The organism is Microbacterium sp. NPDC090281 (assembly GCF_044769635.1).
Taxonomy (GTDB): Bacteria; Actinomycetota; Actinomycetes; order Actinomycetales; family Microbacteriaceae; genus Microbacterium.
In genome coordinates this window covers 2720254-2775507 of record NZ_JBIVYH010000001.1, presented here as the reverse complement: position 1 = coordinate 2775507, position 55254 = coordinate 2720254, and the positions used below count along the sequence as shown (strand labels likewise).

Genomic DNA, 55254 nt, shown 5'->3' with positions numbered 1-55254 from the left:
TGGCAGGCTGCAGCTGCTCGGCATCGCGCCGACCGTGATCGTCGATGCCGCGCACAACCCGCACGGTGCCAAGGCGCTCGCCCAGGCGCTGGACGACAGCTTCGACTTCGACGAGTGGGGTCTGGTGCTCGGCGTCCTCGCCGACAAGGACGCCGCTGGTATCGTCGCCGAGCTCGCTCCGGCGGTCGCACACGTGTTCGCCACTGCTCCCGACTCCGATCGCGCGAGCGAAGCCGATGCGATCGCCGACCTGGTCGAACAGGCCGGCCAGCGTGCGACCGTGCACCACTCGCTCGCCGATGCCGCTGACGCCGCACGCGAATGGGCGGCATCCTCCGATCGTCGCGCCGTGATCATCGCGGGTTCCGTCGTCCTCGCCGGCGAAGCCATCGCGTTGGCTCAGGCGGAGGACTGGAAGTCGGGGTGGCGCGCATGAGCGCCGATGCGACACCTGTCCGTCGGCCGCGTCCGCCGCGCACCCTCGTGCAGAAGCTCGCACCGATCGTGCTCGGCTTCGAGGCGATCGTGGTGTTCCTGGTCGGGCTCACGATCTTCGGGTTGCGCCAGCTTCCCGCCGGGATCGAGCAGTGGTGGGGCATCGTCGGCGGCGCAGTGCTGGCCCTGGCGTGCATCGCCATCGCCGGGATGATCACGAAGCCGTGGGCGATCACGGCCGGGTGGGTCGTGCAGGCCATCGTCGCGCTGTCGGCGTTCTTCGTTCCGTCCATCCTGCTCGTCGTCCTGATTTTCGGCGGCATGTGGGCGTATGCAACCATCGGAGGGGCTCGGTTGGACGCACGACGCCCTGCCGAACCCACGACCGAGACTCAGACAGAGAGTGAATGACATGGCCACCGAAGAAACCCTCGTCCTCGTCAAGCCCGATGGTGTCGCCCGCGGCCTCACCGGCACGATCCTCGCCCGTATCGAGGCGAAGGGATACTCCCTCGTCGACATCCGCCTGGTCGAGCCCGACCGCGATGTGCTCGCCGAGCACTACGCCGAGCACGAGGGCAAGCCGTTCTACGAGCCGCTGCTCGAGTTCATGCTCTCCGGCCCGTCGGTCGCGATCCGCCTCGCGGGCAACCGCGTGATCGAGGGCTTCCGTTCCCTCGCGGGCACCACCGACCCCACGACCGCCGCACCCGGCACGATCCGTGGCGACTTCGGTCGTGACTGGGGCCTCAAGGTGCAGCAGAACCTCGTGCACGGGTCGGACAGCCCCGAATCCGCTGCACGCGAGCTCGGCATCTGGTTCGACTGAGCCGCCAGCAGCGAAAAGCCCGTCCGCCGTTTCTCGGCGGGCGGGCTTTCGTCATGGGCGGTGAAGATCAGAAGAGGATCCTGGCCATCTCGCCCAGGAAGTCGAGTCCCTGAAGCTGTGCCATGAAGATGATCAGCGCGAAGGCGACGACCGTGGCCAGCGGCACCCACGGCATGAGCTTGTCGGCGCCCGCTTTCACCTTCTCGTTGCTCGTGAACGTGCCGTTGCGGGTCAGATGGATCATCGTCGCGAAGAACGTGGGGATCGTGACGGCCCACGTCACCATGCACCACGGGCACAGCACGAAGAGGTCGTACAGGCTCTGGCCGATGAGCCAGCACACGAGGCCGAAGGCGAACGTGATGCCGACGCCGAAGGCAGCCCAGAACCAACGAGGGAACCGGGCGCCCGCGAGGATCGCGACGCCGACCACCAGGGGAGCCATCCATCCGGTGAGGCCGAGGAGCGGGTTCGGGAATCCGAAGACCGATCCCTGCCAGGACTCGAGGTTGGTGCTGCACTGGATGAAGGGGCTCAGGTCGCAGGAGAGCGCTTCCTTCGGATTCTCCAGCAGCGCGAACTTCTCGATCGTGAGCTGGAAGGCCGCGAACCAGCCCACCACACTCGCGATGATCAGCCAGACGGCATAGAAGACGGGGCGGGTGCGCTGCTCGCTCATACTGGGGATTATCCCAGCGTCGGCTATGGATGTGCGCAGAACAGGCCGGGGAAAAACGCTCGGCAAGTGAGGTGATGCCGCGAACGGCCCCACTTGATGCGATAATGGCCTGTGATGCGATGAACGGTGTTGCCGCGACACGCATCGAGCAGACTTCGGGGTCCTATGCCCCACGCGATCAGAGCCATGAGCCGGTCGCAAACCGAGTGAGTTCGCGGAACCCGCGGGTACCGCATGAGATTTCACGGAGCACCCAGTGTCCCGTGCAGGGAGTACGCCAGAGATGGCCGATGAGAGCAATGACAACAACAGCCCTACCCTCGACTTCCCGGCTGACGCCGCGGGAGAGCTGACGGAGCCCATCGCTCCCGAAGCCGATGACCTCTCGGGGGCATCGAGCGAGGTCGACGAGCAGTCCGAAGCGGCCGAGACGGCAGCGGATGCTGCCGCAGACGACGTCGCTGCCGGATACGCGGCAGCCGATGACGCAGCGGCCGCTGCGGATGACGCCGCCGCAGTGATGATCGCCGAAGCCCAAGCTGCCGCAGAGGCAGAAGACGGTGAGGGGTCGGCGCCGGTCGACGACTCGTCGGTTGCGGATGCCGAGACGATCGTCGACGGTGCCGCCCTCGTCGAAGAGCCCGTGGCCGAAGAGCTCGTGGCCGAAGAGCTCGTGGCCGAAGAACCCGTGGCCGAAGAACCCGTGGTCGACGCGCCCGTGGCCGAAGAACCCGTGGTCGACGCGCCCGTGGCCGAAGAGGCCCCGGTCGCGTCGGCTGCGAAGGATGCTCCGGCCGCTGTCGAGGCATCGGCTCCCGAGGCTCCGGCACCGGTGACGGCCGTCTCCCTTGGCCTGCTGCCCGAGGTGTTCGTCTCCCAGGTCTCCACCCAGCTGCACTTCTACGCTCCGGAGATCGTGCCGCTGCCCGCGCAGCCCGGTCGCGAGCGCATCTTCGACCGCATCGCCGAGCGCGACCAGCCGCAGGAGGAGTCGGCAGGCCGTGGTCGTGGCCGTCGCCGTCGCGGTGGTTCCGAAGGCGACGATCAGCACGAAGAGCCGCGTCAGCGCCAGCGGGTCGTCGAATACATCACCGAGCCGAAGGCGATCAAGGGATCGACCCGTCTCGAGGCGAAGAAGCAGCGCCGCCGTGACGGTCGCGATGCCGGTCGCCGCCGCCCGGTCGTGACCGAGGCGGAGTTCCTCGCCCGTCGTGAGTCCGTCGACCGCAAGATGGTCGTGCGCTCCAAGAACGGCCGCACCCAGATCGGCGTCCTCGAGGACGGCGTGCTCGTCGAGCACTACGTCGCCCGCAACCAGGACGCGTCGCTCATCGGGAACGTGTACCTCGGCCGCGTGCAGAATGTCCTCCCCAGCATGGAGGCGGCGTTCGTCGACATCGGCCGCGGACGCAACGCCGTGCTCTACTCCGGCGAGGTCGACTGGGACGGTGTCGAGACCGGCAACCAGCCCCGTCGCATCGAGCTGGCACTCAAGCCCGGCGACCGTGTCCTCGTGCAGGTGACGAAGGACCCCGTCGGCCACAAGGGTGCGCGCCTCACCAGCCAGATCTCTCTTCCCGGTCGCTACCTGGTCTACGTGCCCGGTGGATCGATGAACGGCATCAGCCGCAAGCTTCCTGACAACGAGCGGGCACGCCTCAAGCGCATCCTCAAGGAGGTGCTGCCGGAGTCGTCCGGAGTGATCGTCCGCACCGCGGCCGAGGGCGCCACCGAGGACCAGCTCACCCGCGACGTGCAGCGCCTCACGGCGCAGTGGGAGCACATCCAGAAGCAGGTCGAGAACCAGCAGGCTCCCGCTCTCCTGCACGCAGAGCCCGACCTGCTCGTCAAGATCGTCCGTGACGTCTTCAACGAGGACTTCACCAAGATGCTGATCCAGGGCGAGGATGCACAGCAGACGATCCGCGCCTACCTGGAGAGCGTCGCGCCCGACCTGCTCGAGCGGGTGGAAGCCTACGAGGACGAGACCGATCCGTTCGACGCGTTCCGCATCACCGAGCAGATCGAGAAGGCCCTCGACCGCAAGGTCTGGCTGCCCTCCGGCGGATCGCTCGTGATCGACCGCACCGAGGCGATGACCGTCGTCGACGTCAACACCGGGAAGTTCGTCGGCACCGGCGGAAACCTCGAAGAGACGGTCACCAAGAACAACCTCGAGGCGGCGGAGGAGATCGTCCGTCAGCTGCGTCTGCGCGACATCGGCGGCATCATCGTCGTCGACTTCATCGACATGGTGCTCGAGTCGAACCGCGACCTCGTGCTGCGACGCCTGATCGAGTGCCTGAGCCGCGACCGCACCAAGCACCAGGTCGCCGAGGTCACCTCGCTCGGTCTGGTGCAGATGACGCGCAAGAAGCTAGGTCTCGGCCTGCTCGAGACGTTCAGCGAGGCGTGCGAGGTCTGTGCCGGCCGCGGTGTCATCGTGCACCACGACCCGGTCGTGAAGCACCGCTCCAGCAGCAACGGCAGCGGCGGTGGAAGCAATGGCGGCAACGGCCAGAGCGGCCGTCGCCAGCGCGGGAACGCCGGTGGCAACAACGGCAACAGCAACGGCAACGGTCAGAGCCAGAATGCGCCGGCCGCGCCGAACGTCACCCACAGCATCACCGAGGGTGCCAAGTCGGCGCTGGCCCAGATCGCAGCCTCCACGATCGCTCCGGCGGCCGAGGGTGCCGCAGAGGCTGAGCCGGTCGAGGTGGCCGCAGAGGCTCCCGCGGCGACGGAGCGCCCGAAGAAGGCCCGTAAGAAGCGTGGCGACCGCAAGGGACCGAAGTCTCCTGCCGAGCAGCTTCTCGACTCGGTGCTCGATGCCCTTCCCGAGCCGAAGGCTCCGGGGCAGGGGAGAGGGCGCCGTCGGGTGAGCACGGCTGCGCTGACCGGAACCCCGATCTCGGTGAACTCCGAGACGTCAGCGCCGCCGGTCGCGGGCGCGGATTCGCAGTCCTGAGGCGATCAGACGGCGCACCAGTTCTTTGCCCTTGACGTGCTGGGCGCCGTCGGCGACGAGGCGGGGGATGATCTCCTCCGGCACGTCGTAGTGGTCGAGGTCGAACGCGCGCGCGGGCACATCGTTCGCGCGTGCGAAAGCGTGCAGTTCGTCGAGGCTCTCATCGCTGACCAGATGCGCCCACAGGCGTCCGTGGGCGGGCCAGAGCGGGTCGTCGACGAGTACGGTCACCCCGTCAGCCTAAGTCCGCACCGGCACGGTCGGGCGTGGGAGCGGCGGGCGGGACGCTCCGAACTCGGCTCGCTTTGCGACACCGACCCGCATCCGGTAAAGTAGTCCCTTGGTGCGTATGCCGCGTCGTCCTCGTCGGTCGAAGCGGAGAGCCTTGCGTTCGCGCCCGTCGTTCTGCGGCGCATGCAAGCAACAGTCTTCCCGTGAGATCTCGGAGCCGCGAGCTCCCCAACGAAACAGGTATGAAGTGGTTTACGCAGTAGTGCGCGCCGGTGGGCGGCAGGAGAAGGTCGAGGTCGGCACGATCGTTCAGCTCGACCGTGTCAAGGCTGCCCAGGGCGAGAAGATCGAGCTGGCCGCAGTGCTGCTCGTCGACGGCGCCACGGTGACCACCGACGCTGACTCGCTGGCGAAGGTCAAGGTCACGGCCGAGGTCATCGGCAACCTCCGCGGCCCGAAGATCATCATCCAGAAGTACAAGAACAAGACCGGTTACAAGAAGCGCCAGGGCCACCGTCAGGAGCTCACGCGCGTCAAGATCACCGGCATCAAGTAAGCCCGAGGGGACTAGGACATGGCACATAAAAAGGGCGCAAGCTCAACCCGTAACGGTCGTGACTCCAACGCTCAGCGCCTCGGCGTGAAGCGCTTCGGCGGTCAGCAGGTCCTCGCAGGCGAGATCATCGTCCGTCAGCGCGGCACGCACTTCCACCCCGGCGTCAACGTCGGCCGTGGCGGCGACGACACGCTGTTCGCTCTGGCCGCCGGTGCGGTCCAGTTCGGCGCGAAGGGCGGCCGCAAGGTCGTCAACATCGTCGCTGCAGCTGAGTGATCTCAGCACGACACTAGTCATCCGGTTCGGGGCGGGCTTCGGCTCGCCCCGTCCGTGTATCTGCACACCGTCATAAACAGGAACCCAGGGGAACCCGCACATGGTCACGTTCGTCGACACCGTCACACTGCACTTGCGTGCGGGTAAGGGCGGCGGCGGCTGCGTCTCCGTGCACCGCGAGAAGTTCAAGCCCCTCGGCGGCCCCGACGGAGGAAACGGCGGCGACGGCGGCGACGTCGTGCTGGTCGCCGACCCGCAGACGGGCACGCTGCTCTCGTATCACCACTCGCCGCACCGTTCCTCCGGCAACGGCGGCCCCGGCATGGGCGACCACCGCTCCGGTTTCCTCGGCGAGACGCTCGAGCTTCTCGTTCCGGTGGGCACCGTCGTGAAGAACACCGCGGGTGAAGTCCTCATCGACATGATCATCCCCGGCGAGCGGTTCGTCGTCGCCAAGGGCGGCATGGGCGGGCTCGGCAACGCGGCTCTCGCCACCCCTAAGCGCAAGGCTCCGGGCTTCGCTCTGCTGGGTACGCCGGGGTACGAGGGCGACGTCGTCCTCGAGCTCAAGACCGTCGCCGACATCGCCCTCGTCGGCTACCCGTCCGCGGGCAAGTCGAGCCTGATCGGTGCGATCTCCGCCGCTCGACCCAAGATCGCCGAGTACCCGTTCACGACCCTCCACCCGAACCTCGGTGTGGTGCAGGTCGGCGACTTCCGGTACACGGTCGCCGACGTGCCAGGCCTCATCGAAGGCGCGAGCGAAGGCCGAGGGCTCGGACTCGAGTTCCTCCGTCACGTCGAGCGCTGCTCGGCGCTGCTGCACGTGCTCGACTGTGCGACTCTCGAGCCCGGGCGCGACCCGATCTCCGACCTCGACGTCATCCTCGCCGAGCTGGGGGCCTACGAGGTGCCGGAGGGACAGACTCCGCTGCTCGAGCGCCCGCAGTTCATCGCCCTGAACAAGATCGATGTGCCCGAGGCGCGCGATCTGGCCGAACTGGTGCGCCCCGACCTCGAAGCCCGCGGGTTCCGCGTGTTCGAGATCTCCACGGTCTCGCACGAGGGCCTGCGTCCGCTCACGTTCGCGCTGGGTGAGCTCGTCGAGAACGCCCGCGCCGAAGCTGCGCTCGAGGCGCCGCCGGAGCGCGTCATCATCCGTCCGCGCGGCAACAAGAAGGGCTTCACCATCCGTGTCGAGGGTGGTACCTACGGCAACGTCTACCGGATCATGGGTGAGAAGCCGGTGCGCTGGGTTCAGCAGACCGACTTCCAGAACGAAGAGGCCGTGGGCTACCTCGCGGATCGACTCGAGAAGCTCGGTGTCGAGGATGAGCTCTTCCGCCTCGGTGCTGTTCAGGGCTCGACGGTCGTGATCGGCGAGGGCGACAGCATCGTCTTCGACTGGGAGCCGACCATGACCTCGGCGGCCGAGCTCATGAGTGCGCCCCGTGGAACCGACCCCCGTCTGGCACCGAATGCGCGCCGGACGACCTCGGAGCGACGAGAGCAGTACTACGAGCGCATGGACGCCAAGGCCGAGGCCCGCGCCGAGGTGGAGACTCAGCGTCTCGCTGCATATCGCGAGGACGGCGAGTGACAGCACGCACCCGTGCGGATCTCGCCACAGCGGCCCGAATCGTCGTGAAGGTCGGATCCTCCTCGATCAGCGGAGAGTCTTCCTGGCGGATCCCTCGTATCGTCGAGGCTCTGGCTGCGGCGCATGCACGCGGGGCCGAGGTCGTGCTCGTGTCGTCGGGTGCGATCGCCTCCGGAATCCCGTTCCTGCGTCTGGACGCCCGTCCGACCGACCTCGCGACCCAGCAGGCAGCGGCAGCCGTGGGGCAGAACATCCTGATGTACCGCTATCAGGAGTCGCTGCGTCCCTTCGACATCGTCGCCGGTCAGGTGCTGCTCACGACCGGTGACCTAGAGAATCCGACGTCGCGTTCCAACGCCCGTCGTGCGATGGAGCGTCTGCTTGGCCTGCGCACCCTGCCGATCGTCAATGAGAACGACACGGTCGCGACGCAGGAGATCCGCTTCGGAGACAACGACCGGCTCGGCGCCCTGGTCGCCCAACTGATCGAGGCCGACGCGCTCATCCTGCTCAGCGACATCGAGTCGCTGTACACGAAGCCCCCGACTGATCCCGGAGCCGAGCCGATCGACATCGTCGCGCCCGACGCCGACCTCACCGGCCTCGAGTTCGGGGCGACGGTCGTCAACAGTGTCGGTACCGGCGGAGCGGCTACCAAGGTCTCTGCGGCACGCCTTGCCGCGGCCTCCGGCATCGGCGTCCTGGTCACGAGTGCCGACCTGGTCGATCAGGCTCTCGCCGGCGCCGAAATAGGAACCTGGTTCGAGCCGGCCACCTCATAAACTGGGCGGATGACCGACCAGACTCCGCAGGTGCGCCTGGAGCGTGCCAAAGAGGCCTCCCGTGCCACCGCCGCGCTCACGAGCGATGACAAGGCCCGGGTGCTCGAGGCGATCGCCGTCGCCCTTCTCGACGCCGCGCCGCGCATCATCGAGGCGAACGGTCGCGACATCGCCCGCGGACGCGAGGACGGCATCGGCGAATCCCTCGTCGACCGGCTGCGGCTCGATGACAAGCGTGTGGGCGCTCTGGCAACCGCGGTACGAGAGGTCGCAGCTCTCGCGGATCCGGTGGGCCGCGTGGTCGGCGGGCATCGGATGCCCAATGGCGTGGCCCTCGAGCAGATTCGGGTGCCGTTCGGCGTGGTGGGTGCGATCTATGAGGCGCGCCCGAACGTGACCGTCGACATCGCCGCACTCGCGTTGCGATCGGGCAACGCCGTGGTGCTGCGTGGCGGGAGCGCCGCTCGCGAGTCCAACACCGTCCTCGTCGACGTCATGCGCAGTGCGGTCGAGAGTGCCGGTCTGACCGCGGAGGCCATCCAGACCGTGGATGACTTCGGGCGGGAGGGCGCGAAGGCCCTCATGCACGGTCGGGGCTTCATCGATGTCCTCGTGCCGCGCGGGAGTGCGGGTCTCATCGAGACCGTCGTGACGGAGTCGACCGTTCCCGTCATCGAGACCGGAGCGGGCAACGTCCACATCTTCCTCGACGAGACCGCCCCCGACGACTGGGCGCGCGACATCGTCGTGAACGCCAAGGTGCAGCGTCCGAGCGTCTGCAACGCCGTGGAGACGGTGCTGGTGCACCGTCAGGCGGCGCCGCGCCTCGTTCCTCTGGTCGCCAGCGCGCTCCAGAGCGAGGGCGTCGCGATCCATGGCGACGACATGGTCGTCGGGCTCATGTCGAACGTGATCCCGGCCACCGAGGAGGACTGGGAGACCGAATACCTCAGCCTCGACATCGCGTTCAAGGTCGTGGACTCCCTCGACGAAGCACTCGACCACATCCGTAGGTACAGCACGGGTCACACCGAGTCCATCATCACGACCGACTCGCGCAACGCGGAGCGCTTCCTCGCCGAGGTGGATTCTGCCGTCGTGATGGTGAACACCTCCACGCGCTTCACCGATGGCGGCGAGTTCGGATTCGGGGCGGAGGTCGGCATTTCGACCCAGAAGCTGCATGCACGAGGACCGATGGGCCTGTCCGAGCTGACCAGCACGAAGTGGCTCGCGCGTGGGGCGGGGCAGACCCGCGGCTGAGCGCTAGACTGGGGGACGCTGTACCTCGCAGGATCCCGAACAGCACGCCACGAAACGGAGTCAGGATGAACCTCGTCGCACAGATCGCGATGGCCGCTGCCGAAACCGAGCACCACGGCAACGTCGCGCTCGAAACGGTGATCTTCGGAGTCATCGCGGCGATCGTCTTCGCATTCCTCGGGCTGGTCACGTTCTCGTACAAGAACGTCGCCAACCGTCACTCGGCCAAGGCCGAGGCATGGGCCGCGAAGCACGGCAAGGACGGCCACGAGGCAGGACACGGCCACTAGGCCCCCATGAACGATGCTGCGACCCGGCGCCCCCCGCGCATCGGCGTGATGGGCGGAACGTTCGACCCCATCCACCACGGCCACTTGGTCGCAGCCAGCGAGGTCGCCAACTCGTTCGATCTCGACGAGGTCGTGTTCGTGCCCACCGGTCATCCGTGGCAGAAATCGGGCGTCTCCCCGAGTGAGCACCGCTATCTGATGACCGTGATCGCGACGGCTTCGAACCCGCAGTTCACGGTGAGCCGCGTCGACATCAACCGCGAGGGGCCGACCTACACGATCGACACGCTGCGTGATCTGAAGCGGGATCGACCGGACGCTGAACTCTTCTTCATCACCGGAGCGGACGCCGTAGCGCAAATTCTCAGTTGGAGGGACCATGATGAGTTGTGGGAGTTGGCCCACTTCGTCGCGGTCTCTCGCCCCGGACATGTCCTGAGCACAGACGGCCTCCCGAGCGACAACGTCAGCCAACTGGAAGTGCCGGCACTGTCGATCTCGTCGACGGTCTGCCGTGAACGAGTTCGCGACGATCAGCCGGTCTGGTACCTGGTCCCTGATGGGGTCGTTCAGTACATCGCGAAGCATCATCTGTATCGGAGCAAGGCATGAGTACATCGGATCAGCAGGAGCAGGGTCCGCTGACGCGAAAGCAGCTGCGGGAGATCCGTCTGACGGGTTCCACCCCGGTCATCTCCAGCGAGGAGGCCGCTGCGGCGGCCGAGGCGGCGCCACCAGTGCCGCCGTTGCCGCGTGCCGTCGAAACCCCTGCCCCCGTCGAGGTCGCGCCCGAGCCAGCGGCGGTCGTCGATGACGGTCAGGGCGACGCTCCGCTGACCCGGCGTCAGGTCCGTGAGCTGGAGAAGGTCCGGACCGCATCCGTGCCTGTCGTCGGCGCGGATGATGCCGACGAGACCGAGCAGTCGGTCGAAGCCCCGAGTGAGGCTGACCCCGCCGCCCCCGATTCAGGTACGCAGACGGAGATCGTGTCGGGCGTCCCGAACTTCACCGCGAACGAAGAGCCGGGCGATGCCGACGATGACGATGTGGATGACGAGGTCTCCGTGGCTCCGGTCCGCGCGTCGGGCGTCGCCGAATCGGTGGGTGTCGTCCCGCTGGAGGTCGTCGAGGAGCCCGTCGAAGACGCCGAAGGCGAAGACGACGTCGAGTCGGCTCTCGGCATCTCCACCGAGGCCGAAGACGGAGCTGTAGACGACGTGCTCGCCGACGATGATGACGATGACATCGCCGAGGTGCGGCCCACGGTAAATCCTGCCTTCGGCGAGGGGATCCTCTCGGATGCTCCCGAAGAGCACGCGCCTTTCCGTCCGTCGTTCGACGAACTCCTCACGGTGGGTGACTCCACCGGTTCGCAGCACTCCGCACCGAACGCACTGATCTTCACCCCGTCTCCGGGGGAGGGGTCGCTCTCGGGCCCCGTCGCATCCACCGGCGAGATTCTCGTCACCGGGTCATACGAACTGCCGCAGGGCATGGGCTCCCAGGGTCATGCATTCGGCACGACCGACGGCAAAGACGTCGACGCCGTTCTCATCGACGGCGAGCTGCCTCCTTCCTCGTCGCCCACGCCGATCGCCGCGAGCTCGGCAGTCAGCACCATCAAGCCCGCGGGTGAGGTCATCCGACCTCCTGCCCCCGAGAAGGGGAACCGCCTCATGGTGACCCTCGCCATCATCGCCGGCGGACTCGCCCTCGCGATCGGCGTCGTTCTCGTCATCGCCTTCACCACGAAACTGATTTGATGCAATCTCCTGAAACAGCCGAAGAGATGCTGCGCCTCGCAGCACAAGCCGCCATCGACAAGGGCGGTGAGGACCTCGTCGCACTCAACGTCTCCGAGCCCCTCCCGCTCGTCGACATCTTCCTGCTCGTCACGGGCAACAGCGAGCGCAACGTCGCCGCTATCGCCGACGAGATCGAGGACCGACTGATCGAGTCGGGCCACAAGCGTGTTCGCCGTGAAGGACGTGCGGAAGCACGCTGGGTCCTGCTCGACTTCGGCGACCTGATCGTGCACGTCTTCCACCAGGAGGAGCGCGTGTACTACGGGCTCGAGCGCCTGTGGAAGGACTGCCCCGTCGTTCCGATCGACGTCGTCGAGCCTGCCGCAGACCCCAGCTGATATGCCGACGCACCTGATCACCGGTGCGGGTTCCGGCATCGGCGCGGTTCTCTCGCGTCGCCTGCTGGATCGCGGCGATCACGTCGTGGCTTTGGCTCGCGACGCCGGGCGTGCCAGGCAGATCGCAGCTGAGCTCCCCGGTGCTTCGGTGCTGGTCGGAGATCTCGCCCAGCCAGGACGCCTGTCATGGGCGCTGTCGAAGCAGCATCTGCCCGATCGTATCGACGCGCTCGTGCACGTCGCCGGCGTCGTGGACCTCGGCGATGTGGCGGATCTGGCTCCTGCGCTGTGGGAGCAGCAGCTCGCGGTGAACCTCATCGCTCCGGCCGAGCTCACCAGGCTTCTTCTTCCTGTCCTGCGCGTATCGCAGGGCCAGGTCGTCTTCGTGAACTCGGGTGCCGGCCTACGTGCCAACGCCGGGTGGTCCGCCTACGCGGCGTCGAAGCACGGGCTCCGTGCCCTCGCCGATGCGCTGCGGGCGGAGGAGGCGCAGCACGGCGTGCGGGTGACGTCGATCTATCCCGGGCGCACGGCTACTCCGATGCAGGAGCGCGTGCACCAGCAGGAGGGGCAGGATTACGACGCCGGGCGTTTCATCACTCCCGACGCCGTCGTCACGACCATCCTCACCGCCCTCGATCTTCCGCGCGACGCGGAGATCACCGACCTCACGGTGCGGCCGGGCCGCTGATTCGGCGCGTCGGTCGCGGCCGGCCCTCAGGCCGTCAGCCGGGTTCGGCGCTCCAGCATGCCCCGTTCTGCGCGGGTCTGGGGCGGGATCGCCGACAGCAGCGACCGGGTGTACGGGTGTTCGGGGTGGCGGTAGACGTCTTCGGTCTTGCCGATCTCGACCATGTTCCCCAGGTACATCACCGCCACGCGATCGGCGATGTGGCGCACGAGCGACAGATCATGCGCGATGAACACGATCGACATGCCCAGTCGTTCGCGCAGCTCGCACAGCAGGTCGATGATCTGGGCCCGGATCGACACGTCCAGCGCTGACACCGGCTCGTCGCACACGAGGACGTCGGGGTCGAGCGCGAGAGCCCTCGCGATGCCGATCCGCTGACGCTGGCCGCCGGAGAACTGGTGGGGGAAGCGCGAGCCCATCTCGGGGGTGAGCCCGACGAGTTCGAGCAGCTCTGCGACACGTCGGCGCCGGGACACCGGGCTTCCTGTGTGCGTGGCGGCGAGCGGTTCCGCGATGATCTGCTGGACGGTCATCCGCGGGTTCAACGACATGTACGGATCTTGGAACACCATCTGTACTCCGCGGCGAAGGATCTTCCGATCGCGGAGGCGTCCGCGCGTCACGTCCTGGTCGCGGTAGCGCAGGGTGCCGGCATCCGGTGAGTCGAGTCCCACCAGCATTCGCGCGAGTGTCGACTTGCCGCTGCCTGATTCGCCGACGATCGCCAGGATCTCTCCGTGTCGCAGCTCGAGGTCGACGCCGGCGACTGCGGCGACACGATGCGTACGACGCCCGCTCCCGGATCGGAAGGTGCGTTCCAGGCCCCGTCCTTCCAGGATGGGAGCAGTCCCGTCTTCGTCGGTGGCCGCACTGACGTCACGCGGCATCGAGTGCAGCAGCTGGATCGTGTACGGATGCTGCGGGTTCGTGAGCACTTCGTCGGCCGAACCGGACTCCACGATGAGGCCCGTGCGCATGACGGCTACCTGGTCGGCGACCTCCATCACGACGCCGAGGTCGTGGGTGATGAGCAGGATTCCCATACCGAGGCGCTCGCGCAGCGACAGCAGCAGATCGAGGATCTGCGCCTGCACCGTCACATCGAGCGCGGTCGTCGGTTCATCCGCGATGATGAGATCAGGATCCAGTGCGATCGCCATGGCGATCAGGATGCGCTGGCGCTGACCGCCGGAGAACTGGTGCGGATAATCGTGCACACGCTTGTCGGGGGTGGGGATACCGACGAGGGTCAGCAGCTCGACCGCGCGCGCCTGTGCGGCGCGGCGGCCGATACTGCGATGTGCGCGGATGAGGTCGATGATCTGATCGCCGATGCTGAGGACCGGGTTCAAAGCGGAGAGGGCGTCCTGCATGACCAGACTGACTCGCACGCCACGCAGGCGGCGGTGCTGTTCCGGCGTGAGGGAGAGGAGGTCGGTTCCGCCCAGTGTCAGGGCTGTCGCTTCGACGTCGCCGTTGTCGATGAGACCCATGATCGCGCGGGCGGTCATCGATTTGCCGGAGCCCGACTCGCCGAGCAGCGCGAACACCTCGCCGCGCCGCACGGCGATGTCGATGCCGTCGACGACGCGATTGCGGCGGCCATCGCCGGTGAGGGTGACGGTGAGGCCCTTGACGTCCAGGACCACGGCGTTCTGGGGGGCGGATGTGTTCTCCATGGATCACATCATGCCAGCTTCCAGGTTCTGAATTGTTTCGAACAGGAAACATTTCAGCCGAAGATAATCACAACAGTTGACATCTGCGCCGAATTCCTCCAGATTCGAGGAAACTCCCGCTCGTTGACCGGGAGTGGTACCCCGCATCATCGAACCGAAGGAGCGCATCCGTGCTCGAACAAGCTGGCCGGTACTCCGGCTACACCGCGTACGACTACCTGGAAGCCGGTAAGGACTACCGCGAATTCCGCTACGCAAAGCAGATCGGCCGCGTGCCGGCCTACGACCTCGGTCTGAGCGACACGCAACAGGAGCGCACCGAGCGTCTGCTCCGCGAAGAAACCGTCATCTCGCTGCACGAGCACGTGCAGGTGTTCCCCGAAGACATGGGCGAGCTCCGCGATCACATCCGCCAGGGTCGGGAACCCACCGGTTACCAGGGCCTCGCTCGTTCGGGTCTGACCGCTGTGTTCGACAACGGCATGGACGGCACCTGCTGCATCTCGAGCGACGCCGGGTGGAAGTACCAGGATGTCCTGTTCGACCTCGGTGTACGCATGGCCGACCTCGCCCACCAGGACTTCGTGATCAAGGCTGAGTCGATCAAGGACATCCGCCACGCGGCGGAGACCGGTCGCGTCGCGCACATCTTCGCTCTCGAAGCCTCGACCATGATCGAGAACGAGGTCGACCGCCTCGACGTGCTGTACGGCTTCGGCGTCCGGCAGATGGGCATCGCGTACTCCGAGGCGAACATGCTCGGCGGCGGGCTCAAAGAGCGCGGCGACGGCGGGCTGACGTACTTCGGCGAGCGCGCGGTCGAGCGGATGAACAAGCTCGGTATCGCGATCGACATCTCGCACTCCGGTGACCAGACCTGTCTCGATGTGATCGCCCACTCGACCAAGCCGGTGTTCATCACGCACGCCGGTGCGCGTGGCCTGTGGCCGACGAACCGCATGAAGACGGACGAGACGATCATCGAATGTGCCAAGCGCGGCGGCGTGATCGGAATCGAGGCGGCCCCGCACACGACGATCTCGCCTCAGCACCCGAAGCACTCGCTCGATTCGGTCATGGATCACTTCCAGTACTGCGTCGACCTCGTCGGCCTGGAACACGTCAGTTTCGGCCCCGACACGCTGTTCGGCGACCATGTCGGCCTGCACGACGCGTTCTCGTCGAACCTGTCGCTCGGCCAGGCGCACGCCAACGTCGAGTACGAGAAGCAGCCGTATGTCGACGGCATCGAGAACCCGGCCGAGGCTTTCTACAACATCATCGGCTGGCTCGTGAAGAACGACTACTCCGACGACGAGATTCGCGCCGTCGTCGGTGGGAACACCATGCGCGTACTCGAGGAGGTCTGGGTCTGATGAAGTACAGCAAGTTCATCGCGCTCGGTGCGGCCGCGGCTCTCGCCGTCGGTCTCGCCGCCTGCGCCCCGTCTGCGCCGGAACCGGGGGAGTCCTCGGGCGCCACCGGACCGAGCGACGAGACGATCAGCATCGGCACCACGACGGATGTCGTGAACTTCAACCCCGTCCTCGGCAACAGCCGGACGGACTCGTGGATCACGAATCTGATGTATCCCCATCTGCTGAGCATCAGCGACGACGGCACCAAGGAAGCCCATGTGGCCACCGACTGGGGCTACGTCGATGACACCACCGGTTTCTACGAGATCCGTGACGATCTCACCTGGAGCGATGGCGAGCCGCTCACTGCGGAGGACGTGGCCTGGACGCTGAACGCGGTCAAGCGCGACCAGGCTCCCGGCACGTTCTACGGGCAGTTGGGCAACCTCGACACCGCGACCGCTGTGTCGGACACCCGTGTCGAGCTCACGCTCACGCAGCCGGACTCGTCCATCATCGAGGAGATCGGCTTCTGGGGTGTCGTCGTGCCGAAGCACGTGTTCGAGCCGCAGGGTTCGATCGCGGAGTTCGCGAACGACGGCAGCGACGGCGGCTGGGTCGGAATGGGACCGTTCATCATGAGCGACTTCCAGGTCGGCCAGCACTACACGCTCAAGCGCGTCGATGAGTACCCGCTCGTCAAGGGCGGAGTCCCCGGGCCCGCCGAGGTCGCGTACCGCGTCTACCCGGACGTGAACACCGAGATCCTGGCGCTGCAGAGCGGTGAGATCGACGTGATCGCGAACGCCCTGCCACCCGCACAGGTCGAGCAGCTCGGCAACACCGACGGGCTGCAGGTCGTCGAGGCTCCGGGGCTCGGCTACGCGCACCTGGTCTACAACATGGACAAGCCCGACCTCGCCAAGATCGAGGTCCGGCAAGCGCTCGCTCAGGCGGTCGACTACGACGCGATCCGCACGGTCGTGCTGCAGGGGCAGGCCGTCTCGACCGGCTCCAGCGCGCTGATGCCGGTGCTCGCGAAGTACTACGACAAGTCGGTGAAGGAGTACGAGTTCGATCCCGAGAAGTCGCGTTCCCTGATGGAGAAGGCCGGCTACACCGCAGACGCCAGCGGGAACTTCCCCGTCTCGTTCCGACTGATCTACTCGCTGCAGGACAGCGTGACGAGTCAGTGGGCCCAGATGGTCAAGGACAGTGCTGCCGAGGCCGGCATCACGATCGAGCTGCAGGGCACCGAGCGGAACACGTACCTCTCGATGACCAGCGAGGGCGACTACGACATCTATGCGGGCAACTTCGCCATCATGGACGACCCGGTGACGAACTTCGCCCTGTCGTACCTCCCCGGCGGGGCGATCAACTACACCCACGTGGATGACGCCGACCTGAACGCGCTGATCGAGGAGGGCATGGTCACGTTCGATGAGGACGAGAAGATCTCGATCATGCGCGAGGCGAACAAGATCGTGCACGAGCAGGTCTACGACAACATCATGTACACGCAGAACCTGTTCTTCGCTGCCAGCGACGAATGGGCGGGCTTCATCTCGAAGCCGAGCGAGCTGCTCTCGATCGTGAACCCGCTTTCGCTCGCGAGCGCGCACCCGGTCAAGTAACAACAAACCGAAATCTCGAGGAAGGTCGCCCGGGTGTCCCGAGCATCGTTCATTCTCCGTCGCATAGGTAGAGGTCTGCTCACGATCTGGTTCGCCGTGACCGTGACGTTCCTGCTCCTGCGTCTGCTTCCCGGTGACCCGGCGCTCGCGCTGGCGAGCCCGAACATGACGGACGACATCCGGGCGACCATCCTCCAGCAGTACGGCCTCGATCAGCCGCTGATCATCCAGTACGGGCTCTACATGTGGCAGCTGCTGCAGGGCAATCTCGGCATCTCCTTCACACAGTCGATCCCGGTCACCGACGTTCTCGTGCAGCGTCTGCCATGGACGCTCCTGCTCACGATCACCGCGCTGGTGCTCACGATCCTCATCGGGGTACCGCTGGGGGTCGCGGCCGCTTCGCACAAGGGGAAGTTCATCGACCGCGCGGTGCAGATCATCGGCGTGACGGGGCAGTCGCTGTTCGTCCCGAGCGTCGCGATCCTCCTCCTGTTCGTGTTCGGCTTGAACCTCGGCTGGTTCCCGATCGGCGGTGCGTACACCAACAACACCTACGGTTTCGAGTGGTATCTCAGCGTCGCTCAGCACCTGGTGCTCCCCGCTGTCTCGCTCATGTTGATCCAGGTCGGCTCCTATGTGCTCACGATGCGTTCGACCCTGATCGAGACGCTCGGTGAGGACTACATCCTCCTGGCGAAGGCGAACGGTATCCGCGGCAGCCGCATCCTCTGGAAGCACGCGCTGCGCAACGCCCTGCTGCCCACCACGACCCTGATCGGTCTGCAACTCGGCTTCCTGGTCGGCGGTGCCGTGCTCACGGAGACGGTGTTCGCCTACCCGGGCATCGGTCGCGGCATCTACGAGGCCGTCACGCAGCTCGACTTCCCGGTGCTGCAGGGCGCCTTCCTCATGCTCGCCGCCACCGTCGTGGTCGCGAACACGATCACCGACATCATCTACGGCTACCTGGACCCGAGAGTGAAGACCTCATGACCGCTCCGATGCCCTCCTCAGAGACCCTTGCTCCGAGCGAGCCGACAGCCGCCGGAAGCGAGCGGGCGAGCGCGCACACCTGGCGTGCGTTCCGACGCGATCCGCTCGGGATGATCTCCCTGGGCCTGCTGATCCTGCTCGTGATCGTCGCCCTCGCGGCTCCTCTGATCGCACCCTACCCGGCCAGCTACGGACCTGACGTGCTGCAGCCGCCGAGCGGCGACCACTGGTTCGGCACGGATGCGCTCGGCCGCGACGTCTTCTCCGAGGTGATCTGGGGAACGCAGCAGAGCGTGCTCGTGGCGGTGGCTGCCTCGCTGATCGCGATCGTGTTCGGCACGATCATCGCGGTGCTCGGCGCCTACTTCCGCAAGCTCGACGGTTTCATCAGCGTGATCGTCGACATGACCCTCTCGCTGCCGGTGCTCCCGCTCATGATCCTGATCGCCGCGCTGGTGGGACCGAGCACCTCGACGATCATCTTCGTCGTCGCGGCGTTCTCCTGGCCGGAGGTGACCCGTCTCGTGCGTTCGCAGGCGCTGACAGTGGTCGGTCTGCCCTACGTCGACGCGTCGCGCCTCATGACCACGTCGCCGGTGTGGATCATCACGAGGCACGTGCTGCCTGCGGTGACACCCGTTGTCGTGGTCTCGGTGGTCGTGACGGCGTCGAGGGCCGTGCTGTCGGCTGCAGGGCTCGCCTTCCTCGGCCTCGGAGACCCGACCACCTGGTCGTGGGGCCGCATCCTCTATGAGGCGCAGCAGGCCGGTGCGATGGTGAGCGCCTGGTGGCTGACGCTCTTCCCCTCGATCGCGATCCTCATCCTGGTGCTCTCCGCCACGCTCCTCTCGATCGCCTACAACGACGCGCGCAACCCGCGTCACCTCGCTCGATAGGAGCATGTGATGACCGAGTTCGACCAGCGTCTCGCGCCCGAGTTCTTCGACCGCGTGCAGACGCGTGTGCGGGAGCGGATGGGTGAGGAGGGCTTCGACGCTTTCCTCACCGACCAGCCCGAGGACATCGCGTACCTCACCGGCTTCTTCCACCACCCGTCCGAGCGCCCGGTGGCGATCTGGATCGAGGCGAACGGTCGGGTCGTGATGCTGCTGCCGGAACTCGAGCGCGAGTACGCGGATTCGCAGTCCTCCCGAGCCGAGCTCGTGGCGTTCTTCGAGTTCCCGGGGGTCGTCTCGCCGTTCGAGGTGTTGGCCCTGGCGGTCTCTCCTCGAGGCCGTGTCGGGTTCGCGGCGACGATGCCCTACTCGCGCCTCTCGGCGGCACGACAGGCGATGCCCGATGCCGACCTCGTCGCCTCCGACCTGCTCACCCGTAGCCGCTACATCAAGTTCCCCGAGGAGGTGGCGCTGCACCGCGAGGCGGCCCGTGTCACCGACCGGATGCTCGACGCCGGGGTGGCGCTGGTGGCGGACGCCGTCGCCGCTGGCGGAGAGCTCCCCACCGAGGCTGAGCTCGAGCGACACGTCACAGCGGCCGGCACCGGCATCATGTACGCCGAGCACCGCAACGTGATCGTGGCGTCGCTGCTGGCCGGGGGACTGGTCTACTCGGGGGCGAACTCCGCTTTCCCGCACGGCCTTCCCTCGGTGAACCGCCTCAAGGCCGGAGACACCTTCATGCTCTCGCTGGGCTGCGCGGTCGGTGGACGCTTCATCGAGGGGGAGCGGACCTTCGTCCTGGGCGAGCCCACGGCCGAGCAGCGGCGCTATCACGACACGATCCACGCGGCCCAGCTGCTCGGCCGCGAGACGATCCGCGCCGGACTCGAGTGCCGGGAGGCGAATCGTGTCTGCCTCGACGTGATTCGGGAGGCCGGGCTCGGCGAGTTCATCCGCCACCGCCAGGGGCACGGCATCGGTCTCGGCATGCACGAGGCGCCCTGGCTCGAAGACGGCGATCCGACCGTGCTGGAAGCCGGGATGGTCGTGTCGAACGAGCCCGGCATCTACGTGCCAGGGCACGCCGGGTACCGCATCAGCGACAGCATGCTCGTGACCGCCACCGGCGCCGAACCCCTGACCACCTTCCCCCGCAGCCTCGACGACTGCACCATCGCGCTCTGACGCCCCGGAATTCGAGAGAGAAGAAGAGAACATGACATCAACGCCCCCGGTATCCCCGGAGTTCGCCGCAGCCACCAGCGCCCACGAATGGGTCGAGATCAACGGGAATCACCTGGCCGTCGAGGTGCTGGGCCCTGAGGGTGCTCCCGTCATCATCACTCACCACGGAGCGCCGGGTCTGGGGTCGAGAGCCGAGCCTCGTGCGAGCTTCGGGCGCCTGGCCGATGAGTACCGCGTGGTCGTCTTCGACGCACGCGGCAGCGGTGCGAGCGAGGGTGAGGGCACCTACAGCCATGAGCAGTGGGCCGCCGACATCGATGGTCTGCGCGAGTGGGTCGGCGCCGAGAAGATCGTGATGGCCGGCGGCTCCTATGGCGGGTTCATGGCCATGGAGTACGCCCTGCGGTATCCGGAGCGCGTGGCCGCGGTCGTGCTGCGAGACACCTCAGCCGACAACGGAAACGCGCATCTGGCGCGTGAGAATGCGCTCGCCTCCGACCGCGCGACGATCGACATGGAGAAGTTCGACCGCATCGATGTCGGCGAGGTCTACGACGACGAGGATCTCAAGGACTGCTGGCGCGAGATCCTGCCGCTGTATGACTTCGTCTACGACCCCGAGGCCACCGAGCGCAAGGTGCAGGCTACGCCGTACCGCTACCGGGCACACAACTACGCCTTCTCCGTCAACCTCCCCAACTACGACCTCAAGCCGCGGCTGCACGAGATCGGTGTGCCGACACTCATCACCGTGGGCCGGACGGACTGGATCACGCCAGTATCGTGTAGCCAGACGATCGCCGATCTCATCCCGGACTCCGAGATGGTGGTGTTCGAGAAATCGGGGCACTCCCCGCAGATCGAGGAGGCAGAGGCGTGGACGAAGACCGTGCGCACGTTCCTGCACCGGGTGTACCCGCCGACCCGATGAGCGGTGCCCATCCGACGCGGGAAGTGAGCGACCTCGATCGGCGGATCGTCGTCGCGTTGCAGCAGGACGGACGAGCGAGCTGGACGTCGATCGCCGAATTCGCCGGCGCCTCCGTATCGACCGTGACCCGTCGTGGGCAACAGCTGCTGGCCGAGGGACTGGTACGGGTCGGGATCGTGCCGACCCTGGGCAGCGAAGGGCATGTGGAGACCTTCTTCGTGCGCATCAACTGCACGCCGGGGTCGCAGCTGCAGGTCGCGCAGGCTCTCATCGGGTCGCCGTACGTGCGCTTCGTGACGCTCGTCACCGGGAAGTTCGATGTGTTCGCCGAGGTCGTCATCCCCGGAGACTCGGCGACCTACGCCCATGTCCTCACCGACCTTCAGGCGATACCCGGTGTCGAGCGCTGGCGCAGCGATCTGGTCGTGCACACCTACAAAGTGAGCTTCGACTGGGGTCGCCAGCTCTACGACGCGCACGCCGAGGCCACGACCGACCCGAAGTCCTACATGCCGGCGCCGAACACGTGCGACCCGACCCACTTCGACGATGCCGACCGGGCGATCGTCGAAGAGCTGCGTGACAACGGCCGTGCCTCCTTCCAGTCGATCGGCGACAAGCTCGACATGAACGAGAGCAGCGTGCGTCGTCGGTACGAGCGGATGCGCAACGCGGGGTGTCTGACCACCGTGACGATGGTGCCGGCATCGGCACTGGGGATGAGTGCGGAGACGCTGCTGATCCTCCGAGTCGAGCCCTCGCGGATCGCCGCAGTCGCACAGACGCTCGCCCAGCACGTGTCGGTGCGGTTCCTCGCCGCGGCACTCGAGGAGAACTCGCTCTACTGCGAGATCATCCTCCCGACCACCGAGACTCTGCACGACTTCCTCACGGGGACGATCGCGCACCTCAAAGGAGTCAGGGGCTGGAATGCGGCGATGGAACTCGTGTTCATGAAGCGAGGCTTCATCGAGACGCCGTGGTGGCGCGTTCAGGTCGCGTCCGCCGGTGCCACGGATACCAGCTCGTAGCGCACCGGTCCGCCCAGGCATCGTGCATGGATCGTGTCAAGGGGCTTCCCCAGCCGCCGCCCGTGGCGCATGCTCTCTCCAGAGAGAGTCCTGGAGGGCCCCAGATGTCTGAACTTCCGGATCCGCGTTTCATGTTGAAACGCATCACGGCGTCGGAGTGGGTGATCAACGACCTTCGTTACTCACCCAACGATCCGCGTCATGTGGTCGCGTGCGTGTACGAGATGGCCGAGACCGAGGTCGAGGTGACGTGGCTGCGCGATCTGCCACTCGCCACCCGCTACGGAACAGTCTTCGAGGTGCTCGAAGACGTCGAGAGGATGCGCGGTGTGAGTCGGGCGACGCGACCCGTGTCGATCCCGTCCCAGCCGCCACTCCTCGCGACGTAGCCCGCCCGGCTGCTGCCGTCGCACGCAGAAGCGCACCCCTCGATCGTCGAGGTGGTGCGCTTCTGTGTTTCTATCGCGTGCGAACTCAGAGCAGCTGCAGGTTCGTGATGCAGGTCGGGTCGTCGGCTGCCATCGTGGAGACGGGAACCCTTCCCGCGCGACCCTCGTGCTCGATCGTGAGCGTGGCCTCGATACCTCGGGGGACCCAGAGTCCGGTGAAGCCGTTGTCGTAGGTCCGCCGTGTCTCATCGATCAGCACGGCTCCGTCGTCGGAGGTGAGGGTGATCTGGATCTCGGCGTCGGAGAGCTCACCGAGACAGGTGGTCAGACTGTGGAAATGGCACTCGTGAGTCTGATCTCGGAACGGCGCGACAGAGATGTAGACCTCGTCCTCCGGCATCGGCAAGCGGCTCTCCCCGCCACTCTCGTCCTTCAGCACGAGGGCGTCGGGCTGAACGGATGCGAGCAGACCGGAGGGTCGGTCGGCGACGGGCATGGTGTCGAGGCGCTCGATCACTTCGGAGACGTCGAGGCGATCGAGGTCATACGCCGCGAGGATATCCGGCGCGCTGGTGGACTGAGCGGCTCCGGTCGCTCCGGTGTCGGGTGCGGCGACGCAGCCGGCGAGGGCGACGCCGGTGACCACCAGCGCGGCGAGGGCCGTGAACAGCTTCATTCGGTGCGGTGAGGTGGGGGAGAGACGGGTGAGATCGTTCATGGTGTGCTCTTTCGAAGCAGGGGGCCGATGCCCGGCCGCAGTGGCAGGGCATCGGCCCGGAGGAGGGGTCAGAGAGCGGACAGGAGAGTCTTCATCGCCTGGATCTCTTCGGTCTGTGCGTCGATGATCTTCTGCGCGAGCTCGACCGCGTCGGGGTTGCTCCCGTCGTCGACCTGCACCTGCGCCATCTCGACAGCGCCCTCGTGGTGGACGATCATCTGCTCGAGGAACAGTCGCGATGCTTCGGTGCCATCTGCAGCCTGGAGTGCGGCGAGGTCGTCCTCGCTCATCATCCCGTCACCGTGGTCCATCCCGCTCGCGCCCTCGTCATCAGGACTGACGCCCCAGTCGGTCAGCCAGCCCTGCAGCTGCTCGATTTCGGGGCCTTGAGCCGCCTTGATCTGCTGGGCGAGCTCGGTCACCGCCGGGTCGACACCGTCGGCGGCGAGGACGATGTCACTCATCTCGATCGCCTGCTCGTGGTGCACGATCATCATCGACGCGAACATCGCGTCGGCTTCGTTGGCGTCGGCGGACGGCGCCGACGAGCCGTGGTCCATGCCGGGCATGGACTCCTCACCGGCGCCGGTCGCGCATCCGGACAGGGCCAGGACGGCAGAGAGGGCGAGTGCGGCCGTTGCCGCAGCACGAATCTTCATGGTGTTCTCCAATATGCATAGTCGTTGCGCACGCAGGCCAAGACGGCTGCGCACGGGTGTGAGCGGGGGAGAGCCCTGGCGAGAGAACGCGGGCTCTACGCCGCTCAGGTACGACTGATGCAGAGAACGTGCAGAGAAGGTGCGCGGGGGCGAATCTGCGCTGTGAGGTCCTCGACGAGGGATGGTCGGAGGAGGGATCGCGTCCAACCGTGCAGAACACGAGGGGGAACGATGAGGAGCAGGGCGAGCAGAAGAGCGAGCACGCACATCATCGCCATGCCGGCGTGGTCGTCGGTGGTGCATCCGGCGCACGACATGTCGCCGCCGCTCGTGGAACCCGCCGGGGCGTGCATCTCGGCCGTTGCGTGATGGGCGGCAGGCTGATCAACAGCACCCGACATCGACATCGTCGCCGGCGCGTCGGCGGCGGCAGTCCCGTGCAGGTTCAGCGTGTGCATCGCCAGGAGGCCGATGATGACAGCGGTGACGAGCATCACACCCGACAGCACACCCCGGAAGACGCTGGAGGAGCCTCTTCCGGACCGCGTCGCCGCCACCGGTGCCATAAGAGCAAGTCTACGGGCGTCGTCGGGCGGTCACGTCTTCGGATCTGCCAGGCGGAAGGCCTCGGCTCTGCAAGTGCTCGCCCAGGTGTCGAGCTGCCACGAGGGCTTCGTGCCCGGCCGACGTGCCCCGATGCTCCTAGAGCTGAGCCGTGCGGGGGTGATAGACCGACTGCTCCTCCACCGGGGATGCGGCGAAATCGCCATCGCCGTTGATCACTTGCCCGCGGCCCAGCACGGTCCCGGTGGCGCGTCCCCGGCCTTTGAGCACGGCGCCTCGGAGGTCGGGGTCGGGTTCGCGGTGGCTTCCTCCGCCGGCAAGCGATACGTTCACCGCGTTGATGTCGCCGAGGATCTGAGATCCGTCCTCGAGGTCGCTGACTCCTGCGACCTCGATGCGTCCCAACAGCCTGACGCCTCTGCGGATCGCGATCGCGGCACCGGGGCGATTGGCCATGAGGGTCACCGCATGCGGGCCGAACTCGTTGTCGGAGTCGATGGCGACGTGACCGCCGCCGGTCGCGTCGATACGGGTGCCCTCGAAGAATCTGTTGTTGTCGCCGATTCGCACGGTGCCGGGGACCGCGTCGATCCTGACGTTCGGATAGAACACGTTTCCAGCGCCGATCCGAGCGTGCGTCGAGATGAGGGCGGAGAACGGGTCGATGAAGATGTTGTCGCCATCGGCGAGGAGTCTGCTCACGGTCCGATAGCCCTGCAGCGTGCGCACCCTGTCCGCGTAGGCGAGGGGAGTCTCGGCCATGTGATCTCCTGAGCGCTTGTCGTCTGCATTGCATCTGCGTCGAGAACGAAGAAAGCCCCCGGGGTGACCCGGGGGCTTCTCTGTGGACCTGAGGGGATTCGAACCCCTGACCCCCTGCATGCCATGCAGGTGCGCTACCAGCTGCGCCACAGGCCCAGATGCCGCTCCGTAGAAGCCGGAGCAACTTGAAAAGAGTACTACACGAATCTGCGCGAGCACCAATCGGGAACGGGCGCCCGGGAGTGTCGCCGCCCGGTGGAACAACCGCGCCGGGCACGACGTTCTTCTCTGCGTGAGCATCCTCGACAGTGTGGTGATCGGCGCAGGGCAGGCCGGTCTCTCGGCATCCTTCCACCTGTCCCGATTGGGTATCTCGCACGTGGTCCTCGACGCAGGGTCACGGCCAGGAGGAGCGTGGCAGCACCGCTGGGATGCACTGACGATGCGTGACGTGCACGGCGTCGCAGAGCTCCCCGATGACACGCCACCGCCGCGGGACGACGCGCGCGCCAACATCGCAGTCCCCGGCTACTTCGCCGCGTACGAGAAGAAGCATGCGCTGCCGGTTCTCCGTCCGATCCATGTCGAGCGGGTGGAGGATGAGGACGGACTGCTGGTCGTGCGAGCCCGTGAGGGGGAGTGGACGACCCACACGCTCGTGAATGCGACCGGGACCTGGTCTCATCCGTTCCTGCCGCACTTCCCGGGCATGGAGACGTTCGTGGGTGAACAACTGCACACGGTGGACTATCCGGGGCCGGAGCACTTCCTCGGCAAACGGGTGCTCATCGTCGGCGGGGGCGCGTCTGCTGTGCAGTTCCTCGGCGCGCTCGCTCCGATCACCGAGACGCTGTGGGTCACCCGCCGCGAACCGGTGTGGCGGCACGACGACTTCACGCCGGAGGCGGGAGCGGCCGCGGTCGCCCTCGTCGAGCAGCGCGTCGCCGCCGGGCTCCCTCCCGAGAGCGTGGTCAGCGTCACCGGCCTCATGCTCCGCCCGCAGGAGCGTGAAGCGGAGCGTCTGGGCGCCTACGCTGCTCGACGCCCGATGTTCGAGCGCATCGAGCCAGACGGCGTGCGCTGGGCAGACGGCAGCTTCGAGCACGTCGACGTCATCCTGTGGGCCACCGGGTTCCGCCCTGCGATCAGCCACCTGGCGCCCCTGCACCTGCGCAGTGCGGCCGGCGGCATTCAGCTCGATCGGAACGGTCGCGGTACCACGGCCGTCGCCGATCCTCGTGTGCAGCTGGTCGGCTACGGGCCGTCGGCCAGCACGATCGGTGCGAATCGTGCCGGGCGCTCCGCCGCGAAGGGCGTGCAGCGGATGCTGCAGTCCACAGGCGCGAGCATCACCAGCGGTTGAGCACCTCTTCGGCGAAACCCTCGATGCCGTCGACGTGCACGCGGGTTCCGGTGTTGTCGAGCGCCCACCCGGTCCAGACGCCGAACAGCTGGTCGGTCCTGCTCTCGATGACCAGGGCGTTCGTGCGCGAGCGCTTGTCGTAGAACGGCGTGAAGGTCAGATCGGCTGTGGCGCCATGCACATGCCACGGCTGCATGAAGCGCTCGGGGTCGTAGTCCCAGACGAGCTCTTCACTGATCTTCGAGAGACGCCCGTCGACGAGCAGCGCGTTCTCCGTCGCCCCTGAGCCGTCGGTCCATTTCGAGCCCAGTTGCAGGCCGATGACACGGCCGTCAACGGTGCCGCTGCCTGCCGCCCAGTTCCATTGCACGCGGTATGGCCAACGTCCGCGGCCATGGTCGAGCACTGCCCAGCTCCCTGCCGCGATGTCGTGCGCGACGCCGTCCACTGTCACTGTTCCGGTCGTCGGCCGCGCCACGTCCTTGACCGTGTACTGAAAGTGCGGGACGTCATCGCCGCGCCGCCACGGCACCACGACGCCGAGTGATTCGTGTCCCGCCGGGCGCGCGGCATGCAGATCGAACGACAGTCGGGGTGCGGTGCCGCGCAGGCGCGTCCCGTCGAAGGTCTCGTCGATGTCGAGGGTGATGCGGCGGGTGCGAGCTCGTGCCGGTCCTTCGCCGAGAGACGGTGGCAGCACGGCACTGCGTCCGCCGGGTGCGATCACCGTCGAACCGATGTCGACGCCGGTCGCGCGATCCAGCACCCAGACCTCGTGCAATGCCATGTAGTCGACGCTCGAGATGGTCACGGCGATGATGTGCGACGGGGTCATCACATTCCAGTACTCCCACCGCTTGTTGCGGCCCCAGTGACCGCGGCCAGGGATCCCCGAGGTGTCGTGAACCGGTGTGCGCGACCAGCCCAGCGCATCGCGGTTCAGGGCCCCGTCAGGCGTGGTGAGCGACACGTGCGCGGTGATCTCGCGCTCGATCAGCGGTGTGGGCATCGTCGTCCTGCTGTCGGGAGGGACGCCGTCTCGGGTCGGCATCGTTGACCCGAGTGTAGAGGACCGAGTCTCGAACGATGTGGGACCGGGTGCGGAATCTGTGTTCGGGAGGGAATCGGTGCCTGGATACCCTGAGGGCATGCTCCGCATCGTGTTCTTCGTCGTCTGGCTGCTGCTCTCCGCCTGGCTCGTCATCTGGGTCGGCGAGGGCCTGTTCGGCGTCGACCAGAGACAGTCGATCCTTCCCTTCTCCGGTGAGGACACTCTCGGTGCTCCGATCATGATCGGGGTCGCCTGGGGTCTGCTGCTGACCTTCGGCGGGATGCTGTCCGGTCTCGGGCGCCGCAAGACCGTGCGCGGTGAGGCGCAGATCGGTGTCGGCACGATCGTCGAGGTCTCGCGTACCGGATTGACCGTCAACGACGTTCCGCAGTACGACCTGTTCATCCGTGTGACGCCGAGCACGTCTGAGGAGTTCATCGCGCAGCTTCGGATGCTCGTGGACGCGGCCGACTTCGCCACGCTTCAGGTCGGGCTTCCGGTACCGGTGCGCTACAGCCTGACCGACCAGGACAACGTCGAGCTCGCGGATCTCAGCGACCCGGCCGTGCGCGACGCGATGCTGCAATGGCGGATCGAGCGAGGGCTGATCGATCCGACGCAGGTGCGCGCGCGTACGAGCGGCACGCAGGTGCCCGCATCCGTGCTCGAGGTGCGACCGACGGGGCGCCGTCGTGAAGGGCAGGCCGAACTCGCACTGCGTGTCCTGATGGCGCCGGATGGGGCGGCGACGTGGGAGGCCGACTCCACGGTCTTCGTGTACCCGCAGGCGATCCCGCATCTGCAGGTGGGTGCGCCCGTATGGGCGTTCTACCGCCGGGAGGATCCGCAGACCGTCGCGGTGACGATCGAGAAGGAGGCGGGGCGATGAACCCGATGGACACGCTCGTCTGGCTGGTGAACTTCCCGGCATCGCACGGCTACGCGATGGTCTTCATCGCCGGCTTCTCGATCCTCGGCTTGTTCGCGTTGTCGGCACGCGGTGCGGTGCCGGGAGGAGCGCTCCGGGCCGTTCGCGAGCGGGAGGGGCTGCTGCCCCTGGAAGCTCGTCCGCGTGGACGGGTCTGGGGGAGCTTCGTGCGCGTGGTCGCCCGGATCCTGGCCTTCCTGATGCTCGGCTCTCTCGTGATCGGAATCCTCAGCCTGACCGGCGTGCCGGTGACCCGGGCGTACATCTACGACAACGGCCGTCCGACCTCGGCGACGATGCAGGGCGACTGGGTGACGTTCACGACGGCGGAAGGGGTCGAGTACACGCTCGAGAGCAACTTCTTCACACCTGCCGTGTACCCCGATCGTGACGCCTACATCCCCGGCGGTGAGCTGATCGTGGTGCGCTACCTCCCCAGTCACCCGCAGGCGTTCGTGATCGACAGCGACCAGACCCCGCGCTGACGTCGGACAGGGCGCGTAGGGTGAAGGCATGTCGCGCATCATCGTCTTCGGCGGCCATGGCCGCATCGCCCTTCTGCTCGCGCCGCTCCTCGCCGCACGAGGAGACGAGGTGACCGGAGTGATCCGGAATCCGGATCATGCGGCCGAGGTCGAAGCGGGCGGGGCGACGGCGCTGGTCGCCGATGTCGAGAACATGGACGTCGAGGCCATCGCCGAGATCATCAGCGGGCACGACGCCGTCGTCTGGTCGGCCGGTGCCGGCGGGGGCTCTGCGGAGCGCACCTACGCCGTCGATCGTGACGCCGCGCAGCGATCGATGAATGCGGCCGAGCGTGCGGGGGTCCGACGCTACGTCATGGTGTCCTGGCTCGGGTCCACCGCCGATCACGGCGTTCCGGAGGGCGACTCCTTCTTCCCGTACGCAGACGCCAAGTGGGCTGCCGATGAGCACCTTCGGGGCGCCGGGCTCGAAGGCACGATCCTCGCACCGGGTACGCTCACCTTCGACGATCCGACCTCCCGTATCCAGATCGACCCCGCCGGTCGTGGAGCGGTGTCGCGCGCCGACGTCGCCGCGGTCATCGCAGCCTCCCTCCACGAGCCCTGCACGATCGGCCGGACGATCCGTTTCGGCAACGGCGACGCGGAGTCCGCGGTGCCGATCGCCGAGGCGCTCGCCTGCTGACGTCGACCGTCTGGAGGCAGAGCACGTGATGTCTCGACACCGTGGATGGGCGGCGGCCTCTCTGGCAGCCGCCGCGGTGGCCGGACTGTGCATCTCTCCGGTCGCATCGGCCGCGGCGATTGACGCGTCTGCTTCCGTCTCCGCTTCTGGGCCAGTGGCCGCTTCGCCGAAGTCTGACGCCGCCGAGCGCGCGAACGCGCTGGTGCAGGGCATGTCTGTCGCTGAGCAGGCTTCGACCGTCGTGATGGGGCATGTGGCGGGGACCGACCCCGCCGCGCTCCGGTCGTACATGGAGTCGGGCCTCGGCGGATTCATCCTCATGGGTGCGAACATCCCGTCATCCGAAGCGGAGCTGCAGAACCTGACCGCGTCGTTGGCCGTCGACCCCGAGCTGCCGCCGCTCATCGCCGTCGATCAGGAGGGTGGTCTGGTCTCGCGCCTGTACGGCGATGACTACCCCGCGTCCACATCGTTGAAGAGTCTCCCCGTCGTCGATACGCTCGCCGCCTTCGCAGCCCGTGGGTCGCTGGTGGCGCGTGCAGGGATCACCGTGAACTTCGGCACCGTGGCCGACTACACACCTGATCCCGGCTCTTTCATCCACGGACGCGCCCTCGGTACCGATCCGAAGAGCGCCGCCGATCGGGTGACAGCTGCGACGATGGCGCAGGAGCAGTTCGTCGCATCGACTCTCAAGCACTTCCCTGGGCACGGAGCGGCACCGGGCGACTCACACCGCGCGATCCCGAGTACGACGATGGGGCTCGAGGAGTGGCGAGACACCGAGGCCGTCCCATTCGCGGCCGGTATCGACGCCGGCGCATCCATGCTCATGTACGGCCACCTCGCCTACACGTCCGTCGATGCGCTTCCGGCGTCTCTGTCGCCGAAGTGGCATGCGATCGCCAGAGACGAGCTCGGCTTCGAGGGCGTTGCGGTGACCGACGATCTCGGGATGCTGTTGTCGTCAGGCGACCCGGCGTATGCCGATCCGGTGGCGAACGGTGTGGCGGCGATCGCCGCGGGAAACGACCTGGTGCTGATGATCGCGGGTTCCGACGCCCAGACGGCGGGAGCGATGGCGGCCGGAATCGCGTCAGCGGTCGAGACGGGAGCGTTGCCTGCGGAGAGGCTCGAAGAAGCCGCGACCCGTGTCGTCACCTTGCGCGTGCAGGTCGCCGGAGCCACTGCCAGATGGGCGGTCTGTGCCGACTGCGAGCCGGCGGGCTGACCTCAGGCAGCCTCGCGGGCACCGTCACCGAGCCAGGCGCTCAAGAGCGCGGCGCGAAGAGCGGCACCGCGATCGGCGAAGACGCGCTGCCGTCGCACGTACTCCGCCTTTCCCTCGGCCGTCTCGATGGGCACCGGGGTGATGTCCCATGCCGAGAGGTCGTAGGGCGCGGCCTGCATGTCGAGAAGACGGATGTCGCGGGCGAGCTCGAACGAATCCAGGAGAAGCTCCCCGGGGATGAGAGGCCCGAGTTTCGTCGCCCACTTGTAGAGGTCCATGCCCGCATGAAGACAGCCAGGCTGCTCGAACAGCGGCTGGTCATCGCGGCTCAGCGCAGTGCGGTTGCGGGGCACGGCCTCCGGGGTGAAGAAGCGGAACGCGTCGAAATGCGTGCAACGCAGATCGTGGCTCTCGACGACGGAATCGGTGCCCGCCTGTCCCAACCTCAGTGGTACCGCGTGCCGGTGCTCGTCGGCGCGGTACACCATCGCCCACTCGTGCAGGCCGAAGCAGCCGAACTGTCCGGGGCGCGATGCCGTGCGGCGCAGCATCCTCTCGATGAGGGCCGCCAACTCCGCCTTCTCGTCGCCGAATGCTCGGGCATCGGGAACGGCGCTGTCGGCGGCTCGTCCAGGGGAGTACCAGCGCCAGTCGAGGCGTTCGGTGGCGTCGGCAAGCTCCACACCGGCACCGGGATGCCAGCGCCGCAGCTGAGCGGGCTTGTAGGAGTAGTAGGTGAACAGGAAATCCCACACCGGATGCCTCTCGGCACGCGTCGCCCGATCCCGGTGCCGAGCGGTGAGAGCGTCGGCACGTTCGCGGTGGGCCTCCTCGCGGAGGGCCCAGTCCTGTCGGGCGATGGTCATCTCAGTGCAGGATGCCGGCTTCGCCGAGCAGGTCGCGAAGGCCGGCGCCGTCTTCGGCACTCACCCACGGTGCTGTGCCCTCGGAGTGCGGTTCGTGGCCGGTGCGGCCACCGGCGAGCACAGCCTCGGCAGGCAGCAGACGACGGATCGCCACGCCGGCGACGGAATCGGGGTACTCGTCCATGAACTGACTGTAGATCGACTCGTCATGCTGGCCGTCGTCGCCGATCAGCAGCCACTTCACGTCGGGGAACTCGGTCGCCAGCCGACGCAGGTTGGTGAGCTTGTGCTCACGACCGCTGCGGAACCAGCGTTCGTGCGTGGGGCCCCAGTCGGTGAGCAGCATGGAGCCGGCGGGGAAGAGATGCCGACCGAGGAAGCGCCACAGCGTGGGGGCCACGTTCCACGCCCCGGTGGACAGATAGACCATCGGGGCACCCGGGTGCTGCCGCAGCAGCTGATCCAGGAGAACGGCCATCCCCGGCACGGGCAGACGGGCGTGCTCGTCGAGCACGAAGGAGTTCCAGAAGGCGATGAAGGGGCGGGGGAGCGCCGTCACCATCACCGTGTCGTCGACGTCCGACACGACACCGAACCTGATGCCCTCGGCGACGATGAACACGCGTGCCTCGATGGGCTCCTGGCCCTCGACCGAGAAGGTGAACGTCTGCCAGCCGGGCTCCAACTCGATGCGGATCATCGCATCCACGACACCGCCGCGGTCAGCCGCCACCTGGTGCGTGGTGTCGCCGATGTTCACGGTCACCGCGGCGAATCCCACCGGGATGCCGACGAAACTGCGCCAGCCCCGGACACTCGCAGGTTCGCCGTCGCGGGTACGACGCTGCGGGGGCACGATCAGCACTCGACCGACGACCCGAACCCAGCCGGGGCCGCCGTATCCGGGGAACGGGAGGATGGTCGCGACGCGGCCGCGACGGCGCGCACGACCTTCACGCCAGACATGGAGGCGATGCTCGAGTCGGGCGAACCAGTGGATCCGGGGGGCTGGGGGAGCCGATGCCATTGGCTCAGTCTTTCATGTCGGCGTCGGCCTCAGCCTCCGGAGCCTCCAGGTGGCGAGCTTCACGACGCTGCAGCAGCTTCTTGCCGAGGAAGGCGAGGAGCAGGAACAGCGCGATCACCCCGACGAAGATGTACCCCGCGAAGTGCACGCGATCGACGAGCTCGCGGAAGCTGCCGGCAGCGAGCGACGTGACGCTCACATACGCGGTGGCCCAGAGGATGCACGCCGGGGCGGTCCAGGCCAGGAACTTGCGGTACGGGTACTCGCTCATGCCGACGGTGAGGGGGACGAGGGAGTGCAGCACGGGGAGGAAGCGGGACAGGAAGATCGCGATGCCGCCGCGGCGCTCGAGATAGTTCTCGGCGCGGACCCAGTTGTGCTCGCCGATCCGGCGGCCCAGCCACGACGCCCGGATGTGCGGGCCGAGCCAACGACCGAGCCAGAAGCCGATGCTCTCGCCGATCAGTGCGCCGATCACGACGGCGACACCCATCGCGATGCCCTCGAGAGGGGTCGCGACTCCCATCGAGGCGATGATGACGATCGTGTCACCGGGGACGATGAGGCCGATCAAGATGCTCGTCTCCAGCATCACGGCGATCCCGGCTATCAGCGTGCGAGTGACCGGATCGATCGACTGCACGGTGTCGAGGAGCCAGATCAGGAGGTCGTCCACCCCATGAGGATACGGGAGCCGACCGGTCCTAGGCTGGCAAGGTGCCCGAACATCTGACTGCTCGATCGCTTCCCTCCTGGGTGGAGCCCTCGTCGGTGTTCGGCATGCTGGAGGCCAGGGCGACCGATGTGTTCTGGCTCGACGCGGGCACCGACGCCGCGACGGGGTGGAGCTTCGTCGGGACCGGGGAGCAGTCGGAGCTTCCGCGAGAGGTTCGCATCGATGTCGCCCCCGCCGATCCCGCACTCCCGCCGTTCACGGGGGGATGGGTCGGCTGGCTCGACTACGAGAGCGGCGCGGCTGCGGCGGGTGCGCCGGTGGCCGGTTCTCTCGACGCCACAGTCGGCGCATGGCTGCACGTCACCCACGTCGTCGCCTTCGACCACGCCGCGCAGTCCGTCTGGGTGCTCAGCGCCGAGGAGGATCTCGAGAACTGGGAGGCAGAGGTCGCCACGGTGGTAGAGGCCGGAGGGGACGCATCCGCGTCCACGGGAGGCGTCGACCCGCGGGGACCGCTTCGTACCGCAGAGGCCCGACACGACCCACGCCAGTACGCCGCTCTGATCGAACGCTGCCGCGACCTCATCCGCGCAGGTATCGCATATCAGCTGTGCTTGACCACACGCTTCACTGTCACGGGTGCGCATGACGCCGTCGACGTCTACCGAAGGCTCCGCACCGCGACCCCGGCCCATCACGGCGGATTCCTGCGGATCGGCGACCGCACACTGTTGAGCGCGAGCCCTGAGCAGTTCCTGCACGCAGCGGGGGGCGTCATCCGCACACGCCCCATCAAAGGCACCAGACCCCGCAGCATCGATCCGGTCGAAGATGCCGCGCTCGCCGCGGAACTCGCGATCGATCCCAAGGAACGCGCCGAGAACGTCATGATCGTCGATCTGATGCGCAACGATCTCTCCCGCGTGTGTGAGCCGGGCAGCATCCGCGTCGATGGCCTCTGGGTCGTGGAGAGCTATCCTGCCGTGCACCAGCTCGTGAGCACGGTGAGCGGTGTGGCGGCTGAGGCGACGACGGTCGGGACGCTGCTGGAAGCGACGTTTCCCGCGGGCAGCATGACGGGGGCCCCGAAGCTCTCGGCGATGACTCGGCTGCACGAACTGGAGGGCGGGCCTCGTGGGGTCTATGCCGGATGCTTCGGTTACATCGGCGACGACGGGGCGTTGGATCTCGCGATGGTGATCCGCAGCATCCTGATCGAGGGGGAGCAGGCGGTGGTCGGTGCCGGCGGGGGGATCACCTGGGGCTCGGTTCCCGCCGCCGAGGTCGCCGAGGTCGCGACCAAGGCTCTGGCGCCTCTCGCGGCGCTGGGCGCTGGAATGCCTGTGCTCTGGCGTTCCGATATCCTGAACTGATCCCGCTTTTTCCACCAGATTGGTCGTGCGTTCGTTGTCTGAGAACCTGTCCACCGCTCCTGCCGACGACGAGACTCCGTCGGCGCACGCCATCCAGAACAAGTGGCAGAAGTATTGGGCGGAGAACGGCACGTTCCTCACGGGCGGCGACGACGACACCCGCCCGCGCAAGTACGTGCTCGGGATGTTCCCCTACCCATCGGGCGACATGCACATGGGGCACGCCGAGAACTACGCCTACGTCGACATGGTCGCCCGGTTCTGGCGTCATCGCGGGCACAACGTGCTCAACCCCATCGGCTGGGACTCCTTCGGGCTGCCCGCCGAGAATGCGGCGATCAAGCGCGGCGCCGACCCCCGCGAGTGGACTTACGCGAACATCGACCAGCAGAAGCAGAGCCTGAAGGAGTTCGGCACCTCCTACGACTGGACCAGGGTGCTGCACACCTCCGACCCCGAGTACTACCGCTGGAATCAGTGGCTGTTCCTGAAGCTCTACGAGCGTGGGCTGGCGTACCGCAAGAAGAGTGCGGTGAACTGGTGCCCCAACGACCAGACGGTGCTGGCGAACGAGCAGGTCGTCGACGGCCGTTGCGAGCGCTGCGGCGCCGAGGTCATCAAGAAGAAGCTCACCCAGTGGTACTTCCGCATCACCGACTACGCCGACCGTCTGCTCGACGACCTGAACCAGCTCGAGGGCTTCTGGCCGCACAAGGTTCTCCAGATGCAGCGCAACTGGATCGGCCGCTCGATCGGTGCGGATGTCGACTTCGTGATCGAGGGTCGGGCCGAGCCGGTGACGGTCTTCTCCACGCGTCCTGACACCCTGCACGGCGCGACGTTTTTCGTCGTGGCCCCCGACTCCGACCTGGCTTCCGAGCTCGCGGCCGATGCGTCGGACGACGTGCGGCAGCGTTTCCAGACGTACCTCGAGCAGGTGCAGAAGGAGACCGACATCGCCCGACAGTCGACGGATCGCCCGAAGACGGGTGTGTTCCTCGAGCGGTATGCGATCAACCCGGTCAACGGTGAGAAGCTCCCCGTGTGGGCTGCCGACTACGTGCTGGCCGACTACGGGCACGGTGCGGTCATGGCCGTTCCCGCGCACGACCAACGCGACCTGGACTTCGCCCGCGCGTTCGACCTGCCCGTCAAGGTCGTCGTCGACACGACGGCCCCCGTCACCGGTGCGATGCCGGTGATCGAGGTCGATGAAGAAGGCGTCCCGATCGACACCGGCGCCGCTCTCGACGAGCAGAACCCGGCTTCCACCGGGCTCGCGCTGACCGGCGAAGGCCGCTTGATCAACTCCGGTTCGCTGAACGGGCTGTCCAAGCGCAACGCGATCGCTCGCGCGATCGAGCAGCTGGAGGCATCCGGCACCGGGCGCGCGGCGAAGAACTACCGCCTGCGCGACTGGCTGATCTCCCGCCAGCGCTTCTGGGGCACTCCCATCCCGATGCTGCACACCGAAGACGGCCGGATCATCCCGGTGCCCGAGGACAAGCTCCCCGTGAAGCTGCCGAGTGTCGACGGTCTCGACCTTTCGCCCAAGGGCACCTCGCCCCTCGGGGCTGCCGAGAGCTGGGTGCGCACGACCGACCCCGAGACGGGCGACCCGGTGCTGCGCGACACCGACACCATGGACACGTTCGTCGACAGCTCCTGGTACTTCCTGCGCTTCCTCTCGCCGAACAGCGACACCGTGGCGTTCGATCCGGCCCAGGCTGATCGCTGGGCGCCTGTCGATTCGTACATCGGTGGTGTCGAACACGCGATCCTGCACCTGCTGTACGCGCGCTTCATCACCAAGGTGCTGTTCGACATCGGGCTGATCGACTTCACCGAGCCCTTCACGACGCTGATCAACCAGGGCATGGTGCTGCTCGACGGATCGAAGATGTCGAAGAGCAAGGGCAACCTCGTCGAGTTCGCCTCGAGCATGATCGACCCCGGTGCCGATGTCGTCCGCGTCGCACTGGCATTCGCCGGCCCCGTCGAAGACGACATCAACTGGGAGGACGTGTCGACGGCCGGGGCGCAGAAGTTCCTGGCACGCGCCCTGCGGATCGCAGGCGACGTCTCGTCCTCGGTCGACGTGGTCTTCGACGGCGGAGACGCTGCATTGCGCCGCGCGACGCACAAGCTGTTGTTCGAAGCGCCCGGCCTCGTCGAGCAGACGAAGTTCAACGTGCTCGTCGCGCGCCTGATGGAGCTGGTGAACATCACCCGCAAGACGATCGATGGTGCAGCGGGCGCGGCCGACCCCGCCGTTCGCGAGGCCGCCGAGACGCTCGCGGTGATGCTCGACCTCTTCGCACCGCACACCGCGGAGGAGATGTGGGAGATCCTGGGTCACGAGCCGTCCGTCGGTCTGGTGACGTGGCGTTCCGCCGATCCTGCGCTGCTGGTCGAAGACACGATCACGGCAGTCGTGCAGGTGGGTGGCAAGGTCCGCGCCCAGCTCGAGGTCCCCGCGCGAATCGGCGAGGCCGAGCTCGAAGCACTGGCACGTGCCGATGAGCGCGTGATCCGTTCGATCGGTGACCGCGAGATCGTGAAGGTCGTGGTGCGCGCGCCGAAGATCGTCAGTTTCGTCGTCAAGGGCTGATCGACTTCTCCACGGTGGACTCTCCACGCGGGTTGTCCACCGTGGGCGCTTACCGGGCGAACCAGGACTGTTGACGGCGCCTAGCTTGGCCGGATGGCATCCCCGCAGGCACCTCCTCCGTCCCGGCGTCGGTTGCGCCTGAGCATCGGTGCGGCGGTGGTGCTGGCGCTGGTCGTGCTGTCGGCTGCCGTCGGCCTCGGCATTCTTCGCGGGCAGGCGGCACCGGTCGAGTCGGTGCCGTTGGCCGATGAGGGTGCCGCTGCCGAGCCGACCGGTGAGCTCTACGTGCACGTCCTGGGGGCCGTGGAAGCGCCAGGTCTGTACGTCCTCGACCTGGATGCGCGAGTTGTCGACGCGTTGGCGGCAGCGGGTGGGACGACCGAGGCCGCCGATCTCGCTGCGGTCAACCTCGCTCGGGTGCTCGACGACGGGGAGCAGATCGTGGTGCCGACGGTCGGTGCTGCCACGAATGCCCCGGGATCTGCCGGACCCCCGGCTGATGGCCGGATCGACCTCAACAGTGCGGATCAGGCGGCGCTCGAGACGTTGCCACGCATCGGGCCTGCACTGGCTGAGCGGATCATCGCCTGGCGGGACGAGAACGGCAGGTTCGCCTCGGTCGACGATCTGCTCGCCGTGCCGGGCATCGGAGAGAAGCTGCTCGCGGGTGTGCGCGACGGGGTCAGGGTGTGAAGCCGGGAGTTCTCCGGCTGGTGCCGCTCGCCGTGGCGGTGTGGGCGACAGGACTGCTGTGCGTGATTGTCTCAGGGGTCGTGTGGTGGTGCGCGGGAGCGCTCGACTCTGGTCGTGTTCGCCAGCAGGGCCGAGATTGCATCGCCCCTGCCTCCGGCGTGTTCGCTGCCGCGGCGACTCTCAAGTGCGGCTTCGTCGAACGGTCGCTGCGTCTGCCCGAGCCCGGAGCCGGCCTCCTTCCAGGGCTCGCGGGCAGGAGGGCCCGCACGGTTGAGGCCGGTCGTCGGGTCGCGGGGTCACTTCGTGGTGGACTGTTGGCATGGGTGAAGATCCGCGGTTCGTCGTTCCGGCTGGCGCTCTCAAGGCTCTCGAGGCGAGCAGCGACGAGACCCGCGAATGGCTGGCTAGGTTGCCGGTAGTCGTTGGCGAGCTGCTCCATAAGTGGGAGCTCCGACCGGAAGGTGAGGTTCGATCGGGAGAAGCGGGCGTCGTCGTGCCGGTGCGCCGCAGCGATGGGACGCCAGCAGTGCTGAAGTTGCAGGTGCCGCGCGCTGAGACGACTGCGGGGATCCTCGGTCTCCTCCGATGGAGCGGCCGCGGGATAGTTCGTCTCTTGGATAGCGACTCTGATCAGGGTGGGATGTTGCTCGAGCGCCTTCATGGTGATCGCACCCTCGACGCTGTTGAAGACGACGACGATGCTGTCAGTGTGGTTGGAAGGCTCCTCGCGCGCTTGCATAGCGTGGCTGCCCCTGACGGGCTTCCCCACCTTGGTGTGGTCCTATCTGGGATGCTCGATGGCGCTCCGGCTGCGCTGCGGGCACTGGCGAGCGATGACCGGTCTCGTCTTCATCGATGGGTGAGCAGAGCCGCCGAGCTTGAGACGGAGCCAGGAGATCGTTTTCTGCACTGGGATCTGCACTATGGGAATGTCCTCGCCGCCGATCGTGAACCATGGTTGGCGATAGATCCGGAGCCTCTGGTCGGCGATCCTGGATTCGATCTATGGCCCGCACTGGATAGTGGATGGAGCACGAACGGCGGTGTTACTGACGCGCCACGTATCGTGCGTCGACGATTCGAGATCCTCACCGAGATGCTCGACATCGACCGTGACCGCGCAGCCGCGTGGACAGTTGCACGCCTGCTACAGAACACGTTGTGGGATGTAGAGGATGGGCGCACCGCGATCGCCGCGTCCGCGAAGACGGTGGATGATGCGCTCGCGTCGTTCGGCGCAGTCGGCTGAAGCGGAGTCGACTCGTCGCTGCCGACACCGTCGCGGGCTACGCGCGGTGTCGCCAGCGGTTGAGGCCGATGCCGACGAGGACGACGGCGGCGCCGAGGAGCAGGAGGGGAGACTCGAAGACGAGTGCTGCTGCGGCGCCGGCGAATGCGGCGAGAAGCAGGCCGTCGAAGGCCCAGGCCAGTCGCACGGCGGCGCCGAGGTCGCCCATCGGCGTCGGGATCGGGGTGAGCAGCGCGGGTGGCAGCGGACCTTTCACCGCGTCGCTGATCCGAGCGACGAGGGCGAGCAGCCCGAGTGCGAGCGAACCGGTGATCGGCCCGGTCGCCGCGAATCCCGCCGTGACCGCGCACACGACGGACGCCGCGAGCAGCACGATGATCAGGACGGCCAGCGGGAAGAACGCGTGTCTGGCGAGCAGCTGTTCGTCGCTGACCCCGTAGAGCGGGACATCGGACGCGATGCTCGCTGCGTGCCGGATGCCGTCGGTGAGGGGGCTGAGCCCGGCGAACAGGACTACTCCGGCCGCTGCTCCCAGCGTCCAGCTGGGCGAGGCGGGGGAGAAGGCGAGTGCGGTCAGTGCACCAGCCGTGGCGAGAGCGAGGACACCGACGACGAGGCGGCCCGGTGTTCGGACCGCTCCGATCGCATCGCGGACCAGGAACGTCATCGCCTGCCGTCGGAGCGGTCGGACGGCGCGGAACCGGCGACCGAACTGAGGTCGCCGCTGGTAGATCGTCGCGGCAGCGCCGAAATCCATGCCCGTCGCGTGGGCGGTCGCCGAGTCCCACCGCGCGGCCTGGGCCATCAGCTCGGCGAGGCCGAGCCGGTTCATCAGCATCGGCGTCGAGATCACGAGCATCCCACTCAGCGCGATCAGCGCGATCAACGCGGCATGTGAGTGCGGCGATCCGCTGCCCGGGTAGGCGAGTCCGACCCATCCCCATGGGGTGAACGCCAGCAGTGCGGGGAAGGAAGCGGTGATCACCCCCAAAACGAAGACGACGAGGGCGAGCGCCACCGCAGCGCGGGGGAACACCTGGCCGGCGAGCCAGGCCACGGTGGTGATCACGCCGACGAGTGCGCCGACGGCGACGAAGGTGACCGCGGCGAGGGGACTCGCCGTGCCGCTGGATGCCAGGCCGGCACCGATCAGCGCGGCGACCGCGGAGGTCACCGCGGTAACGAGCGCACCGGCGCGGAGAAACGGGACCCGGAACGCGTCGGATGCGGCCAGTTCGCTCGTGGCGAGAGCATGTGTCAGGAACGGGGGATGCAGGGCCGGACCGCGATCGCGACCCAGCAGCAGCGCGCCAGCGCACAAGGCCGCGGCGACGAGGACGGTGACCTCACTCGCGGTGGACGAGGAGAGGAGCGAGAGGCCCTCCGTGCTCGTCACCGTCAGCCACGCGGCTCTTGCGACCGGTGCCACGGCCACCAGCGCGACCATCAGGACCATGTAGACCGCATAGCCCCGGTCGCCGTTCGTGCGGGTGTTCCTGGCGCGCCAGATCCGGATCGCCGCGGACGCGCGACGGGTCATGCCGTGGCATCCAACCACAGTGTGCGGTCGGCGAGCCCGTCCGCGAGGACCGGGCTGTGCGTGGCGACGACGACAGCCGCGCCCTCATCGCGCCGCGCGCGCAGCACCCGGATCACCGACTCGACATGCTCCTGGTCCAGCCGTTGCTCCGGCTCATCGAGGATCAGCACGTCGAACGGCCGAGCGAGCACCAGAGCGATGCCGAACAGCTGCGTCTGCCCCGACGACAGTTCGTGCGGGAACCGTTGCCCGAAGATGGTCAAGCCCAACTCGGCGAGGACGCGACGGGCGAGCTCGGTCGCCGCATCCGGATCGTCCAGCCAGGTTGTCGCGACCAGCAGGACGTGATCGGACACCGTGAGGTCGGGAGCCATCGGAGGCAGGCCGATCATCGCGGCGACGCGCCGCCGGAAACCCCGGTCACGCGGAGCCACCGCTTCTCCGGCGATCCGAACCATCCCGCTCGAAGGCTTCCGCGTGCCGGCGAGCACACGGAGCAGGGTCGACTTGCCGGTGCCATTCCTGCCGCGGATCACCAGGGCCTCACCCCGCGGCGCCGTCACCGTCACGGGACGCAGAAGCGTCGCCTCGCCCGCGGACACCGTGACCTCATCCACCTCGATCATGCGAATCATCCTCGCAGGTCGTCACGGAAGAGGAAGCGAGCCGCCCCTGAGGCGGCGCCGAAGTCGCTGGCGAGCCGCCGTTTCCTCTCGGCTGCCGGTGGCGCGAGAGCCGAGCGAGAGATCGCAGGAAGGGTTCGCGGTCCTCTTCCGGCAGGCGGTCGATCGGCAGGCCACGTGCGACGCCGGGTCTTGAAGAGCCAGAGCCAGAGGCAGAGCCAGAGGCAGAGCCAGAGCCGGTGGCGAGGCCGAGACCGACCGGGCCTGTGCTGAGGTTCTACGGCGCGAGGTCACAGTCACTTGAGCGGTCGAGTCCGCTCGCCTGACTCCGTTCCCGGAACCATCTCCGTCGGAGCGAGCACTGGGTTGACACCGGAGGCACCGGGTGTCGCCCGGTTCATCGCGTAGGCCCAGGTGGAGAGACCGAGGAGCGGGCCCCAGAGCCAGAACGGGAACATCAGCAGCAGGTACAGGGTGTCCTCGACGAGTCCGGCACCCTCGAGGGCGAACTGAATTCCGGCGGCGGTGAACAGGACGCTCACCACGCTGGCGGGGATGATGGCCAGCCCAGGAGGCACGGAGCGTCCGCCGAGCCCCGCGAGGAAGCGGGGGAACCGTTCGCCCCAGGGCAGGATCAGGCCCAATGTGAGCACGCCGCCGGCCAGCATCCCCGCGCCGAGTGCGAGGCCCAGCACCCGGACCGACGGGTCTGCAGCGAACATCTCGCTGCTTCCGCCGAACAGCGGCCACGGTGTGAGCCAGGTCGCCCGAGCGAATGCGTAGGGGAGGGCGCACGCAGCGGCGAGGATCGTGATCGCGCGGCGGTGTCGGAGGACCGAAACAGCGAACCCGATCCGGCGGTTCGGAGAATCGCCGATCATCCAGATGAGCAGGCCCGAGGCCGCAGCGACATGGGCGATCGCGAGGGAGGCCTGCGGGAGCACCGTGCCGTAGCTCCCCAATATCTGCGGGACGAGTGGTCCGGCCTCGAGACTCACGATCGCGTACGCGAGAGCGCCGACGACCACCGCGCCGAGGGTGAGGCCGAGCAGCGGACGACGCAGAAGAGTGAGGATGATGAGCGCCAGAACTCCGACGATGACCGTCATCGCGAACGTGTACCCGGCGGCGGCGATCACGCCCCCGGGCATCGCGACGGCGAGGAGCAGCCCGGCGACGAGGCCGGCCGTGCGCACGATCCACGTCGGCACCGTCCGGCTCGCCGTGCCGTGCGTGATCAGCGCGAACAGCGCGAACAGCGATATGAGGAACGCGGCCAGTGCCCCGGTCAGGGCGAGCGCGAGTTCGACGCCGTGACCGAGGTGGCCGATCAGGCTGGAGGGCAGCGCGTCGACACCGGGGGTGAGCATCCTCACCAGGCTGGTGACGGCGACGGTCAGGGCGCCGACGGCTGCGGCGAGGAGGGCAATGATGCGCGTGAGAACTGACATGCTCCCACGTTAGGAATGTGCCCCAGCGGCCGGCTTCTCCCGTTCGGGTCATCTTCCTCACTCGCACGGGTGAGCCTGCGCGGACGCCCGCGTCGAGCGGCGGTCACCCGCCCGGACGCAGCAGGCCCTTCTCGTAGGCCCAGATGACGACATGTACCCGATCCGGGACGCCGAGCTTCGCCAGCACGGCCTTCACGTGCGTCTTCACCGTGTTCGCCGACAGGAACAGCTGTCGTGCGATGTCGTCGTTCGATGCGCCGGTGGCGAGGGCTCGGGCGACCTCCTGCTCTCGAGGGCTGAGCGCCGAGAGCGCCGGCACCGGGTCGGTTGCGGGAGCGCCGTCGCGCACGAAGCCGATCAGCGCCTGCGTCGCGCGTGCCGACATCACCGACTCACCGGCGGCGGCGGCGACGGCGGCATCTGCGAGCTCCGCGGGGCTGGTGTCCTTGGTGAGGAATCCGCTCGCGCCCTCGCGGATCGCGGCGTACACGTACTCGTCGAGATCGAAGGTCGTGAGGATCAGGACCCTGGTGGCCGGGCGCAGTCGCAGTACTTCGCGCGTGGCGGCGATGCCGTCCGTCCCCGGCATGCGGATGTCCATCAGCACGACGTCCACGGCATGCGCGCGCACGTGCGCGATCGCCTCGTCACCGGAGGAAGCGGCGGCCACGTCCGAGAACCTCGGATCGCGCGAGAGCATCAGCACGATGGCGGTGCGGAACAGCTCCTGGTCATCGACGATCAGGATGCGCAGTGTCATTCGAGGCTCCTCCGGGTAGGCAGGTCGACGGTGACGATCCATCCGCGCCGGTCGCCTCGACGCGCGGTGAGTGCGCCGCCGGCGAGTCGCACCCGCTCGGTGATCCCGACCAGGCCCACGCCGCTGCCCAGATCGCTCATGACGGTGCCGGTGCCTCCATCGTCAGCCACCGTTGCCCGCACGGTGTCCGGCTGCCAGTCGAGCTGCACCTCGACCGCGACCGGAGGCGCGTTGTGTCGGACGGCGTTCGTGAGCGCCTCGCGCACGGCGTGATGCAGAGCCAGGGCGGCGTCGGCGCGGAGGTCCGCCCTGGTGCCGTGCTCCGTGAGCCGGACGTGCGTCGAGGGAGTGCGCACGCTCTCGACGAGTGCATCCAGTGAGTCGATCGTCGGCAGCGGCTCACGCGGGGCATCGTCCGAGACGACCGCGCGCATGCCCCGAAGCGCTTCGCGGCCGGTGTCAACGACGATCACGAGTGCGGCATCGCTCCGATCGGTATCGTCGGCGCGCAGCGCGCGGGCGACCTCGGCCTGAGCGATCATCACGGTCATGGAGTGGGCGACGATGTCGTGCAGGTCTCGGTTGATCCGTCCGCGTTCGTCTGCGATCGCCTGGGCGACGCGTGCCGTCGTCCGCTCTTCGGCTTGGTCGCGCCGCACTCTGAGGACCAGCCCCATCGCCCAGGCAGCCGCGATCGCGCCGCTGAGTCCGAGGAATGCTCCGAGACGGAGATCCGCATCGTCGAGCCGCAACTCGGTGAATGCGATGAGCGCCGCGCCGAAGACGCCGCCCGCGAGCGCCAGGACACGCACGGTCCTGCTCGACTGCGCCGCGACCTGGCCGATGACGAGGAGGTAGGCCGCCCCCGACGGGAGGAGCGCCCCGGAGACCGCGCGGATGCCCGGTACCAGCACGAGCCCGCACATGACGGCGTTCGCGAGCACGATGGCGAGGACGGGTCGGCGTACGGCGAGCAGTGTCGTCAGGTGCAGCGCCACGTAGAGCATGATCGTCAGCGCAAGGATCTGCGGTTCCGGACGGGTGGCAGGCTCGGTGAGGATCGCGATGCTCGACGGCAGCAGGATCACAAGGGCGAGGAGCGCGACGATCACGTCGACACGCAGCCACGCGTGCCGACGGGGACTCATCGTAGAGGTCTCGGAGCGCATCGCCTTCATGCTCTCATGCACGTCGTTCGTGCGGGATCACCCTGCCGGGTGAGACGTCTTCACGCGCCCCGAACGCGTTCTGTCCGGTCGGTTGCTCTTGGCTCTCGGCGCCCGCGTGCGGAACCCGCCGAGGGCGGATTCCAATGCCCGGACCATCGCTACCGGCCAGGTCATCTACTGCGACGGTGGGACGGATGCTCTCGTCCGCGGTTCGCGGCCTCAGAAGGTCTTCCTTCGCTATCGCCCCCGCGAAGTATGGGCGCTGGTGCGGGAGTCACGCCGACTCGCCCTCCTCCCGCCTGATATGAAGACGGAGCCGAAGCTCCGCTAGTAGACGGACGCTGCATCAATCGCTGCCTCGGCGTGCGCACGTGATGTCGATGATCGGCATCAGTTCAGTGTGCCGTGGCTACGGTCGATGCCATCCGGACGTTGGTGTTCCTTGCTATCGTGGCGTCGTGCGATGGCTTGCGGACGAGGCGAGTGGTTCACGATGTGTTCCGCTCTCTCCGGGGTCACCCCGGGGTGCGCAGTCTGACCTGGAACGAACGCCGCAGGCGCCTTACTGCGCTTCGCGCAGACCGGTGCCCGCACTGATGGACGAGTCGTACGCAGGCCATTGCACGCCCGACGCCCGCTCCGCGGCTGCCCTCTGATGGCGCCCTCCACCGCATCACGCGTGCTTGGGCGCACGCCGCGACCGTTGCCGTCGTCGGTGGCCGCCTCTCTGGCCGATGCTTTCCTCGCCTCAGAGGTCTGGGCGAAGGAGCAGCTCGTCGAGGCCGGCGCGTACGTCATGGGAGCGCGTCGCCGTTGGCTCTCTCCGCTCGTCGGTGACGTGTTGACCTCCTTCGTCCGCCCGCCTGTCGATGCCCCGCGACTGCTGACGTCGGTGATCCTCCGTTCGCCCGATTTCGCAGAAGCGGTGCGCAAGGCCGACGAGCGCCGTTCGCCGCTGCGCATCCACCACCGCGTAGTCGGTCCATCGGCGTCGCAGCCGCCCTCGGGCGCTCTTCCCCGCATCGACAGCATCCCGGATCTCGCCGCCATGCTCGATCTGGACGTCGGTCGGCTCCAGTGGTTCGCCGACACCAAGCATTGGAATCGGCGCGCACGCTCCGGGGCCTTGCACCACTATCGGTACGAGTGGCGCACACGGCACGGGCGGATCCCCAGGTTGCTGGAGATTCCGGAGCAACGGATGCGCCGCGTGCAGCGCAGTCTCCTGGAACGAGTGCTCGGCCTCATGGCCGTGAACGATGCCGCCCACGGTTTCATGCCCGGTCGCAGCGCGGCCACTGGGGCCGCGCGCCACACGGGGGCCGACATCGTCATATCCCTCGACCTCTCCACGTTCTTCTCCCGTGTGACGGGCGGTCGCATCTACGGAACCCTTCGGCAGTCGGGACTGTCCGAACCCGTCGCGCACGTCGTGACCGGGCTGTGTACCAACGCCGTTCCTCCGCGCGTGCTTGCTGCCATGCCACCGGGCGGATCATCCGACGAGCGGTTCGCCCTGCGCCGGGCTCTGGCCACGAGTCACCTGCCGCAGGGCGCTCCCTCCTCGCCGATGCTTGCCAACCTCGCCATCCGGCGCCTCGATTCACGGCTGACGGGATGGGCGGATGCCGTCGATGCGACCTATACGCGATACGCCGATGACCTCGCGTTCAGCGGCGGTCCGAGACTCGCGAAGCGACCTGATGCCTTCATCCGCGGTGCGCAGCGGATCATCGAGGACGAGGGGCACGTGGCCAACCCGCACAAGACGAGGGTCCGACGCCAGGGCGTCAGGCAGAGCGTGACCGGAATCGTCGTCAACCAGCGAACGAATGTCTCACGGGACGACTACGACCTGCTCAAGGCGACGATCCACAACTGCGTCGTGCACGGTCCACACAGCCAGAATCACCGCCGACTCGGCGATTTCCGTGCACATCTGCTCGGCCGCATCTCGTGGGTCGAGAGTCTGAACCCCCATCGAGGCGAGAAACTCCGTGCGGAGTTTCTGCGTATCCCGTGGTGACCGCGCGGCGACCGGGCACGAAACCGTCGACTGAGCTGGTGAATCCCACCTAAACGCTTGTGGGAATCACCACGCGTCTTCCGCAGACAGAGCCGCCGGAACAGCAGATGATCCGACGCCACCAACTGCGTGTTGATCAAGCCCCCCGGCGGTCGCCACTGCGCCGCCTCGGCGGCCATCTCGGCGCGCACGATTCAGGCGCCCGAGCTTGCCCGGATTCTTGGCGATGTTGATCGGTGGCGTCATGCGAGGGAAAGTCGCGGTTTCGACTCATGGTGCGACTTGCCTCTAGGCTGTGGCCCTCGGTGCAGCTGTGACACTGGGCAGGCGCGGTGATTCCGTCCTGCACAGAAGCCGATCTGCGCTCGTTCTCTAGTGACTGCCGTGAGGTGTTTGATGGCGGCCGCGTGGTGGTCTCAGCGTGTCATAGCGTGGCCGGATGCCGCAGCGAGAGCCATCTCCGGAAGCGCCACGCCTTCGTGTGAGGCGTCGTGATCTGCGGCTGTTGCCACTGGCCGCGGGCGTATGGGTTGCTGCGCTCGTGTGCGTCTCCCTCCCAGCCTGGTCGTGGTGGGTCGCCGGTGCAGGCGCTGTCGCCGCCGTGCTCGTGTTCGCCGTCGCGCGCGGGTCTCTGGTGCGGGGGCGCGGCTGGGGTGGCGGTCTCGGTGTGCTGCTGTTCGCGGCGATGGCGGCCACGGCGCTCTCGGCCGCGCTGGCGATTCCGGCGCGCGAGCGTGCGGCGGCGTGGTCGGGTCGCGCGATCGAGGTGGCCGCGGATGTCACCTCGTCGGCGACGGTCGGGCAGGACGGGCGGTTGTGGTTCGATGCGCAGACGCGCAGCATCGGTATCCGCGGTGAGCCGGGGGCGCTGTCGGTGCCGGTGCGGGTCGGTGTCGCCCCTGGCGAGGGATTCGATTTCGGCGCCGGCGTTCGCCTGGTCGGTCAGGCCATGGAGACGGAGGCGGGAGAGCGGTCCGCCCTCGTCGTTTTCGCGACGGAGGCGGAGGTCGTGCGCCCTGCATCCGGTGTCTTCGGCATCACCGCCGGCGCGCGCAAGGAATTCATCGAACGAGCGACCCGATTGCCGGAGCCCGGTGCGGGCCTGCTGCCCGGCCTCGCCGTGGGGGATACCCGGGCAGTGTCGATCGAGCTGAACGACGACATGCGGACGAGTGGTCTCAGCCACCTCACCGCGGTCAGCGGCGCGAACTGCGCGATCGTCGTCGGCGCGATGTTCTGGCTGACTGCACTGTGCGGCGGCGGGCGCTGGTTGCGAGTGCTGCTGTCGCTGGCGGGCTTGGCCGGTTTCGTGGTCCTGGTGACTCCCGAGCCGAGCGTGATCCGTGCGGCGGTGATGGCGGCGGTCGGCATGCTCACCGTGCTGCTGGGCCGACCCAGCGCCGGGGCCGGCATGCTCTCGCTGTGTGCGGTGGGAATCCTTCTTGCCGATCCCTGGCTGGCGGCGACACCCGGTTTCGCCCTGTCGGTGGCGGCTTCCGGCGCGCTGATCCTGCTCGCGCCACCGCTCGCCCGAGGGCTCGGCAAGGCGATGCCCGCACCTGTGGCGCTGGCGATCGCGGTGCCGCTCGCCGCACAGCTGGCGTGCGGCCCGATCATCGCCCTGTTCGCCGAGCAGCAATCGCTGATCGGTATCGCCGCGAACCTGATCGCCGCACCCGCGGCCCCGGTCGCTACGGTGATCGGGCTTCTCGCCTGCCTTGCGATGCCTCTTCCCGGTCTTGCCGACTTGTTGGTGGCGGCCGCCTGGCTCCCCACCGCCTGGATCGCGACGACCGCGACGACCACCGCCGGGCTGCCGGTTGCGCAGATCCTGCTGCCGGCCGGAATCGGCAGCGCTGTGCTGGTTGCTCTTGTGAGCGGAGCCATCGCGATCGTCTTGATCCGGCGCCCGACGGAATCCCGGAAGCGCACAGACGCACGGCCGATCCGGTGGATGCGGCGAGGTGCAGCTGCCGTCCTCGTGGTGGTGCTGTCGCTCGCGGGGTCCCGCATGCTCCTCGACGGCCCACTGGCTACAGCGACGGCACCGGCGGGCTGGTCCATCGCGGCGTGCGACGTCGGACAGGGAGATGCCGTGCTCGTCCGCTCCGCGACGAAGGTCGCTCTGATCGATGCAGGGCCAGACCCGGAGCCCTTGGCTGCTTGCCTGCGGTCTCTCGGCGTCGAGCGCATCGACCTTCTCGTCCTCACACATTTCGACCTCGACCACATCGGCGGGGTCGCCGCCGTCAGAGGGCGGGTCGCCGCGGTTCTGCATGGCCCCGTGGCAGAGGAATCCGACCGCCGGTTCCTCGCGGATCTCGCCGATGCGGGCGCACGTGTCGATGAGGGATCGGCAGGGCAACACGGCATGCTCGGCGACGCGGAATGGCGGGTTCTCTGGCCGCTACGGGGATCCGCGGCCTTTCCCGCCGGCAACGATGCGAGCGTGGTGATGGAGTTCGACGGGGGAGGCGTGCCCCGTTCGATCTACCTCGGTGACCTCTCGGCCGCGCCCCAGCGCATGCTGCTGCGCACGGCCAGGCTCGGCCACTACGGGGTGGTCAAGGTGGCCCACCATGGCAGCGCTGATCAGGATCCCGGTCTGTATGAGGCGATACAGGCTCGTGTTGCGCTGTTCAGCGTCGGAGCGGACAACGACTACGGGCATCCGCGCGCAGAAACCCTCGACCTCCTGGCCGCGTCCGGCGCGCACACTCTGCGGACCGACGAGCAGGGCCGCATCCTGCTCGGCCTCCGCGATGACGAGCTGGAGGTCTGGACGGAACGGGCGGCGCGGTAGTCCCGCCGCGGGGCTGTGTCGGCGACCGCCGGTAGGCTGGATCCATGGCAGCTTCGCGTCCTCCTTCCCGCGGTGGCGCGAAGCCCACCAAGATCCCGCAGGTCTCGTGGCGAGAGCCGCGTCCCGCCCCCATCGTGCTCGTCTCCGGTCCGGAAGAGGTCTGCGCCGAGCGAGCGATCGCCGGGGTGCGTGACTACCTCCGTGCGGAGGATCCTGCGCTCGAGGTCAGCGATGTCCGTGCCGATGACTACGCGCCGGGAACCCTGCTCTCGCTCACCTCGCCCTCCCTGTTCGGTGAGCCGCGTCTGGTGCGTGTGTCCGGCGTGGAGAAGTGTTCTGATGCCTTCATCCAGGAGGCGGTGTCGTACCTCGATAACCCTCAGGAGGGGGCGACCGTCATCCTCCGCCACACCGGCGCGAGTGTGCGGGGCAAGAAGCTCCTCGATGCGCTCCGTGCCGGGAACGGCGGGGGGATCGAGATAGCCTGCGCCGCGATCAAGCGCGACGGCGACCGCGTCGACTTCGCAGCCGGCGAGTTCCGGGCCGCGAAGAAGCGCATCGCACCTCCTGCGCTGCGTGCGCTGGTCTCCGCATTCGCCGACGATCTGACCGAGCTCGCGGCGGCCTGCCAGCAGCTCATCGGCGATGTCGAGGGCGATATCTCAGAGGAGATCATCACCAAGTACTACGGCGGCCGGGTAGAGGTTTCGGCTTTCGTCGTCGCCGACACGGCGATCGCCGGTCGCTACGGCGAGGCATTGATCGCCCTCCGCCATGCTCTCTCATCCGGTGCTGACCCGGTTCCGATGGTCGCAGCTTTCGCGATGAAACTCCGCACCATGGCTCGCGTCGCCGGCAATCGCGAGCCCAGTCGCCAGCTCGCACAGCGCTTGGGGATGAAGGATTGGCAGGTTGATCGCGCCCGCCGCGACCTGGTCGGCTGGAACGAGAAGTCACTCGGTCTGGCGATCCAGGCGACGGCCAGAGCCGATGGTGAGGTCAAGGGCGCGGCTCGTGACCCGATCTTCGCTTTGGAGCGAATGGTCACCGTGATCGCCACGCGTCGACCATTCGGCGAGTAGCAGGCCGATTCTGCCTCCGGGCAAGCGTACGGGAAGACGAAGAAGGCCCGCCCCGGTGACGGGACGGGCCTTTCTCAGATGCTTCAGCTCAGAGAGAAGCGACCTGCTTGGCGAGAGCCGACTTGCGGTTCGACGCCTGGTTCTTGTGCAGGACACCCTTGCTGACGGCCTTGTCGAGCTTGACGGCGGCCTTCTTCATGGTGGCCTCGGCTGCTGCCTTGTCGCCGGCGGTGACTGCCGTGCGGGTCGAGCGGATGAGCGTCTTGAGCTCGCTCTTGACGGCCTTGTTGCGCTCGCGAGCCTTCTCGTTGGTCTTGTTGCGCTTGATCTGCGACTTGATGTTTGCCACGTGTGGACGCTTTCTGTACAGGAGTGTTCGGAATGCCGGCAGCAGAAGAGGGCTGCTGCACAGCGGTCGTGAGGGAAGAACCCACACGCAAGCCAAGAGTCGAGTCTACCAGCAGACGGGGTGTTGACGCGAAACGGGAAAGAGATCACGACACTCGGTCGCGGATTTGATGGTACCGGGTGCAGAATCATCACTATCCCGACACTGATGTCAAGGAGCCACATGACCCCCGAAGCCGTTCGTCCGTCCGCGCCCGCAGGCCTCCGTTGGTCTGCGGCGACCTCTGCATTTCAGATCGAGGGTTCCCGCCCTACAGGACCAGCCGGACGATCCATCTGGGACGACTTCCTCGAGAGGCCGGGTGCGATCATCGACGGGTCGACCGCGGAGCCCGCGTGCGACAGTTATCGGCATCCTGAGTCCGATGTGGCTCTGGCCTCCGGGCTCGGTCTCGACCGCTACCGATTCTCCATCCCGTGGGCACGCGTCCAGCCGGACGGCAGGGGAATGGGTGAAGTCGCGGCTCTCGACCACTACTCCCGTCTCGTCGATCTCCTGCTCGACGCCGGAGTGGTCCCGTTCCCGACTCTCTTCCACTGGGAGATGCCCAGTGCGGTCGAAGCGGAGGGCGGATGGCTCAACCGGGACACGGCCGAGCGCTTCGCCGAGTACACGGACATCGTGGCCGAGCGTCTCAGCGACCGGGTCGCGCACTGGTACACCCTGAATGAGCCGGCGATGACGACGTTGCAGGGCTATGCGGTCGGCGCCCTGGCGCCGGGCAAGCAGCTGCTCTTCGACGCGCTGCCGACCGCCCACCACCAGCTCCTCGCTCATTCCCGGGCGGCGACAGTGCTTCGAGAGAAGGGAGCAGAAGCGGTCGGACTGGTCAACAACCACACCTGGGTGCTGCCGTTGCGCGACACCGCCGAGGACCATCAGGCCGCGGCGGTCTACGACCTGATCCACAACAGGGTCTTCAGCGAGCCGCTCCTGGCCGGTGCTTACCCCGATCTGGAGGCACTAGGCCTGCCGCCGATGCCCGTGCTGGATGGCGACCTCGAGGAGATCGGGCGTTCGATCGACTTCTACGGGATCAACTTCTACAACCCGACCACGGTCACCGCAGCCGAACAGGGGAGTCCGATCCCCTTCGACATCGTGCCGACCCCCGGAGTGGCCGTCACCGGATTCGGTCCCGAGTGGCCGATCATGCCGAGCGCGCTGCGCGACCTCCTGGTAGACCTGCACGCCCGGCATCCCCAGTTGCCGCCCGTGATCATCGGGGAGAACGGTGCATCGTTCCCCGAGCCCGAGCGCGCCACCCGCGTCGATGACACCGATCGGATCTCGTATCTGGCCGAACACCTCGCAGCAGTCGGGGAGGCGATCGACGCCGGTGTACCGGTGGAGGAGTACACGGTGTGGTCGCTCCTGGACAACTGGGAGTGGGCAGACGGCTACACCCAGCGATTCGGACTCGTCCACGTCGACTTCGAGACGGGTGAGCGTACGCCCAAGGCGTCCTACGACTGGTACCGCGACCTCATCGCGAGTACGCGAACGAGTGCGACGGCGTCGGAGGCCACGAGATGACGACCGCGGCCGGGCCCCGCACGGTGAGAGCCGGTGCGAGGTGGATGTCTCTGTTCACGCTGGCATGGCTCGCGATCTGGACGGTGCAACTCACACCCGTCCAACTGCTTCTGCCGCTTCAGCTCGACACCCCGGAAGACGACTGGATCCGCGGGGTCGTCTCGTCGGGGCTCGTGCTCGGCATCGGAGGGCTCGCCGGCATCATCGCCGGCCCCGCGGCAGGTGCGCTCTCAGATCGCGTGGCGGCAGGGCGTCATCGTCGCCGTCCGTGGGCGCTGGGCGGCGTGCTGTTCACCGCCGTCTGCCTGGTCCTCACCGGCTTCGCCGAGGGTCCCTGGGCCGTAGGTGCAGGCTGGGTCGGAGTCTCGATCGGCGTCGCCGTGTCGTCTGCCGCCTTCACCGCACTCATCGCCGACCAGCTCCCGTCGACGCAGCGCGGCGCCGCTTCCGCAGCCGTGGGTTCCAGCCAGGCCGTCGGCATCGTGGTCGGGGTCGGGCTCGTCGTCCTGCTCGGACTCGGGATCGGCGCCGGGTATCTGCTGCTCGCAGGGATCATCGCCGTGGTCGGCACAGTGGCTGCACTGCTGCTCCCCGACCCGCCCAGCACCGAGGCGATGCGGCCGAAGCCGGCACGACGGCGCCCGCTCGCATCCCTCCAAGATCGTGACTTCGCCTGGATGCTCTCGGGCCGCCTGGTGACCAATGTGGGCAATGCGCTCGGAACCGCGCTGTTCCTGTTCTTCCTGCTGCACGGACTCGGGCAGCCGAGTGCGGTCGCCCAGGACAACCTCCTGCTTCTGATCGTCGTGTACACGGTGTTCGTGGTGATCGCCTCAGTGATCACCGGCATCGTGTCTGATCGAACCGGGAACCGGCGGACCCTCGCGGTCGCCGCGACGGTCGTGCAGGCGGCATCGGGTGTGGCGATCGCGCTCGTGCCGACGTTCGAGATGACGATGGTGGCGGCAGCCCTGATGGGCCTCGGCTACGGCGCCTTCTCGACAGTGGGCCTCGCGTTCGCCGCCGATCTCCTACCGGATGAGCAGGATCACGCCAGAGATCTGGGCATCGTGAACGTCACAGCGGCTCTCGGGCAACTCATCGGCCCGGTGCTCGGGGCAGGGTTGGTCGCGCTGGTCGGTGGCTTCTGGCTCGTGTTCATCGCGGCCGCAGTGCTGTCGCTGGTCGGAGGTCTTCTCACCGCATTCGCGCGGCAGCCGGTCAGGGAGTCATGAGTCTGCGGTGACCCGTGCGGCGTCACCCTCCACCGTGGCAATGGCGAGCTGCAGCACCGCATTGAAGATCCGTGGACGCATCGCGGTGACCAGATGGGTCGTGCGCGGCACGATGATCAACTCGGCGTGCGGTGCGAGTCGCCGGAACAGGGACTCATTCAGGCGCAGCTGGTCGTACTGCCCGTTCACGAACCAGAGCGGCACCCTGATGCGGGGGACCGCAGCGGCGATGTCGAGAGCTGCGAGGCTGCGCAGCGCTGCATCCTGAGTGTCCAGCGCATAGCCGCCCGCAGCGAAGTCCGATCGGGTCTCGGAGGGGATGGTGGCCTCGAGAATCCTTCCGGTCAGCCACATCCCACGGTCGGGGAGTGAATCGACGGCTCGAGTGAAGAGCCGGTATGCGCGCAGACCAGCGCCGTGGGGGAGCGAGGTGCAGGACGCCGCGACCAACCCGGCCACCGGCGGCCGTTGCGCGCCCCCGACGTACGCGAGGCAGAGCAGGCCGCCCATCGAGTGCCCCACCAGCACGACGGGGCCGTTCTCCGCTGCGGCACGCACCGCGACATCGATCGTGTGCAGCGCCTCGTGGAGGGTGAAGTCCTCGTGCATCCTGGAGCCGTGACCGGGGAGATCGACGGCTGTGAACGCGTAGCCGCGCTCTTCGAGGTAGACAGCCTGCGACCGCCACATGGTGGCGGAAGTGCGGATGCCGTGCACGAAGACGATCTGTGCGCTCACGCGTTCAGCATAGAGAAAGCGGGGCCGGTGGATGAACCACCGACCCCGCTTCGACACGATGTGTGTCAGAGAGTGTTACTTCTCCCAGCC

Annotated in this window: 55 protein-coding genes and 1 tRNA gene (2 of these 56 cut by a window edge); 36 read left to right on the top strand and 20 right to left on the bottom strand. The window is 67.5% G+C overall.

Annotated features, from left to right (window positions below; translation table 11 throughout):
- The 3 genes in view from ACIQTX_RS13345 to ndk are tightly spaced (at most 1 nt apart) and all read left to right on the top strand, a layout consistent with a single transcriptional unit that may run on beyond the window.
- Positions 1-436, top strand: partial view of a folylpolyglutamate synthase/dihydrofolate synthase family protein gene (locus ACIQTX_RS13345; protein ID WP_028501596.1) — the final stretch only. 917 nt of this gene lie to the left of the window's left edge; the window shows 436 of its 1353 coding nt (coding positions 918-1353); its start codon lies off the left edge, out of view; the stop codon is at positions 434-436.
- Positions 433-846 carry a DUF4233 domain-containing protein gene (locus ACIQTX_RS13340; protein WP_402972688.1) on the top strand — a complete coding sequence of 138 codons (414 nt, stop codon included), beginning with the start codon at positions 433-435 and terminating at the stop codon, positions 844-846. Before ACIQTX_RS13345 ends, ACIQTX_RS13340 begins: the two co-directional genes overlap by 4 nt.
- Before the next feature lies 1 nt (position 847).
- The gene (gene ndk, locus ACIQTX_RS13335; protein ID WP_028501598.1) at positions 848-1264 is read left to right on the top strand and encodes a nucleoside-diphosphate kinase; all 417 of its coding nucleotides are present in this window, start codon (positions 848-850) and stop codon (positions 1262-1264) included.
- Between the two features lie 67 nt (positions 1265-1331).
- Here ndk and ACIQTX_RS13330 read toward each other — a convergent pair whose 3' ends face one another.
- Entirely contained in the window at positions 1332-1943 is a 612-nt protein-coding gene (locus ACIQTX_RS13330) for a vitamin K epoxide reductase family protein (protein WP_028501599.1), read from the bottom strand.
- Between the two features lie 520 nt (positions 1944-2463).
- On the opposite strand from ACIQTX_RS13330, the gene ACIQTX_RS13325 reads away from it, so the two are divergent.
- The gene (locus ACIQTX_RS13325; RefSeq protein ID WP_402973068.1) at positions 2464-4911 is read left to right on the top strand and encodes an Rne/Rng family ribonuclease; all 2448 of its coding nucleotides are present in this window, start codon (positions 2464-2466) and stop codon (positions 4909-4911) included.
- On the opposite strand, the gene ACIQTX_RS13320 is transcribed toward ACIQTX_RS13325, so the two are convergent.
- On the bottom strand, positions 4873-5142 hold the full coding sequence (locus ACIQTX_RS13320; RefSeq protein ID WP_028501601.1) for a DUF4031 domain-containing protein: 270 nt from the start codon (positions 5140-5142) through the stop codon (positions 4873-4875). The genes ACIQTX_RS13325 and ACIQTX_RS13320 overlap by 39 nt on opposite strands.
- 247 nt (positions 5143-5389) lie before the next feature.
- Here ACIQTX_RS13320 and rplU point away from each other — a divergent pair, with 247 nt between their 5' ends.
- The 10 genes from rplU to ACIQTX_RS13270 all read left to right on the top strand — a co-directional run bounded on the left by rplU (position 5390) and on the right by ACIQTX_RS13270 (position 12743).
- Entirely contained in the window at positions 5390-5698 is a 309-nt protein-coding gene (gene rplU, locus ACIQTX_RS13315) for a 50S ribosomal protein L21 (RefSeq protein ID WP_028501602.1), read from the top strand.
- A gap of 18 nt (positions 5699-5716) precedes the next feature.
- Positions 5717-5974, top strand: a complete 258-nt coding sequence (gene rpmA, locus ACIQTX_RS13310; RefSeq protein WP_028501603.1) for a 50S ribosomal protein L27 — start codon at positions 5717-5719, stop codon at positions 5972-5974.
- A gap of 100 nt (positions 5975-6074) precedes the next feature.
- Positions 6075-7574, top strand: coding sequence for a GTPase ObgE (obgE, locus tag ACIQTX_RS13305; protein ID WP_028501604.1), 1500 nt, complete (start codon positions 6075-6077; stop codon positions 7572-7574).
- Positions 7571-8356 carry a glutamate 5-kinase gene (gene proB, locus ACIQTX_RS13300; protein ID WP_402972683.1) on the top strand — a complete coding sequence of 262 codons (786 nt, stop codon included), beginning with the start codon at positions 7571-7573 and terminating at the stop codon, positions 8354-8356. Before obgE ends, proB begins: the two co-directional genes overlap by 4 nt.
- A 9-nt stretch (positions 8357-8365) precedes the next feature.
- Positions 8366-9619, top strand: a complete 1254-nt coding sequence (locus ACIQTX_RS13295; RefSeq protein WP_402972681.1) for a glutamate-5-semialdehyde dehydrogenase — start codon at positions 8366-8368, stop codon at positions 9617-9619.
- A gap of 65 nt (positions 9620-9684) precedes the next feature.
- Positions 9685-9909 carry a hypothetical protein gene (locus ACIQTX_RS13290; RefSeq protein ID WP_105525790.1) on the top strand — a complete coding sequence of 75 codons (225 nt, stop codon included), beginning with the start codon at positions 9685-9687 and terminating at the stop codon, positions 9907-9909.
- Positions 9910-9915: 6 nt separating this feature from the next.
- Entirely contained in the window at positions 9916-10521 is a 606-nt protein-coding gene (nadD, locus tag ACIQTX_RS13285) for a nicotinate-nucleotide adenylyltransferase (protein ID WP_402972679.1), read from the top strand.
- On the top strand, positions 10518-11672 hold the full coding sequence (locus ACIQTX_RS13280) for a hypothetical protein (RefSeq protein ID WP_402972677.1): 1155 nt from the start codon (positions 10518-10520) through the stop codon (positions 11670-11672). The genes nadD and ACIQTX_RS13280 overlap by 4 nt, the downstream gene beginning before the upstream one ends.
- Positions 11672-12052, top strand: coding sequence for a ribosome silencing factor (gene rsfS / locus ACIQTX_RS13275; protein ID WP_028501610.1), 381 nt, complete (start codon positions 11672-11674; stop codon positions 12050-12052). The genes ACIQTX_RS13280 and rsfS overlap by 1 nt, the downstream gene beginning before the upstream one ends.
- A 1-nt stretch (position 12053) precedes the next feature.
- Entirely contained in the window at positions 12054-12743 is a 690-nt protein-coding gene (locus ACIQTX_RS13270; RefSeq protein WP_028501611.1) for an SDR family oxidoreductase, read from the top strand.
- A gap of 26 nt (positions 12744-12769) precedes the next feature.
- Here the strand turns inward: ACIQTX_RS13270 and ACIQTX_RS13265 are convergent, their stop codons facing one another.
- A complete protein-coding gene (locus ACIQTX_RS13265; protein ID WP_402972674.1) occupies positions 12770-14425 on the bottom strand; it encodes a dipeptide ABC transporter ATP-binding protein in 1656 nt (551 codons plus the stop codon).
- A gap of 170 nt (positions 14426-14595) precedes the next feature.
- On the opposite strand from ACIQTX_RS13265, the gene ACIQTX_RS13260 reads away from it, so the two are divergent.
- The 8 genes from ACIQTX_RS13260 to ACIQTX_RS13225 all read left to right on the top strand — a co-directional run bounded on the left by ACIQTX_RS13260 (position 14596) and on the right by ACIQTX_RS13225 (position 22851).
- The gene (locus tag ACIQTX_RS13260) at positions 14596-15801 is read left to right on the top strand and encodes a dipeptidase (protein WP_028501612.1); all 1206 of its coding nucleotides are present in this window, start codon (positions 14596-14598) and stop codon (positions 15799-15801) included.
- Positions 15801-17420 carry an ABC transporter substrate-binding protein gene (locus tag ACIQTX_RS13255; RefSeq protein ID WP_402972671.1) on the top strand — a complete coding sequence of 540 codons (1620 nt, stop codon included), beginning with the start codon at positions 15801-15803 and terminating at the stop codon, positions 17418-17420. The genes ACIQTX_RS13260 and ACIQTX_RS13255 overlap by 1 nt, the downstream gene beginning before the upstream one ends.
- Before the next feature lie 33 nt (positions 17421-17453).
- Positions 17454-18416: an ABC transporter permease gene (locus tag ACIQTX_RS13250; protein ID WP_028501614.1), complete on the top strand. Its 963-nt coding sequence runs from the start codon at positions 17454-17456 to the stop codon at positions 18414-18416.
- On the top strand, positions 18413-19312 hold the full coding sequence (locus ACIQTX_RS13245; RefSeq protein ID WP_402972669.1) for an ABC transporter permease: 900 nt from the start codon (positions 18413-18415) through the stop codon (positions 19310-19312). The genes ACIQTX_RS13250 and ACIQTX_RS13245 overlap by 4 nt, the downstream gene beginning before the upstream one ends.
- Positions 19313-19321: 9 nt before the next feature.
- Positions 19322-20500, top strand: coding sequence for a M24 family metallopeptidase (locus tag ACIQTX_RS13240; RefSeq protein ID WP_402972667.1), 1179 nt, complete (start codon positions 19322-19324; stop codon positions 20498-20500).
- A 31-nt stretch (positions 20501-20531) separates the two neighbouring features.
- Positions 20532-21431: an alpha/beta fold hydrolase gene (locus ACIQTX_RS13235; RefSeq protein WP_402972665.1), complete on the top strand. Its 900-nt coding sequence runs from the start codon at positions 20532-20534 to the stop codon at positions 21429-21431.
- Entirely contained in the window at positions 21377-22462 is a 1086-nt protein-coding gene (locus ACIQTX_RS13230; protein WP_402972663.1) for an Lrp/AsnC family transcriptional regulator, read from the top strand. Before ACIQTX_RS13235 ends, ACIQTX_RS13230 begins: the two co-directional genes overlap by 55 nt.
- A 131-nt stretch (positions 22463-22593) precedes the next feature.
- Positions 22594-22851, top strand: coding sequence for a hypothetical protein (locus tag ACIQTX_RS13225; protein WP_402972661.1), 258 nt, complete (start codon positions 22594-22596; stop codon positions 22849-22851).
- Between the two features lie 85 nt (positions 22852-22936).
- Here ACIQTX_RS13225 and ACIQTX_RS13220 read toward each other — a convergent pair whose 3' ends face one another.
- The 5 genes from ACIQTX_RS13220 to ACIQTX_RS13200 all read right to left on the bottom strand — a co-directional run bounded on the left by ACIQTX_RS13220 (position 22937) and on the right by ACIQTX_RS13200 (position 25710).
- Complete coding sequence (locus ACIQTX_RS13220) at positions 22937-23569, bottom strand: CueP family metal-binding protein (protein ID WP_402972659.1); 633 nt, start codon at positions 23567-23569, stop codon at positions 22937-22939.
- Between the two features lie 68 nt (positions 23570-23637).
- On the bottom strand, positions 23638-24228 hold the full coding sequence (locus ACIQTX_RS13215; protein ID WP_402972658.1) for a DUF305 domain-containing protein: 591 nt from the start codon (positions 24226-24228) through the stop codon (positions 23638-23640).
- 104 nt (positions 24229-24332) lie between these two features.
- Positions 24333-24794, bottom strand: coding sequence for a DUF6153 family protein (locus ACIQTX_RS13210; RefSeq protein WP_402972656.1), 462 nt, complete (start codon positions 24792-24794; stop codon positions 24333-24335).
- 136 nt (positions 24795-24930) lie between these two features.
- Positions 24931-25554 carry a hypothetical protein gene (locus ACIQTX_RS13205; RefSeq protein WP_402972654.1) on the bottom strand — a complete coding sequence of 208 codons (624 nt, stop codon included), beginning with the start codon at positions 25552-25554 and terminating at the stop codon, positions 24931-24933.
- Positions 25555-25637: 83 nt separating this feature from the next.
- A tRNA-Ala gene (locus tag ACIQTX_RS13200) sits at positions 25638-25710 on the bottom strand.
- Between the two features lie 136 nt (positions 25711-25846).
- On the opposite strand from ACIQTX_RS13200, the gene ACIQTX_RS13195 reads away from it, so the two are divergent.
- Positions 25847-26917, top strand: a complete 1071-nt coding sequence (locus ACIQTX_RS13195) for an NAD(P)-binding domain-containing protein (RefSeq protein ID WP_402972652.1) — start codon at positions 25847-25849, stop codon at positions 26915-26917.
- Here ACIQTX_RS13195 and ACIQTX_RS13190 read toward each other — a convergent pair.
- On the bottom strand, positions 26904-27926 hold the full coding sequence (locus tag ACIQTX_RS13190) for a DUF2804 domain-containing protein (RefSeq protein WP_402972650.1): 1023 nt from the start codon (positions 27924-27926) through the stop codon (positions 26904-26906). The genes ACIQTX_RS13195 and ACIQTX_RS13190 overlap by 14 nt on opposite strands.
- A gap of 139 nt (positions 27927-28065) precedes the next feature.
- Between ACIQTX_RS13190 and ACIQTX_RS13185 the strand changes: the two genes are divergently transcribed.
- The 4 genes from ACIQTX_RS13185 to ACIQTX_RS13170 all read left to right on the top strand — a co-directional run bounded on the left by ACIQTX_RS13185 (position 28066) and on the right by ACIQTX_RS13170 (position 31297).
- On the top strand, positions 28066-28857 hold the full coding sequence (locus ACIQTX_RS13185; RefSeq protein ID WP_402972648.1) for a hypothetical protein: 792 nt from the start codon (positions 28066-28068) through the stop codon (positions 28855-28857).
- Positions 28854-29381, top strand: a complete 528-nt coding sequence (locus ACIQTX_RS13180) for a hypothetical protein (protein WP_402972646.1) — start codon at positions 28854-28856, stop codon at positions 29379-29381. Before ACIQTX_RS13185 ends, ACIQTX_RS13180 begins: the two co-directional genes overlap by 4 nt.
- Before the next feature lie 28 nt (positions 29382-29409).
- Entirely contained in the window at positions 29410-30066 is a 657-nt protein-coding gene (locus tag ACIQTX_RS13175; protein ID WP_402972644.1) for an SDR family oxidoreductase, read from the top strand.
- 154 nt (positions 30067-30220) lie between these two features.
- Positions 30221-31297 carry a glycoside hydrolase family 3 N-terminal domain-containing protein gene (locus ACIQTX_RS13170; RefSeq protein ID WP_402972642.1) on the top strand — a complete coding sequence of 359 codons (1077 nt, stop codon included), beginning with the start codon at positions 30221-30223 and terminating at the stop codon, positions 31295-31297.
- 2 nt (positions 31298-31299) lie between these two features.
- Here the strand turns inward: ACIQTX_RS13170 and ACIQTX_RS13165 are convergent, their stop codons facing one another.
- Genes ACIQTX_RS13165 through ACIQTX_RS13155 form a run of 3 tightly spaced genes read right to left on the bottom strand, consistent with a single transcriptional unit; the run spans position 31300 to position 33866 of the window.
- Positions 31300-32163, bottom strand: coding sequence for a 3-methyladenine DNA glycosylase (locus tag ACIQTX_RS13165; RefSeq protein WP_402972640.1), 864 nt, complete (start codon positions 32161-32163; stop codon positions 31300-31302).
- A gap of 1 nt (position 32164) precedes the next feature.
- The gene (locus tag ACIQTX_RS13160) at positions 32165-33190 is read right to left on the bottom strand and encodes a phosphatase domain-containing protein (RefSeq protein WP_028501630.1); all 1026 of its coding nucleotides are present in this window, start codon (positions 33188-33190) and stop codon (positions 32165-32167) included.
- 4 nt (positions 33191-33194) lie between these two features.
- The gene (locus ACIQTX_RS13155) at positions 33195-33866 is read right to left on the bottom strand and encodes a DedA family protein (protein ID WP_402972637.1); all 672 of its coding nucleotides are present in this window, start codon (positions 33864-33866) and stop codon (positions 33195-33197) included.
- 41 nt (positions 33867-33907) lie between these two features.
- Between ACIQTX_RS13155 and ACIQTX_RS13150 the strand changes: the two genes are divergently transcribed.
- From ACIQTX_RS13150 to ACIQTX_RS13135, 4 genes are all read left to right on the top strand, one after another.
- Entirely contained in the window at positions 33908-35239 is a 1332-nt protein-coding gene (locus ACIQTX_RS13150; protein ID WP_402972635.1) for an anthranilate synthase component I family protein, read from the top strand.
- Positions 35240-35273: 34 nt separating this feature from the next.
- On the top strand, positions 35274-37850 hold the full coding sequence (gene leuS / locus ACIQTX_RS13145) for a leucine--tRNA ligase (protein ID WP_402972633.1): 2577 nt from the start codon (positions 35274-35276) through the stop codon (positions 37848-37850).
- Between the two features lie 93 nt (positions 37851-37943).
- On the top strand, positions 37944-38543 hold the full coding sequence (locus ACIQTX_RS13140; RefSeq protein ID WP_402972631.1) for a ComEA family DNA-binding protein: 600 nt from the start codon (positions 37944-37946) through the stop codon (positions 38541-38543).
- 319 nt (positions 38544-38862) lie between these two features.
- A complete protein-coding gene (locus ACIQTX_RS13135) occupies positions 38863-39792 on the top strand; it encodes an aminoglycoside phosphotransferase family protein (RefSeq protein WP_402972629.1) in 930 nt (309 codons plus the stop codon).
- Positions 39793-39829: 37 nt separating this feature from the next.
- Here the strand turns inward: ACIQTX_RS13135 and ACIQTX_RS13130 are convergent, their stop codons facing one another.
- From ACIQTX_RS13130 to ACIQTX_RS13110, 5 genes are all read right to left on the bottom strand, one after another.
- The gene (locus ACIQTX_RS13130; RefSeq protein WP_402972627.1) at positions 39830-41332 is read right to left on the bottom strand and encodes a hypothetical protein; all 1503 of its coding nucleotides are present in this window, start codon (positions 41330-41332) and stop codon (positions 39830-39832) included.
- A complete protein-coding gene (locus ACIQTX_RS13125; RefSeq protein WP_402972625.1) occupies positions 41329-41958 on the bottom strand; it encodes an ATP-binding cassette domain-containing protein in 630 nt (209 codons plus the stop codon). The genes ACIQTX_RS13130 and ACIQTX_RS13125 overlap by 4 nt, the downstream gene beginning before the upstream one ends.
- Positions 41959-42251: 293 nt before the next feature.
- Positions 42252-43406 carry a hypothetical protein gene (locus ACIQTX_RS13120; protein WP_402972623.1) on the bottom strand — a complete coding sequence of 385 codons (1155 nt, stop codon included), beginning with the start codon at positions 43404-43406 and terminating at the stop codon, positions 42252-42254.
- A gap of 103 nt (positions 43407-43509) precedes the next feature.
- Complete coding sequence (locus tag ACIQTX_RS13115) at positions 43510-44166, bottom strand: response regulator (RefSeq protein ID WP_402972621.1); 657 nt, start codon at positions 44164-44166, stop codon at positions 43510-43512.
- Positions 44163-45314 (bottom strand): sensor histidine kinase, encoded by a 1152-nt coding sequence (locus ACIQTX_RS13110; RefSeq protein WP_402972619.1) that lies wholly within the window; start codon positions 45312-45314, stop codon positions 44163-44165. Before ACIQTX_RS13110 ends, ACIQTX_RS13115 begins: the two co-directional genes overlap by 4 nt.
- A gap of 736 nt (positions 45315-46050) precedes the next feature.
- Between ACIQTX_RS13110 and ACIQTX_RS13105 the strand changes: the two genes are divergently transcribed.
- The 3 genes from ACIQTX_RS13105 to holA all read left to right on the top strand — a co-directional run bounded on the left by ACIQTX_RS13105 (position 46051) and on the right by holA (position 51246).
- Entirely contained in the window at positions 46051-47361 is a 1311-nt protein-coding gene (locus tag ACIQTX_RS13105; protein ID WP_402972617.1) for a reverse transcriptase family protein, read from the top strand.
- Between the two features lie 439 nt (positions 47362-47800).
- Complete coding sequence (locus ACIQTX_RS13100; RefSeq protein WP_402972615.1) at positions 47801-50164, top strand: ComEC/Rec2 family competence protein; 2364 nt, start codon at positions 47801-47803, stop codon at positions 50162-50164.
- A 44-nt stretch (positions 50165-50208) separates the two neighbouring features.
- Positions 50209-51246 (top strand): DNA polymerase III subunit delta, encoded by a 1038-nt coding sequence (gene holA, locus ACIQTX_RS13095; protein WP_402972613.1) that lies wholly within the window; start codon positions 50209-50211, stop codon positions 51244-51246.
- Between the two features lie 88 nt (positions 51247-51334).
- On the opposite strand, the gene rpsT is transcribed toward holA, so the two are convergent.
- Entirely contained in the window at positions 51335-51595 is a 261-nt protein-coding gene (gene rpsT / locus ACIQTX_RS13090) for a 30S ribosomal protein S20 (protein WP_028501636.1), read from the bottom strand.
- Between the two features lie 222 nt (positions 51596-51817).
- On the opposite strand from rpsT, the gene ACIQTX_RS13085 reads away from it, so the two are divergent.
- A complete protein-coding gene (locus ACIQTX_RS13085) occupies positions 51818-53191 on the top strand; it encodes a glycoside hydrolase family 1 protein (RefSeq protein ID WP_402972611.1) in 1374 nt (457 codons plus the stop codon).
- Positions 53192-53235: 44 nt separating this feature from the next.
- The gene (locus ACIQTX_RS13080) at positions 53236-54426 is read left to right on the top strand and encodes an MFS transporter (protein ID WP_402972609.1); all 1191 of its coding nucleotides are present in this window, start codon (positions 53236-53238) and stop codon (positions 54424-54426) included.
- Here ACIQTX_RS13080 and ACIQTX_RS13075 read toward each other — a convergent pair.
- Both ACIQTX_RS13075 and ACIQTX_RS13070 read right to left on the bottom strand, forming a co-directional pair.
- The gene (locus ACIQTX_RS13075) at positions 54421-55164 is read right to left on the bottom strand and encodes an alpha/beta fold hydrolase (protein WP_402972607.1); all 744 of its coding nucleotides are present in this window, start codon (positions 55162-55164) and stop codon (positions 54421-54423) included. The genes ACIQTX_RS13080 and ACIQTX_RS13075 overlap by 6 nt on opposite strands.
- Before the next feature lie 75 nt (positions 55165-55239).
- A protein-coding gene (locus ACIQTX_RS13070) for an ABC transporter family substrate-binding protein (protein ID WP_402972605.1) crosses the window boundary here: on the bottom strand, positions 55240-55254 show its 3' end. It continues 1695 nt past the right edge of the window; only the last 15 of its 1710 coding nucleotides appear in the window; its start codon lies off the right edge, out of view — the gene reads right to left on this strand; the stop codon is at positions 55240-55242.

Excerpts from the sequence above, each read along its gene's own strand:
- ACIQTX_RS13340 (WP_402972688.1), top strand. The coding sequence starts at position 433 with ATGAGCGCCGATGCGACACCTGTCCGTCGGCCGCGTCCGCCGCGCACC.
- ndk (WP_028501598.1), top strand. The coding sequence starts at position 848 with ATGGCCACCGAAGAAACCCTCGTCCTCGTCAAGCCCGATGGTGTCGCC.
- ACIQTX_RS13330 (WP_028501599.1), bottom strand. The coding sequence starts at position 1,943 with ATGAGCGAGCAGCGCACCCGCCCCGTCTTCTATGCCGTCTGGCTGATC.
- ACIQTX_RS13325 (WP_402973068.1), top strand. The coding sequence starts at position 2,464 with ATGATCGCCGAAGCCCAAGCTGCCGCAGAGGCAGAAGACGGTGAGGGG.
- rpmA (WP_028501603.1), top strand. The coding sequence starts at position 5,717 with ATGGCACATAAAAAGGGCGCAAGCTCAACCCGTAACGGTCGTGACTCC.
- obgE (WP_028501604.1), top strand. The coding sequence starts at position 6,075 with ATGGTCACGTTCGTCGACACCGTCACACTGCACTTGCGTGCGGGTAAG.
- ACIQTX_RS13295 (WP_402972681.1), top strand. The coding sequence starts at position 8,366 with ATGACCGACCAGACTCCGCAGGTGCGCCTGGAGCGTGCCAAAGAGGCC.
- ACIQTX_RS13290 (WP_105525790.1), top strand. The coding sequence starts at position 9,685 with ATGAACCTCGTCGCACAGATCGCGATGGCCGCTGCCGAAACCGAGCAC.
- nadD (WP_402972679.1), top strand. The coding sequence starts at position 9,916 with ATGAACGATGCTGCGACCCGGCGCCCCCCGCGCATCGGCGTGATGGGC.
- ACIQTX_RS13280 (WP_402972677.1), top strand. The coding sequence starts at position 10,518 with ATGAGTACATCGGATCAGCAGGAGCAGGGTCCGCTGACGCGAAAGCAG.
- rsfS (WP_028501610.1), top strand. The coding sequence starts at position 11,672 with ATGCAATCTCCTGAAACAGCCGAAGAGATGCTGCGCCTCGCAGCACAA.
- ACIQTX_RS13270 (WP_028501611.1), top strand. The coding sequence starts at position 12,054 with ATGCCGACGCACCTGATCACCGGTGCGGGTTCCGGCATCGGCGCGGTT.
- ACIQTX_RS13265 (WP_402972674.1), bottom strand. The coding sequence starts at position 14,425 with ATGGAGAACACATCCGCCCCCCAGAACGCCGTGGTCCTGGACGTCAAG.
- ACIQTX_RS13255 (WP_402972671.1), top strand. The coding sequence starts at position 15,801 with ATGAAGTACAGCAAGTTCATCGCGCTCGGTGCGGCCGCGGCTCTCGCC.
- ACIQTX_RS13245 (WP_402972669.1), top strand. The coding sequence starts at position 18,413 with ATGACCGCTCCGATGCCCTCCTCAGAGACCCTTGCTCCGAGCGAGCCG.
- ACIQTX_RS13240 (WP_402972667.1), top strand. The coding sequence starts at position 19,322 with ATGACCGAGTTCGACCAGCGTCTCGCGCCCGAGTTCTTCGACCGCGTG.
- ACIQTX_RS13235 (WP_402972665.1), top strand. The coding sequence starts at position 20,532 with ATGACATCAACGCCCCCGGTATCCCCGGAGTTCGCCGCAGCCACCAGC.
- ACIQTX_RS13225 (WP_402972661.1), top strand. The coding sequence starts at position 22,594 with ATGTTGAAACGCATCACGGCGTCGGAGTGGGTGATCAACGACCTTCGT.
- ACIQTX_RS13220 (WP_402972659.1), bottom strand. The coding sequence starts at position 23,569 with ATGAACGATCTCACCCGTCTCTCCCCCACCTCACCGCACCGAATGAAG.
- ACIQTX_RS13215 (WP_402972658.1), bottom strand. The coding sequence starts at position 24,228 with ATGAAGATTCGTGCTGCGGCAACGGCCGCACTCGCCCTCTCTGCCGTC.
- ACIQTX_RS13210 (WP_402972656.1), bottom strand. The coding sequence starts at position 24,794 with ATGGCACCGGTGGCGGCGACGCGGTCCGGAAGAGGCTCCTCCAGCGTC.
- ACIQTX_RS13205 (WP_402972654.1), bottom strand. The coding sequence starts at position 25,554 with ATGGCCGAGACTCCCCTCGCCTACGCGGACAGGGTGCGCACGCTGCAG.
- ACIQTX_RS13190 (WP_402972650.1), bottom strand. The coding sequence starts at position 27,926 with ATGCCCACACCGCTGATCGAGCGCGAGATCACCGCGCACGTGTCGCTC.
- ACIQTX_RS13185 (WP_402972648.1), top strand. The coding sequence starts at position 28,066 with ATGCTCCGCATCGTGTTCTTCGTCGTCTGGCTGCTGCTCTCCGCCTGG.
- ACIQTX_RS13180 (WP_402972646.1), top strand. The coding sequence starts at position 28,854 with ATGAACCCGATGGACACGCTCGTCTGGCTGGTGAACTTCCCGGCATCG.
- ACIQTX_RS13175 (WP_402972644.1), top strand. The coding sequence starts at position 29,410 with ATGTCGCGCATCATCGTCTTCGGCGGCCATGGCCGCATCGCCCTTCTG.
- ACIQTX_RS13165 (WP_402972640.1), bottom strand. The coding sequence starts at position 32,163 with ATGACCATCGCCCGACAGGACTGGGCCCTCCGCGAGGAGGCCCACCGC.
- ACIQTX_RS13160 (WP_028501630.1), bottom strand. The coding sequence starts at position 33,190 with ATGGCATCGGCTCCCCCAGCCCCCCGGATCCACTGGTTCGCCCGACTC.
- ACIQTX_RS13140 (WP_402972631.1), top strand. The coding sequence starts at position 37,944 with ATGGCATCCCCGCAGGCACCTCCTCCGTCCCGGCGTCGGTTGCGCCTG.
- ACIQTX_RS13135 (WP_402972629.1), top strand. The coding sequence starts at position 38,863 with ATGGGTGAAGATCCGCGGTTCGTCGTTCCGGCTGGCGCTCTCAAGGCT.
- ACIQTX_RS13130 (WP_402972627.1), bottom strand. The coding sequence starts at position 41,332 with ATGACCCGTCGCGCGTCCGCGGCGATCCGGATCTGGCGCGCCAGGAAC.
- ACIQTX_RS13125 (WP_402972625.1), bottom strand. The coding sequence starts at position 41,958 with ATGATCGAGGTGGATGAGGTCACGGTGTCCGCGGGCGAGGCGACGCTT.
- ACIQTX_RS13120 (WP_402972623.1), bottom strand. The coding sequence starts at position 43,406 with ATGTCAGTTCTCACGCGCATCATTGCCCTCCTCGCCGCAGCCGTCGGC.
- ACIQTX_RS13115 (WP_402972621.1), bottom strand. The coding sequence starts at position 44,166 with ATGACACTGCGCATCCTGATCGTCGATGACCAGGAGCTGTTCCGCACC.
- ACIQTX_RS13110 (WP_402972619.1), bottom strand. The coding sequence starts at position 45,314 with ATGAGTCCCCGTCGGCACGCGTGGCTGCGTGTCGACGTGATCGTCGCG.
- ACIQTX_RS13100 (WP_402972615.1), top strand. The coding sequence starts at position 47,801 with ATGCCGCAGCGAGAGCCATCTCCGGAAGCGCCACGCCTTCGTGTGAGG.
- holA (WP_402972613.1), top strand. The coding sequence starts at position 50,209 with ATGGCAGCTTCGCGTCCTCCTTCCCGCGGTGGCGCGAAGCCCACCAAG.
- ACIQTX_RS13085 (WP_402972611.1), top strand. The coding sequence starts at position 51,818 with ATGACCCCCGAAGCCGTTCGTCCGTCCGCGCCCGCAGGCCTCCGTTGG.
- ACIQTX_RS13080 (WP_402972609.1), top strand. The coding sequence starts at position 53,236 with ATGTCTCTGTTCACGCTGGCATGGCTCGCGATCTGGACGGTGCAACTC.